Raw genomic sequence first — 57,671 nt, 5'->3', positions numbered from 1 at the left:
ATCGAAGCCCTGCCAGCCCAAGAGCAGCAGACCAGCACCTGGCTTTATTGGAAGGCGCGGATTTTAAAAAGCCAGAATAAAACGATAGAAGCCAATCAGCTATGGGCCGCTGCCGCAGAAAGCCATGATTTTTATGGCCTGCTCGCCAGAGAAGAGCTTGGCCCGACAATGGAAGCGGCCAATATTCGCTACAAGGCTAACGACACAGAAATCAAGCAAATCCGCGCCATGCCGGGCGTGCAGCGCGCGTTAGCCCTGATCGATCAGGACTGGCGTATTGAAGCCATCCGCGAGTGGAATTGGGCCATGAAGGGCTTAACAGACCAGCAGCTGCTCGCTGCGGCAGAGTTAGCGCGCAAGCAAAACTGGTACGACCGCTCAATTTATTCGGCCGAGCGCACCCGCCAGCTGCATGATTTTTCACTGCGTTACCCTACGCCTTATCTCCATTTGGTTGAGCCTGCCGCTAAAAATGAAGGCATTGATCCGGCTTGGGTTTATGGACTGATGAGGCAAGAAAGCCGTTTTATTAGTATTGCCCGCTCAGGCGTTGGGGCTAGTGGCTTAATGCAGCTGATGCCCGGCACGGCCAAATGGGTAGCGGGAAAACTAGGCAAGAAAAACTTTAATCAATCCGAAGTGAACGAATTAACGACCAATATCAGCTTTGGTACCTTTTATTTACGCTATATATGGGAGCGTCTGGACGACAACCAGATTCTGGCAACCGCAGGCTATAACGCAGGCCCCGGCCGAGCGCGTGCATGGCAATCAAATCAGGCCTTGGATGGGGTGATCTATATCGAAACCATTCCTTTTAATGAAACACGTGATTACGTTAAAAAAGTCATGGCCAACGCCATCCACTACGCCCACGCCTTTGAAGGCCAAGGCCTGCCGCTAAAACAGCGCGTAGCCAAAGTAGCAGGCCGTGGCCAGGCTGTGGATGCGCCTTAAGATTTAGGATGGATACAAGCACATAGGCGCTAAGCAATAGTTTTTTTATTAGCAAACAACGAAAAAGGACAATAACTGCGCTCTTCGCATAGGGCTTTAAAGTCCCCTTGAAACACGCCGGAGTGAGGAACAAGCGGGGCGGGGTTTCGGCCAGGGAGCGAGGAACGAGCCAATCCCGCCCGCCGCCGACTCGATTGTCCGCAGCGCAGGGGCCTTCGTGTTTCGTGGGGTCGCCTTCTTTGCTTACTTTCTTGGCGAAGCAAGAAAGTGAGTCCCCGCGGGGATCCCGCACCTAGATCAACGTGCCGAAGGCACTAAAAAGATCTTTTTGACTTTTTAATATTGCTCGCGGGTTTCACCCGCCCTACATCACAAAAAGAAGACTCGCATGTCCAAAATATTATTAATCGGTGGTAGCGGATTTATTGGTAAGCAACTGGCAGCCAAGCTGACAAAAGCAGGACATGAAGTCACCCTGCCTACCCGCCACAGAGAAAACAAACGTGCCGATTTAGTGCTCTTGCCCTACCTCAGCTTGGTCAGTGCCGATATCAATGACGATGCCGCGCTCACTCAGCTGATCGCAGGGCAAGATGTGGTGATTAATTTGGTCGGGATTTTGCAAGGCAATGAGGCCAGCTTTAAAAAAGCCCATGTCACACTCACCGAAAGAATTATCGCAGCCTGTACCGCACACAACGTAAACCGCTATCTGCATATGAGCGCCTTGGGTGCGGATATCCATGGCCCATCGATGTATCAGCGCAGCAAGGGCGAAGCCGAAGCGCGCGTAAAAGCCAGCCGCCTAGACTGGACAATTTATCGCCCATCGGTGGTATTTGGCAAAGAAGACCAGTTTCTCAACCTGTTTGCCTCCCTGCTTAAGATTGCTCCGTTCGTGCCTTTGGCGGGTGCAGATACGCGTTTTCAACCCGTTTGGGTGCAAGATGTGGCGCAAGCCTTTGCCATCGGTGTAGAAGATAAATCGCTGATCGGCAAAACACTTAGTCTGGTTGGCCCAACGATTTACACACTCAAAGAGCTGGTCGCCTATACAGCACAAACCATCGGCGTTTGTCGCGCAATTATTTCCTTACCCAACTCCTTAGCTCGGGTGCAAGCTAGCTTAATGAGCCTATTACCTAATCCGCCGCTTAGCCACGACAATTTAGATTCGCTGCAAGTTGATAATATTGATGCCGCAGGCTTTGCCCCGGAATTAGGCTGGCAGCCCACCGCGCTAGAAGCCATTGCACCAGCTTACTTAGCGGCAGGCAAACAAGGCCGTTACAATCAACTACGCGGCCTTGCCAGTAGAAATTAAACACGTTCTTTTTTAATGTTTAAGGGTACAACCATGCAAATAGTAATTGGCAACCTTCCTCCTGAAACCACAGTTGAAGATGTACGCAGCCTATTGAATGATGACATTGGTCTGCACGATTTTGGCAACATCACCATCACCGATAGCAATAGCGAACACGTGCTTGCTCTGGTGCAACTGCTCACCGACAGTGCAGCAGCAGCCGATGTACTCACCGCTAAAATCACCGATTTTCACTGGAAAGGCCGTAACCTGACCGGCAGCCATACCCATATGTTTAAAGAAGGCTAAGCCTTGCTAATTACCTAGTAGCAAAACCCAGATCTTGAACCACGGAGAACACGGAGTTTCATGGCGGAAAACAGGGTTTGAATTAGACCCTGATTTTTTCACCTGGCTCAGTACCCCTATCAACTTTTGGTCAAAAACAGAGCGGGTTTTACATGGGATGTACATTCGTTTTTCTTGCGCACCGCTTGCTCCAACTTCGTCGATGTGCCCCTAAAAACAACAAACATTGAATCATCGTAGGGCGGGTGCAAGCCGCGTACTTTTCAGCCTTGCTCGCGGGTTGCACCCGCCCTACACGTTTCGCTTAAGTTGACAGGATTACCTCTAAGCCCGCTTGAAATTTCTAGTTTGGTTTTGCTTCTTGCCGAAACAATGACTTCACATTCGCTCTACACCGCAAAATCAAGCTAGCTCAAGAACTAGAATTTACTGAATAAGCAGGATTCCCATGCGCATTGCCGTTTTTGATAGCAAACGATACGATCGAGCCACCCTTAGCCAAGCCAATACCCGGCATGGCCATGAGCTGGTATTTTTTGAAGACCGCCTAAATATCCAAACTGCCGCACTGGCATCCGGCTTTGAAGTGGTCTGCCCTTTTGTAAATGACCGGGTCGACGCCCCCACCCTGGAGCAGCTTGCCAAACTCGGCATAAAGCTCGTCGCTCTTCGCTGCGCAGGGTTTAATGGTGTCGATTTAGCTGCCGCAACCAAGCACAACATCAGCGTAACGCGCGTACCGGCTTATTCCCCTGAAGCGGTGGCCGAACACGTTTTTGCCCTGCTACTCACCCTCACCCGCAAAACGCACCGCGCTTATAACCGGATTCGTGAAGGTAATTTCTCGCTGGATGGCTTAGTAGGCTTTAACTTGCATGGCCGCACTTTTGGCGTGATTGGCGCAGGTAAAATTGGCGCGGCCACTATTGCGATTGCTCATGGCTTTGGCTGCAAAGTGCTGGCATTTGATCGCAGCCCCTCGCCTGAGCGCGCTGCTGAGCTAGGCTGCACCTTTGTTTCGCTGGATGAGCTGCTGGCGCAATCGGATATTATCTCGCTGCACACCCCGCTCACCAATGAAACCAAGCATATGATCAATGCCGATACGCTGGCGAACATGAAGCAGGGTGCAGTGATTATCAATACCAGCCGAGGCGGGCTGATCGACAGCAGCGCCCTGCTCGACGCACTAAAAAGCGGCCAGGTAGGCGGCGTAGGGCTGGATGTTTACGAGTACGAAGAAGGCGTGTTTTTTGAAGACCTATCCGGCTCGGCATTAGAAGACGACGTTCTGGCAAGGCTCACCACCTTCCCCAATGTCATGATCACCTCGCATCAAGGCTTTTTAACTGATGAAGCGCTAGCAAATATCGCCGATTCGGTGCTATGCGAAGTCAGCGCTTTTGCCAGGGGTGAGCCATTGATTAATCTGGTCAAGTAGCTGAGTTACGCAGCAAAACCCAAACCTTGAAACACAGAGAACACAGCGTTTCAAGGAGAAAACAGGGTTTGAATTAAGGTGCTTAGAGTAAGCCTTAGGATGTGGTTCACATTAACCTCCCTGAGCAATATCGTAGGGTGGGCACGCTTTTTGTCAACTTAAGCGAGTCTTTTTCGTAGGGCGGGTGAAACCCGCGAGCGATGCTGAAAAATACGCGGGTTGCACCCGCCCTACGATGATTCAATGCTTGTCATTGTCGGCAGCATCTAACTACGTTGATAGGATTAAGCTGCTGCCCCCCACACATAAGCAGCCCAAACCCAAGCTATCCTAGACAATTGCTGACATCCGTGGATAATTAACCTTTCACTAGGTTACCCGACCTTTTCGGGTCGACTCCTTGGCTTATCAGATTGACTCTGCACCCTATCACCTTCTCGCCCCGCATCAGCCGCTGGCTGCAACTTCTGCCGGGCTTAATCGCAGCGCTATTTACCTTGGCCTTTGCCAGTTGGCTACTGCTGACTTCAGATGAAGGCCAAAAGCAGCGCAGCAATCAGCTGGAACAAGATGTGCTCTGGCAAAAGCAAGCGATTCAACAACAAATCACCGCCAATACCGATGCCATTAATGCTTTGGCCGTTTCAAATTACAACCAGCAATCGGCCCTGTTTCAGGCGCGTGCTTTCTCCTTAATTCAAAACAGCCCGGAAATCGTCAGTCTGGTCGTCAGAAATCAGAATGATTTCAAAGTCTGGTGGGCGGCTCCGCAGCAAAAAATACTGCCTTTTAATGGCGAAAGTGGCTGGAGCACGCTGCACACCAAGCCCGGCCAGCCGCCTTTGGCGCAATACGCTGTGCCGAGTGCAGACGGGCAAAATTTTGTGATTGCCACCTTCTCATTTGAGCGGCTCTTGCAGCAGCAAGTGCCTTGGTGGATTGCTCAGCGCTATCAAGTGCTACTGCTTAACCATAATTATGTAACGCTGGCGGCCAAATCCAGCCGCCAACTCGATCCAAGCGGCCTAAGCACGCGCATTGCACTTGATACCCCGCCCTTGGGTCTATCGCTGCAAGCCGAGCTTTACCATGTGCCCCGCCACCGACTAACCGAATCGCTGCCTTGGGTGCTGCTGTTTTTAGCCATCGGCATGCTGGCCTCTACCGCACTCTTGCACCGCGTGATGCGTGTTCGCTCTCAGGCAGAAATGCAATTGCGCGCCGAAACCGCGCTGCGCCAAGCGATGGAAGACTCGCTAGTCAGCGGTATGCGGGCGATGGATAAGGATGGTCGGCTCATCTATGTAAACCGTGCTTTTTGTGAAATGACCGGTTTTAGCGCCGACGAGTTGCTCGGCCAGCAACCACCACTGCCCTACTGGCCCCCCGAAGAGCTAGAGCGCTGCCAGGCGGCTTTTGATGCTATTCGCCAAGGCCGCGCCGATCCTAACGGCCAGGCCGTGCGCTTTATGCGTAAAAATGGTGAGCGCTTTGATGTCAGCCTACATGGCTCTAGCCTGATTGACGGCGCGGGGCGGCATATTGGCTGGATGGGCTCGCTCTACGATATTACCGAGCTAAAACGTGAACGCGAAGTGCTGCAAGCGTCGCACCAACGCTTTGTAACCGTACTTGATGGTCTGGATACGGCGGTAGCCGTGAGCGACGCCGATAGTGGCGAGCTGCTGATGAGCAACCGCCAGTTTGATCGCTCGTTTAATCTGCCCGATTGGCGAGGCCGCTGCTGCATCGTGCCCTTTAGCGCCCGCCGCTTTGATACACCGATCGATTCAGAATGGTATGACCCGATCAAAAAACGCTGGTTTCAGATCAAAAGCCGCCACAACCTATGGGTGGATGATTCGGATGTCTGGCTGGAAGTCGCCACCGATATCACCGCGCTTAAAATAGCCGCCGAGCGCGAGCGCCTGCAAAACGAGAAACTACAACAAACCAGCCGGCTGATCTCGATGGGTGAAATGGCCTCTAGCCTTGCCCACGAGCTAAACCAGCCCTTGGGCGCAATTGCCAGCTATGCATCGGGTTGCCGCAATATTCTGGCCAATCCCACGCCTAATTTACAGCAGCTATCGCAAGCCATCGAAAAAATGGGCGAGCAGGCCAGACGCGCCGGACAGATTATTCGCGGCATTCGTGAATTTGTGCAGCGCCGCGCACCGCATCGCCGCCGCTGCACCATTACCGGCTTACTCGATACCGTGCTGGATTTGCAATCGCACGAGGCGGTGCGGCGTGGCGTAGAAATCAGTATTTCTGAGCCCAGCGATTTACCGCCTTTATATGTCGATCCTATTATGCTGGAACAGGTATTATTCAATTTAATCCGTAATGCGATGGAAGCGATGAGCGATACGCCCGCATCGCAGCGTACTCTGGCCATTATGTTGAGTAGGGAGCATGATTACTTACAAGTTATCATTGCGGATCGCGGCACTGGTATTAGTCCCGAACAAATGGAACAATTGTTTAAACCGTTTTACACCACCAAAGACACCGGCATGGGAATGGGGCTGAATATTTGTCGCTCTATTATCGAGTATCACCAAGGCCGTCTTTGGGCAGAAAACAATCCTGGCGGCGGTTGCCGCTTTATCTTCACCGTACCGTTTTCCGAGGAAACCCAGGCTAATGAACCCTGATCGCCGCATTGCAATCGAGTGCCATTCGCGATGCAGCGCTTTTTTCTATCCTTAGCTAACCGGTCCCCCTCAGAGGAAATCCACGCAAATGAATCCTGATCGCCGCATTGCAATCGTTGATGACGATGACGCCATTCGCGATGCCCTCGTATGGCTCTTTTCCACCCGCAATCACCGTGCCGACAGCTATGCCAGCGCAGAAGCGCTGCTAGCCGATTACACACCCGAGCGTTACGGCTGTTTACTGCTCGACGTGCGCATGCCCGGCATGGGTGGCTTAGAGCTATTTGATCGAATCAAAGAGCATCCTTATTGCCCACCCGTGGTGTTTTTAACTGGCCACGGCGATGTACCCATGGCAGTGGGCGCTTTAAAACAAGGCGCTACCGATTTCGTTGAAAAACCATTTAACGATAACGATATCGTTGATCTAGTTGAGCGCTGCCTTGTCAACGACGCAACCAAGCGCGGCATTTGGCAAGTGAAGATGCAAATCACCAAACGCCTAGGCACCCTCACCCCGCGCGAGCGCGAAGTGATGAAGCTGATTCTGACTGGCCGTTTGAACAAGCAAATTGCCGATGATTTATCGATCTCAATGAAAACCGTCGAAGTTCACCGCGCACGGATTTTAGAAAAGATGCAAGTCAAAACCGCCATGGAACTCGCCGCCCTGCTGCGTGGATCTGGGGTAGAGCCTTAATTAGCTGGTAAAAAAAACCTAAGGTCTGTAGACACAGAGAACACAGAGTTTAAAAGCAGAACACGGAGAAAACATAAGAACGAGTTAAAGCTTTACAGCCTCTTCCTCTTGGTTTTCTCCGTGTAACTCTGGGGACAAGTGTTCTCTGTGATTCAAGATTTGGGTTTCTTAGGTTTTACTCAGCTTTTCTCAGTGTGCTCTGTGTTCTCACCGGTCTCTGTGTCTACAGATCTTTTGCCTGCCGCTTTTTCAACAACCATTCCGCAATCAAAGTCCGCCATGCTTATGCTGCTCTCTCCAGCCAAAACGCTGGATTACACCACTGCTCCCATTACCAAGGAATTCAGCCAGCCTGATTTTCTGGATCATTCTGCCCAGTTGATTGCTTTACTCAAGCAGCAGACGCCTGCGCAAATCGCCAGCCTGATGAAATTATCTGATCCGCTGGCAGTGCTGAATGTAGGCCGCTACCAAGCCTGGCACCCTGATTTCACGCCGGATAACGCCAAGCAAGCCGTGCTGGCCTTTATGGGTGATGTGTACGAGGGGTTGAATGCAGGGCAAATGACGCCGCAAGAATTAAGCTATATCAGCCAGCATCTGCGCATCCTATCCGGCCTTTACGGCCTGCTGCGCCCGCTGGATTTGATACAGCCCTATCGCCTAGAAATGGGTACATCTCTGCCCAATGCCGCGGGGAATAATCTCTACGCTTTCTGGGCCGAGACCATTACGGCGGCGATTAACGCCATAGAGCCCAAAGTCGTCGTGAATTTAGCCTCAACCGAATACTTTAAATCAGTCAAACCCAAGCTCTTAAATTGCCCGCTGATTACACCGGTATTTGAAGACTGGAAAAACGGCAAATACAAAATCATCAGCTTCTACGCCAAACGCGCACGCGGCCTAATGGTGCGCTGGGCGGCAGAGCGCAACATCACACAGGCTAGCGATTTAAAAGCGTTTAATGCGGAAGGCTATGCGTTTGACAGCGATGCATCCAATGGCGTGAGCTGGGTGTTTAGACGACAGTTGGCGGATTGATATTGTGCAGTAATCACATTTTCAGTGCCTTCGGCACGTTGATTTAGGTGCGGTATCCCCGCTGGGGACTCCCTTTCTTGAACGGCCAAGAAAGGAAGCAAAGAAGGCCGCCCCGACCAGCACGAAGGCCCCTCACTGCGGATAATCGCCTCGGCGAAAAAGGCTGCTCGCTCGCTGCCTCGCTACCCCTTTTCCGAAACCCCGAGTCGCTTATTCCTCGCTTCGGCGTGCTTCAAGGGGTGATTTAAGCCCCTTGCTTTGATTCGCGATTTGAATACAGATCGTAGGATTTCAAAAAGCTCAAACCCACAAAACAACTTAATTCATACCTTATTTTTCTCCGTGAACCTCCGCGTCCTCCGTGCCCTCCGTGGTTCAAGACTTGGGTTTACTTCCCCTGCTGCCACCCCGCCAATTTACGAAACACCCAGCTTTGTGGCTCGGTTTTGCCGGTACGGGCAAAATCCAGCAGGTGTGTGGCTTCTTGCATCGCTTGATGCGCGCTTTGTGCTTCGCGATTACCCGCAAACAGCAGCTGATCGCCAAAAGTCAGCGGCGTATCCAGGGAGGGCCATGCTTGCAGCTCGTCCCCATGCACGCGCAGCAGCGGCAAGCATTGCAGTTTATAGCCATGATCGAAAGGGTTATTAATCCAGTGAGCAAGGCGTAAAGGCGGCGAAGGATTGGCTAAAAAGGCATGCACAGCAGCGGTATTTTTAGCATCCAGCGTAATGCTCCAGATCTCTGGCACTTTGTTATCACATAACGAAGCCAGCTGATCGAGTAAGGCCTTCGCCCAAGCCTCGTCTTCTTCTTTTATTAAATCTAAAAACTGTGCCAATAATGGCGTTTCTATAGCGCGCAAACATTCATGCGCCACAATCTCGCTGCGAACAGAGGTGATGTCAGGCTTAAAGGCTTCAAATAATAAACGGTTATCGCGCAGATTCTGCCTTGCCACAATAAACAATTTAGGATTAATCACTCTGGCCGTTGCCAGCGCAGATAGATTATTAATATCGTGATCATGGCAAACCAATAGCCCCGAAGCGTGTTCGATACCTGCAGCGATTAATGAATCGGCATTCACGCCAAGCGCCTGCACAAACTGCCCGGGCAATAAATCAGGCTGTGGATCAGGATCAATCACCGTTACCGTAGCGCCCTCTTTAAGCAGGGCGGCCCGCATTGAGATGCCAAAGCGGCCATAGCCCACCACCACCCAATGCCCACATGGCGGGCGCACTAAGGCTGCGATCGGTAACCCAGGAAAATCAGAAAGCAGATTCCATAAACGATAGCTATGCGGCGCATGCAGCAACATCTGAAAACGTTGCCCCACCGCATTAAACATATTGATCACTTTATTGGCACCAAACGACTGCATATTGTCTGCCACTGCCTTATTTTTACAGCGGCATACCGATACTAACTTGGGCTGCAAAACAAACGCTGCCATCGCAATGGCTAAATTAACGTTTTCATCACCGGTAATAGCCAATACGCCTCGGCAACGAGGATGGGTAATTCCCGCGATTTTTAATAACTCGGGATTAGACGCATCCCCCGCATAAAAAACCGGATCGGACTGAAAATCAGCCAAAGCCAAATGATTGACCCGCTCTTCTCTTAATTCAACCACCACAAAGCGGATATTAATCCTATCCAGCACTTTGCATAGCAAACGCCCCGTTTGCCCATAGCCGCAAACTAAATAAAAAGGCTCGCGTAAACGCCGCACTTTATTATTAAAACGAGCATATTTAATTGCTTTTTTTAAAGCCTGATCATTAAAAAGAGTAAAAATAGCCCCTAAATTATAAGCCCAGCCCGTTACCGATAAATAAATGCAACATAAAACCCATAAGCGCTGAGAATAAGAAAAAGGATGAGGGGTTTCACCAAAGCCAATTGAGGTTGCGGTATAACTAATAAAATAAAAAGCGTGGAAAAAACCCATTTGATAGGGCCTGCCCTGATCATCCACGCCGGGAATCAGTACCAAGCCCAATACGGCAATCGAATAAATCAGAATCAACGTAATAATCGGCGCACGCATGCGCCGCATCACCATAAAAAAGATATTAGGCATAATTTTAGCGGCGATGCTGCAAGGTTTCGCCGATCAGCAATACCACCGAAACCACATTGGCGGCCAATGCTCCGGCAGAAAAAGACACCACCATTGAAGTCACACCCGGTGTCATCCCCACTTGGGTCACATACATGGCATTTCCCCAAACCAGAGCTGCAGCAATTAATTGCAAATCTGCCACTAAGCTGGTTGCCAAATGCAGCGCCCCCACTTGAGTGCGATCGCCAAATTTAATCACCGTGGCAATAAAGCTCACCACCATTGCAAAAAAAAGCTCAAATACATCGTGCTGGTGCGGCACATCAATTTCACCCATCACAAAGCCAAAATTCAGAGTAAATGCCAGTAAAATAAAAAACCCAAACACCACTTTTTCGATATTCATGCTGCATATAATCCATAGCAATTAATAAAAGCATGATAAATCATACAAAATATATCGCAATGTATATTTTGTAATCTCTTTCGAAATTTATCTCACCTCATTTAGCAGTAAATACTGCAAAAATACTGATTTACTTGCAGCCCCACTCGTTTTAATCCTACAGCAGCCATAATTTATCCCCTGCTATTTTGTGGCGGCAAGGCGGCATCAGGCATCTAATAACACCTTAGGATCTATTTAGAATAAATATGTACCAGAACGGGCTAATAACCTTACTCTGGACCATTACAAATGCGCGTAAAGAAAATTACATTTTTACAACGCTTTACTTAAATTTTACGACAACTTCACGCCTGTATTTTATGATGTGTAATTGTATCTTCATAAGATATAGTTATAGTTATAGCTTATATTTTTTATAATAGATAAGTCATAAAAAGCAGCACTGGCTTTATCTCCGACAAAAAACAAACCAACAAAGGCCCACCATGTCAATGGAATTGGCGTATATAGATAACAACCATGTAAATAGTGAATCTCCTCTTTTAAAATCGCCAATTTTTCAACAGTTTTTATATATGGCATTACCAACCATTATAGGTTTGGTTATTAATGGAATGTATATCGTTGTAAATGGCCTTTTTATATCTCGTGGTATCGGCCATCAGGCAATGGGGGCCGTCTCAGCTGTTTTTCCTATACAAATGTTTTTACTTGCAATAAGCACCATGCTCGGCAGCGGCATGGCCTCTATTATTTCAAGGCATTTAGGGGCGAAGCAGCAGGAAGAAGCCTCACGGGTTTTTTCGGCATCATTTTTACTTGCCATTGGCAGCGCCATTATTATTTCATCTTTGTTTATTATTTTCAGGCCAGCTATTTATACATTACTCGCTGTGCCTAGTGAATTTATCCCTGATGCCAATAGCTACCTTATGCCCGTTTTAATTTTTTCTATTGTCGGATTTATCAGCAATCAAATAACCGAAAGTTTTCGTGCATCAGGCAATCCCAAAGCAATGATGCAAGTGCTGGCAACCGGCTCGATATTAAATATAGTATTTGATGCACTCTTTATTTTTGTCTTTAAATGGGGAGTAGCGGGTGCGGCCTGGGCAACAACCTGCGCCATGAGTTTGGCCTTAGTTATGGCTCTACAATTACAGAAAAAAGGTGAAAATGCTGCAGAATTCAAGCTCAGCTATGTTTTTGCTAAATTTAAAACTTACCTAGATATTGTTAGCTTTGGCATGCCGGTTTTACTTTCTCATGGTGGCTTTTCAATTATCATGGCGGTATCTGTTTATTCCATTTCGGTGGTTGTACCTGAGCAATCAAGCACACTGATCAGTGCCCATGGTATTTTAATGCGCTGTTATATGTTTTTATTCTTGCCTGTTATAGGAATGATGATTGCATTACAAACCCTATCCGCATTTAACTACGGTGCGCGCCAATATAAGCGCGTTCAAAACGCCTATATTTCTGCGCTGATTTGTAGCACCATCTGGGGATTAATCGTTACCATTATTCTCTGCTTTAATCCGGAATGGCTATTGCACCTGTTTACACAAAATCAGGAAATTATTTCTGAAGGAATAAATATTGCCGCAATTTGCTTTTTAGGTTTTACTGCATCCGGTGTATGCATGATGTCGAGCGGTTTATTTCAAGGCATGGGTAAAGCACTACCTGCCATGCTGCTTGATGCTGCCAGAACATATTTCCTGTTAATTCCGCTTATTTTTACACTGCCCATGTTTTTTAATAGCATGGGAATCTGGCTATCTTTCCCAATCGCAGACTTTATCGGCGGCACGATTGCACTCACCTACTCCAGTATCTACTTAATAAAACTAAAAAAGCAAAGCTTAAGCCGCTAAATCTATTGCCTTTACACGCTTTATCGTAAACGCCAAGCTATAAAAAAGGCCAAGCAGTTATTAAACTGCCTGGCCTTTTTAATACCTAATACATATTAAATACTGCTTGAAAATATTTCGGCTGGAATCGTATTGGTGGTGAAATTAGGAAAATCACGAATTGAAGCATGCACCGCAGGATCTCCCGTTACCATGCGCAGCAATTGATTGGTGCCTTTTACAAAGTAATAAGTCGAAGGCCCTTTACCGGGTTTGGTAAAAGTCCAAGCGTCTGTTTCTCTGCCAAGCAAATGCTCACTTCCCACATAGCTTGCCTGATATTGCAATAAAACATCCTGCGTTAATAACACTTCGTGGCAAGGCTCCAAATCATCATCAAGCACCACCGCCTCATATTCCCCTTCGCTAAGAGGGAATTCACGGCAATACGCAATTTTAGATTTCTTTGTTTTCCCCTCACTCGCGGTCACAATTTCTGACATCCACAGGCAATGGCCTGTTTTTTCCTCAGACCAAGGGTTAAACAAACCATCAATGCGGCAGCGATTTTGTTCATAATCAAACCAGCAAATACCTGAGGTAATTTGGTCTTCTTTCTGCATAGGTTGCCAGTAAGAAATATAACTACTGCTCCATTGCTCAGGTAAGCGAGGAGGCATCATTTTCTCAGCAATCATCTTAAGATTCCTTACGAGTAAGTGCCATACCCAGCGCTTGCCCTAAAGCAGCAGGCAAAGGAGGCAACTGCTCGCGACGCTCAGAAAAACTCTTTGCTAACTCTGCTGCAGTTAAATCCATTCTTTCATCCGCCGTTTCAAACCAAGTGCGGCTAATGCTGGCATGCCCGCTAAATAATTGCATCAGCGGCATCACCTTTTGATTAAAATCGTCTAAAGCATGATTCACTTCTGCATGCTCATATAATGCTTTTACCAACATCTGAGCCGCAACCACCGCCATTGTTGTGCCATGCCCGATAGAAAAATGGCCTGTTTGCAAGGCATCGCCCAATAGCACCAAATTATCTTCATAAGCTTTTGTATGGCTCAGCGTTACAAAATTTCGCCATTGCAAGCCCGGCTGAACCTCAACAGGCAAACCATCCAGCTCAATACTAAATACATCTGCAATAAATGCTTTTGCATCAGCTTCTGATAAAGACTCAATACCAGAGCGATGATACGTTTCCTCGCTGCACTCCACTACAAACGTGCTCATTGTGCTGGAGTATTTATAAGCATGGGCAATAAATACGCCTGAAGCAGTTGGCTTAAAAATCAAATTCATTGCATCAAAAATCTTTGATGTGCCGTACCACATATAGCGATTTTTACCGAACTCTACCTCTGGGGCTAAAGCCTCTTTAAAGTAATTCGAGATATTATTAATCCCATTGGCAATCACAACCAGATCATATGCCGTGGTATCTAGGCCATCTTCATCAAACACAGGCGAAGAATAAGTAATTGGAATCAATAAATCGGTACAGAGTTTTCTTAAAGCGCCTACCAAAGATTTTCTTTCTGCCCCACATAAAGTAATACCGGTGCTTGCTGTAGCGCGATCATCTTGATTAACCAAGCAAAATTCATCAATATATTGTGCATCAATTTCTTCATAATCAGGCAAATAGCTCAGCGGATTTGCCGGATGATGGGGCGCTTTTCCGGGCAATACAACACCCCAGCCTACAATATCATCAACTGTATTTTTTTCTACAATTGCAATATGCCAATCTTGCTTAAGTTTCTTTAATTGGCTGGCAAACATTAAGCCCGCTGGCCCTGCTCCAACGACTAAGATCTTCATTAGTTTACTCTCCCTAGTTTGTACCAAACATTTTGTTTCTGTTGGATATCTCTTAGCTCACTATAAGCCATCGAGGTGAAATAAAGCTTTTCAGCCATATCCGGAGGATAACTGGCAGGGAATTTACTACTCATATAACGAGTATATTTTGAACGCATAAAGAAAATAGGATTTGAACTGCTCAGCACCTCATAGTTATTAATAGCCATATCTTGCATAGCATCTGCCTCGGCCTTTCTCAACCGAGTAAATTCAGGCAGTACTTTTTCAATATTATCTTCATGTTTTTCAAATAATAAATTAAGGATATAAGCGTCTTCCAATGCCATATTCATTCCCTGCCCAAGAAATGGAGCGGTGGCATGGGCTGAATCGCCTAAAATGATTGCATGCTGCTTATAATGAAACACCGACGACCTCACATTAATCAGATCATTACTTGGCTTATCCATAAATTGCGATAGCATTTCTTTTCTGGTGGCTTCAGGTAGCATCGAATAATATCGATCAAAAAAACGCCCCATCGTGCCTGCATCTTTAGCCTGTAAACTAATTTCTCCCTGATAAGGCAAACAAACAGCAAAACTAATACTGCCATCAGGAATAGTCGCCGCACGCCCTGCAAATAAACCGCCAGAATCCATACCAAAGAAATAAATTAAATCTTTTCTGAGGCCAAGCTGGCTGGCATCAGGAATAACAATTGTTTTATAGCCATGCTTAAAAAATGACTGCTGATATTCAAACCGGCGGCAATTATTTTGCATGGCCTGACGTACGCAAGAGCGAGCACCATCTGCACCGATTAATAAATCCGCTTTATGCTCGGTAATCTGCCCGTCATTATCTTTAGTGGTAATGCTCTTATCGTCTAAATTCACTTCTAAGCAGCGATGCCCATAGTGATAATGAACATTATTAATTTCTGCATACTTATTTAATAACTTTTGGAAATCTGCCCTGCTTAAGGAAAGCGGAGAAAGCACATCAACCGGTGCTAATTCTCTGGTTTTAAATTTACCTGCAATACAAAAAGACATTCCGGAGATAGGAATCCCGCATAAATCGAGCTCTTCCTTAGGAATACCTGCATTTAATACCGCCTGAATGCCACGCACAGTCATACTTACGCCAATAGCACGGGAGCTAACCTGATCGATATAATCTGAATATGCAAGAAACGGATCACCCCGCTTTTCAAAAACATGCACATCATGACCGCGCTTAGCTAAATAGATGGCGGTTAAACTACCTGCCAAGCCACCACCAACAATAATGATTTTTTTCATTTTTCAGCCTTCCCGTGAAAGTTTACCTGTTGCAAGATCCATCATCTGCTTATCATAAAATTCAAGTAATTCTATTTGAGCAATAGCCGGTTTAATTAATTGCATTTCTCTCGCGTATTTTGCAAGCGCGCTGCATTGCAAAGCGAGTGCCTCACAGCCAGCGCCATAATCGGCAATCAATTGAAATTGAATCGCCTGTGGCACGGGTGGCCCGGCATTACGGCCCGGCACACCAGAAGGAACAGACATAATTTGCACCGATAAAGGCCTTAATATTCCGGCCATAATATCAATCGCCGCATTCATTAATCTGGAACGGCGCAAACTCCCTAAAGGCTTTTGCCCAAAGTGCTGAATCATCATATGAAAAGTCAGCTCATGGCAGCCTTTATAAAAAATCATTAATTGCCTAGCGGCAGGATCAAGCACTGTATTACAACCGGGAGTCGGCTCTAATACAGGGTTTTTTAATACAGAAAATGCAGGCTCAAAAGGAATCTCGCTAGCCAGTAAAGTGCGGGATATCTCTCTTAATCGATTAAAATGGCTTTGAGCATAATGTGGAGAATCTACTGCTGCACCCTCGCCTTGTTCTGTTACAAAATCAATGGCAAACAGCGCACTTTCTCTATTGTTGACTTCTAACTGATAAGCAGGGAATTTCCTGTTGGTTAATTCATTTAAAAATAAATGATGTTCGCCGCTTGTTTTAGCCAATGGGGTAGTAAATAAATCCGGAATACTGACAAATGCCTTGCGAATTTCTGCATAAAAATCAGAAATTGATTTTCCTGTTGATGGAAAATAATGTGGCCATTCAAATCTAACAAAGCGAGCCAGCACATTTTCTGAAAAAGGTTCAAAAGAAAAATCTGTATCAAGACCAAAAGCTTCGGCGGCTTTAAGACCTAATACGGGCGTTCCAGGAAAAAATGGCTCGCCTAAAGACATCAGTAAATTATTCACAATCAGATAGTGGATCATTTCTTCATGGGCGATTTCCAGAATCGTACCGCGCCAGCCCGAATTATGCCGACGATCTGCCCCGCCACACACCAACGCCAATTGCTCAGCAGTCCATTTCTTGCTTGCAAGGAATTGCTCGCCCGCGGCAAAAGTCGGCAAAGAATAAGCCGCATATAAATATTGCAGCATAATAGATAGCTCTAAACTCACCGCCTGCTTTAATGCTTGGATTAATGCTTCTTTGCTGCAGATTTCGCTACTTTTTATCTCAGGGGCCAAAGCAATCTTTGCAGGCTCTGTAATAGCAGACGCTTCAACATTGCTTAAATACTTAAGAAATAATATTGATTTGGCATAAGACATTTCTCTGGTACTAGGCATGTAATAGCTTTTATCACGATTCAATGGATCACACATTTGCCACATCAAGCGAGCATAGGTTTCGCATTTGCACTGATCTGCCATGCTGAACACTTTATCCGCCATAAATGGGTAAATCAGCTCGTAATAACTCATTACTTGCTCATACAGAAAAGGATAGTCAACCTCCTTATCCGGCACCTCTAATAAAGCCCAATCATCAGAAAGTACACGCACCAGAATCTTGCCATGATGATCCCCTACAAAAACCTCGCTAACACCGGGTTTCTGGCTGACGATAGAAAGGAATGCAATCCCGCTTTCATTGCTTGAAATCGTCTGTAGTGAAGTACTAACAACCGCTTTATTCTCAATAAAAACACTAATATCTTTTTTTTCCTTAGGCACGCCACGAAAATAACTAAATATCTTGATGTCTTTAGAGAAAAAAGCATTATTTTTTCTGTCAGGCGCTTCTAAAGAAATCACATTCTCTTCTGCTTGAATCAGCCAATCTGACTCTACCCATTGATTGCCAATGCCACGCAGTATTAAAGAATCTTCAGCTGCATTATTTAATAAGGGCACATCAAAAACCCCGGCGCTTCCCCAGTATTGGCCATATACCGATTCAGAAATTCTTGCCAGTAAAACACCACCCTTGGTCCTTAGCTCTAATTCACCTAATGAATGCTTAGGGCCAAGAGGGTGAGTCAGTTGATTGCCACAAGCAGCATCACGGCGAGTAAAAGGAATACTGCAAGGCATGCTAATACTAGCCCAGTTATTTTGAATCTTGATCGCCACTGGGCCAAAGCCCTGAGTCTTATCAGGATATAACATCCTATCATTGGCAAAAGTCGCCATATCTTGCTTTAACCACAAACCAATACTGCCGCTTAAATCATAAAACACAGGTGTGTCTGGCTGTAGCGGAGTAGACATATTAAATACAGAATATTGAATACTCAGCCCAAGCACATCTTCTCTTTTTAGCTCTTGCTGTAAATAATCAATAAAATCTGATTTAAGCGAAAGCTGATTAAAAATAAAGTGTTCAGAATCCTTAGCCACAGAAAATTGAAACACCCTTGTCTTAGAAAATTCAGGTTCCAAGAAATGTGGCTGCTTTTCCTGAATATGATTCTCGCCATACCAGCGAACAGAATGAACGCAATCAATATCAGATGAAAATAAATAGGGGGCATTTGCCGTGGCAGCCGCTTCTTTTATACACAGCTGCCCGGCATAGATTTGCGAAGTATCATCCCGGCTTGGATCAATATCTACCCATCTTGCCCGGTTAAATGTGGTGCGCAAATACTCATTATAATGCCCCCATAATTCTACTTTACAAGCAAGTAGCGGATCATCATCCAGCAAAACACCCGGCTGTATTTGCAAAGCGGTAATCTGAGTGTTTTCCCAAGAAAAATGATTATTCCCTAAAAAATTATGCCCTGCTGCATGATTAAAAACACCTGCATCATCTGGCTGCCCCTGAAGATTAAATCTTGGTGGTAATTGCCTTAGGTACTGATGAAACTCTCTGGGGTGCTTTTTTAAATCAAACAATGTGCCATCTTGATAAACACTGTTTGTTGCAATGTCTAAAGTGCCGGCGATATTTCTATTGCCAGTTGGCACATTAAGCCGTGCAGCACCTTTAAAGTGAATACGTGGAAAATTCAGAATACTCATTAAGCATCAATACCAGTTTAAAATTAGAAAAAAAACCATTACATTTTCAAACAGATTCAAACAGAAATTAATTTATTTCTGCCGCTACTTTTTCTACATCTGATTTCTCTAATTGTTTTAAGATATGATCTGCTGCACTCCTTCCCGCAATAATCCCACCTTCCATCCAGCCACAGTGCGGGGTGTAAGCATCTGAAGTAGCAATCACTTTGCCATTATATTTTGATAAAACAGGAGGATGATCTGGTGATGTTTCTAAAGCAAACTCTACACCACTAGGCCAGTATTTGAACTTATTGCTTATAGGGCGTGGTAATTCTTTAATAGATATATTTAATGCTTTAGCAATTAAACCCATCACTGTATTTATATATTCATCCTCGCTTTTATTGGTTTCTTCCAACCAAAAATCAGCATAAGCACTATCAGTGTAAAAGAATATATATTTATCGCTTTTGAAATATATTTTTCGTAATGGGTTATCAACAATGGTTACTTTGTTTTCAAGCTCATAATCTTTCCACCATGGATGATCGAAAAATATAAAACCTTTAAATAATGGGATAGAGCCGTAGGAAAAATCACTCCAGCTATTTGGAAAATCTATATTAAGCGATGACATTGCTGTTGGAGGAAGAGCTAAAACGGTATAAGCACTATTGTGCCAAATTTCTTGCTGCTCTGATCCTGCAAACTCAAGCAGAGTATTGGCTGATTTTGTTTGGAAATTGATTAACTGGTGTTCAAAATAAAAATCGACACCCGATTTAGCAGCTTGCTGATACAGACTTTTAGCCAAAGCAGCAAACCCGTCAACTAAATTAAACCACTCATAACCTTCATTTTCTGAGAAGCACTGTATTTCTGGATGCTTTTCAATAATATCATATGCAATCTTAGGAGAGATTTGCGGAAGATATAATGAATCGTAGCCTAAAGCATTAATGATTGCGTGCGATTTTTCATGGCCCATATGCTGGCATAAAAATTGAAAGAATGATTCATTATGGCTACTTGCAATTTTTAGCTTTAATTGTGCCAGTATCTCTTTCAGGCCTTTATGCTGTGGATGAGGACAGACAATTTTAGTAAAAGGAAATACTTCTATTTCCTCTTTTAGCTCATTAAGCAACTGGGCAACATTAGGATGTAGGGCAGGAGAAAAACGCCCCGCCCCTAAATCAATACTAAAATCATCTACTTTAATTGAATGTGCCCGGCCACCAATCCTCTCTCCGTCTTCAAAAATACGAAGCGTGTAGTCTTTTGTTAATTTTGAGCCAGCCAGTTTCAATGCACAGCTTAGCCCTGATATTCCTGCACCTACTATAGAGATTACTTTGTTGTTTATCACAGTAAAATACCTCAATGTAAATAAAATGGAATATTTATTTTTTAGCATTTAATAAATAAATACTTAGAACTAAGCCATGCAAAATGAATTGAATGATCACTACCTTCTGCCTTAAAAGCCTAGTCATGCTTTAGACAGTCATATTCTGGCAACAAAAATTACAATTACTTCAGGCGTAGCAATACGGCAGTGCAGCAAGACCTAAAAATCTTGTGCGCTTTATTATTCAAAATGATTGTTTCACTTCCTTATTTAAAACTTTGCAAAACACATTGCCGTAAGAAATTTAGCAAAAAGCTTTCATGTTTATTACTTTAGAATAAAATAATAATGCATGAATGTAGATCAACAACGCGGCGATTGTAAACACAAGCCCGCAGTATTTTGTAAAGTTGTTGCAAATTTAACAAAAGATTAACAAAAGAAAACAGAAATATTACGTCAGCATGACGTATGCAAATAGAACAAACTGCTTAAAAAAACAAGATGAAAAGCATATTTATTACCGGCCACAGGCGCTCCCTCAGATCATCGCGCTATATAAAGCTCAAATTCAAGCGCCAGCTATAGATAAAAAACATCGCTGAAACATAGGGATAGACCATGCCGCTCTTGTACTACTGCGCATCGTTTTTTTGAAAAAGCAGCAATGCATGAAAGATGCCGCGCAGCGATGGCCCCTGCTACAGCGCCCCTTCATAGACTTGTATTAAAGGCTCAGCTTGAGTGATCTTGTAAGGAAGTACTTTGCGATCTTGAAAAGATTCGCAAACCAACTAAACACCCAAACACTTTTAGCCATTTCGTAACAAATATTCAATAGTTACAAAAAGATAAAAATAGCTTGGCCCTATCTCGCTATTTATTGTCATATTCATAAATAAATAGCATTAATAATTACAATTCAAAATTGTGATATTTATTTCGCATTAGATATTTATAGAATATTCACTCAACAAAAAACAAACCATCCACCTATAAGTTGCTGTTTACATAGCATTTATATATAAAAACACGCCACACTAAAAATAAAAAAACACTCGATCTACTCAAGAAAAATATTTTTTAATATCAAAAAAAACATACGTACCCAGCTAAGCCAATGATTGTCATAATATTTATTTTTAAAAGTTAAATTATTTTAATAAATAAAAAGAATATTGTTTTTCATCAAAATTTACGTAGTGCAAAACTATCAAACTACGTATACCTACTGAATTGACTAATGCTCAAGCCCAGCCAAAACAGCACACGCTACCGCAATCATTACCTCTTCTTTTCTTACCGTCTTGAGCACAAAACCAGCACGAGTAGCGTTTATTTAACTACGCACCGAGGGCTCTATCATGACGCAATCGTCCCATAAGCTAAGGCTAACCGCGCTCACTGCGATGGTGGTCGGATCAATGATTGGCGGGGGGATTTTTTCCCTGCCTCAAAATATGGCGCAAAGCGCCGGTGCAGGCGCCACGCTGATCGGCTGGGCGATCACGGCGGTGGGGATGCTGATGCTGGCATTTGTGTTTCAGACCCTTGCCAACCAAAAACCAGAATTAGATGCCGGTGTGTACGCCTATGCCAAAGCAGGCTTTGGTAATTACATGGGATTTTCATCCGCTTGGGGCTATTGGATCAGCGCCTTTCTGGGCAATGTCAGCTACTTTGTTTTGCTGTTTGGCACGCTGGGTTATTTCTTCCCCATGTTCGGCGATGGCAATACCGTTCCCGCCATTATCGGCGCATCCATTTTGCTGTGGTCAGTGCACTTTTTAGTCTTACGTGGCGTTAAAGAGGCGGCGTTTATTAACCAAGTCACCACCGTGGCCAAGATTGTGCCGCTGGTGATGTTTATTATTCTGGCCGCCGTGGCTTTTAAGCTGGATGTGTTCACCGCCGATTTTTGGGGCAAGGGCAATATCAAGCTAGGCAGTGTGATGGATCAAGTGCGCAATATGATGCTGGTCACCGTTTGGGTGTTTATCGGCATTGAAGGCGCGAGTGTCTATTCTGCCCGTGCCGAAAAACGCGCCGATGTGGGCCGCGCCACTGTGATTGGTTTTCTTAGCACCCTGCTACTGCTGGTGCTAGTGAATGTGTTGTCGCTTGGAGTGATGAGCCAGCCAGAATTAGCAGGGCTAAAAAATCCATCCATGGCCTATGTGCTGGAGCATATTGTGGGCCACTGGGGCGCGATATTTATCAGTATCGGGCTGGTGATTTCGCTACTGGGTGCTTTGCTCTCATGGACATTGCTCTGCGCCGAGATTTTGTTTTCAGCGTCCCGCGATAAAACCATGCCTCGCTTTTTGCACAAAGAAAACGCCAATGGCGTGCCAGCCAATGCACTTTGGTTATCTAACGGCGCAGTGCAAGTTTTCCTGATTATTACCCTATTTGCGGCCAGCACCTATACCAGCCTGCTGCTGCTCGCCACCTCGATGATTTTAGTGCCTTACTTCTTATCTACCGCTTACGGCGTAATGGTGGCTTACAAGGGGGACGGCTATGCGGAGCATGGTGGCAATCGCAATAAAGATCTGCTGATTGCGATGATTGCTGTGCTCTATAGCGTATGGCTGATCTACGCAGCCGGGGTGCAATTCTTACTGCTATCGGCCCTGCTGTATGCGCCCGGTGCCATTCTTTATACCAAAGCGCGTAAAGAAAACGACCAGATTGTCTTTACCACCATCGAAAAATTCATTTTTGCAGCCGCTGTCATCGGGGCCATTGCGGCGAGTTACGGCCTTTACACCGGTTTTCTAAAGCTTTAATAGGAGCTATGTGATGAGTACCGAAAATCTACAACTAGGCGTTCACTCTGAAGTGGGCATGCTAAGACGAGTGATGGTTTGCTCGCCAGGGCTGGCGCATATGCGGTTGACACCCAATAACTGCGATTCTTTATTGTTTGATGATGTGCTGTGGGTAAGCCAGGCCAAACGCGATCACTTTGACTTTGTGACTAAAATGCGCGAGCGCGGCGTGGATGTGATTGAGATGCACAATCTGCTCACCACCACCGTGGCGATTCCTGAAGCCAAAAAATGGATACTCGATCGCAAGATCACCGCAGATTTGGTTGGCATTGGTTTGCTGGAAGAAGTACGTAGCTGGCTGGATTCATTAGAGCCACGCCATTTAGCCGAATTCTTAATGGGCGGCGTAGTTGCCCCCGATTTGCCAGCAGATACGCCATCTGAAGTGCTAAGCATCTTCCGTGAAAACTTTGGAAATGCCAGCTTTATTTTGCCGCCGTTACCTAATACCCAATTTACCCGCGATACCACCTGCTGGATTTACGGCGGCGTAACGCTCAACCCAATGTATTGGCCAGCACGACGACAAGAGACCCTGCTCGTCACTGCTATTTATAAATTCCACCCTGATTTTGCCGCCGCCGATGTCAAAGTTTGGTGGGGAGACCCCGATGTCGATCATGGCAGCGCCACACTAGAAGGCGGCGATGTCATGCCAATTGGCAATGGCGTAGTCTTGATTGGTATGGGCGAGCGCACCTCGCATCAAGCCATTGGCCAAGTCGCCATGTCCTTATTTAAAGCCGGAGCCGTCGAACGAGTGATCGTAGCCGCCTTGCCAAAATCCCGCTCTGCCATGCATTTAGACACCGTATTCAGCTTTTGCGATCGGGATTTAGTCACCATTTTCCCTGAAGTAGTCAAAAAAATTGTCGCCTTCAGCCTACGCCCAGACGAAAGCAAGCCCAACGGCATCGACCTACGTCGTGAAAGTAAACCCTTCTTGGATGTCGTCGCCGAAGCGCTCAAATTACCCGCCCTGCGCGTGGTGCAAACCGGCGGTAATTCATTCGAAGCCGAACGCGAGCAATGGGACGACGGCAACAACGTCGTCGCCCTACAACCCGGCGTGGTTTTAGCTTACGACCGCAATATCCACACCAACACCCTGCTGCGCAAAGCCGGCGTAGAAGTCATCACCATCAGCTCCGCCGAACTAGGCCGAGGCCGAGGCGGTGGCCACTGCATGACCTGCCCAATTATCCGCGATCCGGTTGATTACTGATTGTTGGGCGTTTTTAGAAAAGATTGCAAAACCCAAATCTTGAACCACGGAGGGCACTGAGAACACGGAGTTTCACGGAGAAAACCTTCTGTGAAGGATAACGCTTGGTTTTATATAGGGTGTGCAAGTCGTTTTTCTTGCGCACCGCTCTCTGCGCTGCTACTTCGTCGTTGTATCCCCTATGAACTTTGCTCAGTAGCAGTCAGCGGACTCCTGCTCCTAAACACCGTGCCGAAGGCACTTAATAAAAGGATCGCTGCATCACCTCAGTAACTAACTAAAACGCTACCCCCATCCGGCATCCCCTGATGCCGCTTGGTCCATTTTGTATTTCTTTCGTTTTCTGGAGAAAATTATGTCCTTCAATATGCGTAATCGTAATCTGCTTAGCCTGATGCATCACACCACCCGTGAGCTACGTTATCTGCTGGATTTATCTCGGGATCTGAAACGCGCTAAATACACCGGCACTGAGCAGCAGCATCTAAAACGCAAAAATATTGCGCTGATTTTTGAAAAAACCTCCACCCGCACCCGCTGCTCCTTTGAAGTAGCCGCCTACGATCAAGGCGCAAACGTCACTTTTATTGACCCAAGCTCATCGCAGATTGGCCATAAAGAAAGCATGAAAGACACCGCCCGTGTGCTAGGCCGGCTATACGACGCCATTGAATATCGCGGCTATAGCCAGGAAATTGTGGAGGAACTAGCCACCTTTGCCGGTGTGCCCGTGTTTAACGGCTTAACCGACGAATATCACCCCACCCAAATGCTGGCCGACGTACTAACCATGCGCGAACACAGCGACAAGCCGCTGCACGATATCAGCTACGCCTATCTGGGCGACGCTCGCAATAATATGGGTAATTCCCTGCTATTGATTGGCGCAAAACTGGGTATGGATGTACGCGTTGCCGCGCCAAAAGCGCTGTGGCCACACGATGATTTCGTCGCCCAATGCCGCAAGTTTGCAAGCGAAACCGGCGCAAAAATCATGCTAACCGAAGACCCACTAGAAGCCGTAAAAGGCGTCGATTTTATCCACACCGATGTATGGGTATCGATGGGCGAGCCGGTTGAAGCATGGGCCGAGCGGGTCAAACAACTACTGCCCTACCAAGTCAACAGCGCCATGATGAAAGCCACTGGCAACCCACGTACAAAATTTATGCACTGCCTACCCGCTTTTCACAATAGCGACACCAAAATGGGCAAACAAATTGCCGAACAATACCCATTTTTAGCTAATGGCGTTGAAGTCACCGAAGAAGTGTTCGAATCCCCAGCCAACATCGCCTTCGAGCAAGCAGAAAACCGCATGCACACGATTAAAGCCATTCTGGTTTCAACCTTGGGGGATATTTAACCTTAGCTGCACTGATAGAACCCAAATCTTGAACCACGGAGGACACTGAGAACACGGAGGTTCACGGAGGAAAACAGGTTTGAAGTAAGCCTGTACATTTTGGGTTTTGAATATTTTCAAACGCAGTGATCTGAATAGTCATCGCAGCTCTCCGCAAGGGTTTAGAGCCCCCTTGAAACACGCCGGAGCGAGGAACAAACGGGGCGGGGTTTCGGCCAGGGAGCGAGGCAGCGAGCCAATCCCGCCTGCCGCCGACTCGATTGTCCGCAGCGCAGGGGCTTTCGTGTTTTTGAGGTTGCGGTTTTGCTTCCTTTCTTGGCCGTTCAAGAAAGGGAGTCCCCCGCGGGGATACCGCACCTAAATCAACGTGCCGCAGGCACTAAAAAGATCTTTTTGTATTTGCTAGCGTGTACAAGAAAACTCCGCCAGACATTGGCATAAAACGCTACAAAAACGGCGGGTTTCACCCGCCCTACGATGATTCAATGCTTGCAGACGTATAGCAGTAGCAGCCACTCAAAAATCAAGGTGCCGAAGGCACTAAAGATTGCGGTGTAAACCGCAATAAAGGATTCATTATGCGTATCGTCATCGCCCTAGGCGGCAATGCACTGCTTCGTCGAGGCGAAGCCATGAGTGCAGATAATCAACGAGAAAACGTCATCATCGCCGTCAAACAAATCGCCCGCGTTGCCCCAAATAATGAGCTGGTTATCGCCCACGGCAATGGTCCGCAAGTGGGGCTGCTCGCCTTACAAAATGCCGCCTACAGCCAAGTCAGCCCCTATCCGCTGGATGTATTAGGCGCCGAAACCGAAGGCATGATCGGCTATATGATTGAGCAAGAGCTGGGCAATCTACTGCCGGTCGAAACGCCATTCGCCACCATTCTGACCCAAGTAGAAGTCGACGCTGCTGACCCTGCTTTTAAAAACCCGACCAAGCCTATCGGCCCGGTTTATAGCAAGGAAGAGGCCGATAAGCTCGCTACCGAAAAAGGCTGGTCTATTGCCCCGGATGGCGACAAATTTCGCCGCGTGGTAGCCAGCCCAAGGCCTAAACGTATTTTTGAAATTCGCCCAGTAAAATGGCTGTTAGAGCACGGCACCATCGTGATTTGTGCGGGTGGCGGGGGGATTCCGACTTGCTACGATAAGGCAGGAAAATTGCACGGCATTGAAGCCGTTATCGACAAAGACCTCTGCTCCGCCCTGCTGGCAGAAGAGCTAAGCGCCGATTTACTGGTGATTGCCACCGATGTCAGCGCCACGTTTATTGACTATGGCAAGCCCACGCAAAAAGCCATCGCCAGCGCCCACCCCGATGAATTAGAACGCTTAGGCTTTGCCGCCGGATCAATGGGCCCCAAGGTGCAAGCCGCCTGCGAATTTGCCCGCAATACTGGCAAAGTAGCCGTCATCGGCTCGCTCAGTGATATCGAAGCGATTGTGCAAGGCACGGCAGGCACACGGGTTTCAATACAGGCAAGCGAGCTGAGCTACCATTGATTGCGTCCTTCACTTCTGCACCATAAGTATCTATATAAGTTGGATGTATTTGTTCCCCCCTTTGAAAAAGGGGGCTAGGGGGGATTTAGCACGGCATTACAAAAAGGCAGCAACTAATGCAAATCCTCCTCAATCCCCCTTTAACAAAGGGGGAAGCTACAGCTGAAGTACAGCCTAAACTTGTGTGGGAACCTATGTTTCCATGCCGTAGCGCAATGCGTTACGGCGTCTAAGCCGCCAGCAAACGCCCCAGCATCTCATCCGATTTTTGAAACTCCTGCCTTAACCAATCCAAAAACACTAAGCGCCGCTCGTCTTGGGCAAAGGGCTCTGCGGACAATACAACGTAGCTAGAGCCATCAGCCACCAAGCCATAGGGGGCAAGTAGCCGGCCATTTTTTAGTTCTTCTTCTATCATATAGGCCGACGCAATCGCCACGCCCAAGCCTGCCATTGCCGCCTGCAAGCTTAAATAAAAATGTTCAAAATATGAATTATGACGACTCGTCACCCCCTGCTGCGCCAGCACGCCCCAACGCGCCCAAGCATCCGGGCGAGTACGCGTGTGTAAAAGGCGACTCTGCTCAAAGTTAATCTGCCCATCTTGCCGCTGCTCGGGCACGCACACCGGCCCCACTTTTTCCTGCCCTATTTCTTCTGAGTAGCAATCTTTCCCCCAGTTGAAATCATTGCGCCTAATCGCTAGATCAATATGCCCGCCCTTAAAATCAACTACGCCACCCGCCGTAAATAAATGCAGCTGAATAGCCGGATAACGAGTATGAAAATCGCTTAAGCGAGGAATCAGCCAGCGCATGGCAATCGTTGGCTCACACGACACCACCAAGGGCCTATCGTAAGGATTTCCCTTGAGTTTTTGCAATGTAATCGCCAGCTGCGCCAGCATATCCTGACAGGTGTTTTTGAGTAGCTCACCTTCTCTTGTCAAAAAAATCGCCCGATTACGCCGCTCAAATAACAACACGCCAAGGCTTTCTTCCAGCTGCTTAATCTGGCGGCTTACCGCTCCCTGCGTCACAAATAACTCTTCTGAAGCGCGAATCAGGCTGAGATGACGTGCTGCGGCCTCAAATACCCGCAAAGCATTAAGTGAAGGAATTCGGATACTCATCGTTGACTTTTTCTCATTAATTTTATTGAGCATAAATCGATTTTACTGAACGAGCAAGATAGACAAAATAGTAGGAAGCTATGTGATAGCTGACGCGCAACTTCCATTAATCAATCTAAATGTGAAAAATAGGATTTTTAAATGCTGCAAATACCTTACCGTGATGACAAGCAGGCGTATTCAGATCTAGAGCAAGTACGTGCGCAAATTGCTCAGAAAAACTTCTGTTTTATCCCCGCAGAACGCGTCAAATCACTATTGCAACAACAGCAAGCTACGGCACTGCAAGATTGGGATGCATTTCAAAATAGCTGGTCTGATCTTTCTTTAGACACCTATATGGCAGACAACGGCAGCTATCGCAAACGCAGACACGCCACACTTAGCGCGCCAGCAGCAAGCCTAGAATGGCAAAAAGAAGCGCACCAGCCGCATTACCAAAGCTTAAATTACAATAATTTGAACGGTGGAATTGCCCGCCACTATGCACCCATCAGCGATGCGGTGATGCAAAGCCACAGCATGAATAGCTTGCTCACCTTAGCTTGCAATATTTTTGGCCAGCTGATGCCTGAGCATGACTGGCATATTGAAGCACATCAATTTCGCATCGAAGCCAATGCAGAGGAAGCAGGCCTGCCCACACCGGAAGGCGTGCATCGGGATGGCGTCAATTTTGTGATGATGCTGATGGTGCAGCGCTCCAATATGGTGAATGGCGCAACCACCATTTACGATCTCAATAAAAATCGCTTAGATCAATTTGTTTTGACCAATCCGCTAGACATGGCGCTTGTCAATGATGAGCAAGTCTTGCACGGCGTAACGCCCATTATGCAGCTCGATAGCGATCGGCTGGCTTCTCGCGATGTACTCGTTATTACCTTCCGCCGCAAAGCGCAATCCCCAATCACTCCCGATTGATATAAAGGATAAATCCAATGAACGAAATCTTCGCCGTCGCGCTTATCACCATTCTGGCCGTTATCAGCCCCGGCGCTGATTTTGCTATGGTCACCCGCAATAGCTATCTTTACGGCCGCAAAGCTGGTTTATTAGCCGCGCTGGGGATTGCCTTGGGCGTGCAAATCCATGTGATGTACACCATGTTGGGTGTAGGGCTGATCATTTCACAATCGCCAGCGCTGTTTACGGTGATCAAAATAGCAGGCGCTATTTACTTGATTTATATCGGCTACACCACCTTTACCAGCAAAAGTAAACTCGATATAGATCTGAGCGCTGATTCGGGTTTGAGCCCTTTTTCTGCACTAAAAAACGGCTTTCTAACCAATGTGCTTAACCCTAAAACGACTCTTTTTGTGGTGAGTACCTACACCCAGGTTGTTAACCCAAGCACCCCGCTGGCGCAGCAAATTGGCTATGGCTTATTTATGTCTTTAGCGCATGGCATTTGGTTTGCACTGGTAGCGCTATTTTTCTCTCACAAAACATTAAGATCCGCCATGATTAACGGGCAAAGTGTGCTCAATAAAATCATCGGTAGCGCCCTGCTTGGGCTGGGTGTATCACTTGCCTTTGCACCGCTCACACATTAGTCCGAAGTGCAGAATCACCCTGCTCTAGCAGGGCGATTCTCGCTCCTTTACGCCATTCACTTATCCATCCCAAGGGGCTAAAAAATGAAAATTGCATGTATCGATATGGAAGGGGTGTTGATTCCGGAAATGTGGCCGCATATTGCCGACTTTACCGGTATTCAATCGCTTGCCATTACCACCCGAGAAGAGCCGGATTATGTGCAGCTGGTGGCAAAACGAATCAGTATTTTGAATGAAAACCGGCTAGGCATTGCCGATATTGAATATATGATATCCAAGCTGGCCCCTCTGCCCGGCGCAATTGAATTCTTAAAGCAGCTGCAAAAACACTACCGTATTGTGCTGGTTTCCGATGCTTTTCAAGAAATGCTGCTACCGCTGTGGCATACACTGGGCCAGCCAGAGCTGCGCTGCCATCGCTTGATTTGTAAAGCCAACGGCCAGATTCGCCAAGCTCGTTTTAGCCGCGCACAGGGTAAGCATGAAGTGATCGAAGAATTTGCTGCGATGGGCGCCCGCACTCTGGCTGTGGGCGATGCTTTTAATGATCTCAGCATGCTGCGCAAAGCCACGCAGGGTTATTTATTTCGCCCCTCAGCAGAAACACAGCAAGCCGCACCCGACTTGCGCATCGCGCTAAGTTATCAGGATATTCTGGATGGCATTATGCTCGAGCATGGCAGTGCCTTATCGGTGAATTAAAAAGAACTCGGCGTATTGGCGCTAATCACTTCGGCAGCGCCAGCGCCGATATTGCGGAAACGATGCGGTAAATTGCTCGGAAAATAATAGCCATCCCCCGCCTGTAAAAGATGCACCTGCCCGGCAATGGTCAGCTCCATATGGCCGCTCACCAACACCCCACATTCCTGCCCCTCGTGCTGCAACATCTCGCTGCCGGTATCGGCCCCTGGCTGATATTGCTCACGCAGCAAGCCAATTTGCCTATCCGTAACTCCTGAGCCAACCAAATGCATTTGCACAGACGCATTGCCTAAATTGGGCTGCGTGCCTGCGGGGAAAATATAGCTGGGCACGACCATTTCTTGCTCAAAAGTAAAGAATTCCGCAAGGGACATCGGAAACCCTTCCAGCAGCTTTTTTAATGAGCTAATCGACGGGCTAACCCGGTTTTGCTCGATCAAAGACACTGTGGCATTAGTCACCCCGGCTCTTTTCGCCAATTCGCGCTGCGACAAAGCAAACCGCCCTCGCACCACTTTAAGCCTTGCCCCTACGTCCATTGGCTTCACCCGTTCAAAATAATCAACACGCTCTTAAAATATGTCATGCCCGCGCAATTAGCCAGAAAGGTTTCCATTCTTAAGCTACAGCACCACATAGCAAGCAAGCGAGGGTTTATCCAGCGTACAGGAAAATAATTACAGCCAAAATAACAGCAAAAACTTGTCAAATATAATTAACGAACTAAGCTTAAAACTATGTTGGATGGGCATAGTTATGCCCGATGCGCATCAAGTTAAGCGATTGCCATAACTGCAAACATTGAATCACCTTAGGGCGGGTGCTTACCCACGTATTTATTCAATATTGCTCGCGGGTTTCACCCGCCCTACGAAAAATGCACTGCATGCTATTGGATTTAATGATGCGTATGGGGAGGGAATAATTGATGCCCCCCAACGTATCACACGTACACCGAGGCCTATCATGACTCAGCCTATTATTGGGATTCCCTGCTGTCGCTGGTGGTTAAAAGACAGCCATTTTTTTCACCTTGCGGGTGAAAAATATATCCATGCTGCGTTGGCGGCCGGTGGCATTCCACTGCTGATTCCAGCCCTTGGCGACGCCAGCCAGATTGCGCAAATATTGACGACTCTTGATGGCCTGCTGCTGACCGGCAGCCAATCCAATATCGAGCCGCAGCACTACCACGGCAAGCTATTAGAAGGTGATTTTAACGACCCGCAAAGAGACGCCACCACCCTGCCGCTGATCCGTGCAGCGGTGGCTTTAGACATCCCCGTATTTGGAATTTGCCGGGGCGCACAAGAAATGAACGTGGCCTTTGGTGGCACGCTGGAGCAAGCCGTCCACCAGCAAACAGGCATGCTTGATCACCGCGAAAAAGACGGCAGCACCGATGAAATGTACGAGGAAGCACACGATATTCAGCTGATTGCAGGCGGCTTACTTGAGCAGCTCTACGGCCAGAGCACAGCCAGAGTGAACTCACTCCACCATCAAGGCGTGGCAAAACTCGCCGACAAGCTACAAGCCGAAGCCCTCGCCCCCGATGGCCTGATCGAAGCCTTCAGCGTAAAAAACACCGCCTTCGCACTCGGCGTGCAATGGCACCCAGAGTGGAAATTCCAAAACAACCCGCTATCGCTCGCCCTACTCGCAGGCTTTAGCACCGCCTGCAAAAAACGCCATTTGGCAAGGATGCTGAATCAATAGCGGGTGACTGGCAATGAAATAGTAAAACCCAAATCTTGAACCACAGAGGGCACAGAGAACACGGAGTTTCACGGAGAAAAACAGTTTAATTTTGTATACGCAAACAATGAAAAAACGTAATCACCACGGTCTCAGCGTGGGGCTTAAAAATCCCCTTGAAGCACGCCGAGCGAGGAACAAGCGGGCGGGGTTTCGGCGAGGACTGTTTGAGCGAAGCGAGTTCCGCAGCCGCCGCTCGATTGTCCGCAGCGAAGGGGTTTCGTGCTGGTCGGGGCGGCCTTCTTTTGGTTCTTTTCTTGGCCGTTCAAGAAAAGAACGCCCCCGCGGTGGCTACCGCTCCTGAATCAACGTGCCGAAGGCACTAAAAAAGGTCTTTTTGACTTTGGTTAGCGCATATGGGGTGAAACTCGCGAGTAATGCTAAAAAATACGCCGGTTTCACCCGCCCTACGGTTTTTCATTGATGCAATAAAACCCCAACACAACAAAGCCACCACCATGCCTAAACCCACACACCTAACGCTTCAAAGCCTCCAGCCAGCCAGCACCACCATGTGGGCGTTTGGGCTGGCGAAAATGGGCGTGCAACACGCCAGAAATTCCGCACAACCATTGCTCGTAAACATGATCGGCAAGCTGATGCAGGGCTGCTACTTTTTCATCCAGATGATGCAGAATCTGCGCCTCACTTTGCACCGAGCTTTGTCCCTGCCACTGCTGCAACACCTGCCTATCCTCGGCACACCACTGGCGAATACTTTGCGCCGTCACTTCCAGATGCGATTGCAAACCCAGATGCGGCCCCAGCGCAAAGCCCTTATTCATGCAGTAATAGCCAAACAGAGTGCGCTTAGCGCCGCGTGGCACTTCAAAAGTATCGAAGTGCCAGTGAAACATATCCAGCTCCCGCTTCTCGCCCATCCATTGGCGCGACTCGTCAAACTTGGTCACCAGCACTTTGCCCCAGCCGATCTGCGGCACCACATTACGACGTACCTGGCCCCCCAGGCTTTTGGATAGCAGCTGCCCGCCAAAACAATGGCCAAGAATGGGGCGCTCCAGCCTTAATGCATCTTTAAGCAAAGCCTCCTCTCTTTGAATCCAGGCCAAGCCATCATTAACACCCGCATTCGAGCCCAAAACCACCACGCCGCTAAATTCGGCAGCACAACGAGGAGGTGTATCCCCCGCATCAATGGCAAAAACACGGTAGGGAATAGCGTGCTTTTCTAAAAAAGCCTGTAAATAACCCGGCCCTTGAATGGCTTCATGACGACAGATTGCGATGGGTTTCACGACTGATTTCCAAAGGAGTAATCGACACCTCAAGCCTAAGTAATTAAAAGAAAAGAAACTGTAAAAACACACCTAGCCCGTATCAATTTTCTATAAAAATGCCCACTTCAAAACGGAGTCAACCATGAGCGTCATCAGCGACTGGCTGCGAGAACGTCGAATCACTGAAGTTGAATGCGTTACGCCCGATTTCACTGGCATTGCCCGCGGCAAAATCGTGCCCAAAGAAAAATTCAGCGAAGACGAAGGCATGCGCCTGCCCGTTACCGTACTGGTGCAAACCGTGACCGGTGAATACGCCGAACACATCACCCCCATCACCGATCCCGATATGCTGTTGATTCCAGACCCCAACACCATACGCATCATTCCTTGGGCCAAAGACCCCGTTGCGCAGGTGATTCACGATTGCTTTCATTTTGACGGCACGCCGGTTGAGCTGTCCCCTCGCTATGTGCTGCGCCGCGTGCTGAAGCTCTATGAAGACCGGGGCTGGAAGCCGGTCGTTGCGCCTGAAATGGAGTTTTATCTGGTTGATATCAACCGTGATCCAGATCTGCCCTTACAACCGCCCGTGGGGCGCACCGGCCGCCCGGAAACCGGCCGCAAAGCCTATTCCGTCGATGCAGTAAATGAATATGACGACCTGTTCGAAGACGTTTACGACTATTGCGATGCACAAGGTCTGCAGATAGATACGCTGATCCACGAAATTGGCGCCTGCCAGATGGAAATCAATTTTTTGCACGGCGATGCACTGGAGCTGGCCGATCAAGTGTTTCTGTTTAAACGCACGGTGCGGGAAGCGGCCATCCGCCACAATATGTACGCCACCTTTATGGCCAAACCCATGGAAAACGAGCCAGGCTCGGCCATGCATATTCATATGAGCGTAGTGGATGAAGTCAGTGGCCAGAATGTGTTTTCGAATGTGGACGGCACGCCCAGCGAGGTGTTTTATCAATCGGTAGCGGGCATGCAAAAATACTTCCCGCAAGTGATTGCGCTCTTCGCCCCCTTTGTAAACAGCTACCGCCGCCTGACCCGCTACTACGCCGCGCCAATTAATGTGCAATGGGGTTTTGATAACCGCACCTGCGGCATCCGCGTGCCGCACTCCGACCCAGTGGCCCGCCGCATAGAAAACCGCCTGCCCGGCGTGGATTGCAACCCCTATCTGGCCCTCGCCGCCACGCTGGCCTGCGCCTATTTAGGCATAGAAGAGCAGCTTACCCCCAGCGAGCCCCTCACCGGCGACGCATACACCCTGCCCTTCGCCTTCCCCAGAGGCCTCGACGCTGCAACGCAAATCCTCAGCGACTGCAAACCCATAGCCGCCGTGTTGGGCGAGCCATTTATCAAAGCCTATTGCGCAGTAAAAGAAGCCGAATACGTGGAATACGCCAGAGTCATCAGCCCATGGGAAAGAAAACATTTGCTGCTGCATGTGTGATGGCTGATGTTGCTGCCAGCAAACCCAAATCTTGAACCACTTCGGTCCCAGAGAACACGGAGTTTCACGGAGGAAAAGCTTTTGAATCTACATAAGGTTGATGCATTTGTTCCCCCCTTTGAAAAAGGGGGGCTAGGGGGGATTTAGCACTGCACATTTTTAAAAGGCAAATCCCCCTCAATCCCCCTTTTACAAAGGGGGAAGCTGCTTGCCAAAGGCCCTTAATTAAATACAGTTTTTGACTTTGCTTGCTTATAAACGGCGGGTTTCACCCGCCCTACAATGTACTCACGTGGGCACTGGCCCACCCAGCAACAAGGAGGCACTCGATGAATCCGAATCCCATCAGCCAAGGCCACTCCAGCCCTAGCCGCAGCACCGCCGAATACCAAGCGCTGGATGCCGCCCACCATATTCACCCCTTCTCGGATACCGCCGCGCTGAATGCCTACGGCTCACGGGTGATTACCCATGCCGAGGGGATTTATTTATATGATTCTGAAGGGAATAAAATTTTTGACGCCATGAGCGGGCTTTGGTGCGTGAATATCGGCTACGGCAGGCAGGAGCTGGCCGAAGCGGCTTACCAGCAAATGCTGCAACTCCCTTTCTACAATACCTTTTTTAAAACCACCCACCCGCCGGTAATCGAGCTATCCAGCCTGCTGGCGCAAGTCGCCCCCGAGGGCTTTAATCACGTTTTTTATACCAACTCCGGCTCAGAAGGGAACGACACCATTATTCGCATGGTGCGCCATTACTGGGCCCTGCTCGGCCAGCCGCAAAAGAAAACCATCATCGCCCGCGAAAACGGCTACCACGGCTCGACCATAGGCGGGGCAAGCCTCGGCGGCATGCACTATATGCACGAGCAAGGCGATCTACCGATCCCCGGCATTGCCCATATCGAACAACCCTACTGGTATGCCAATGGCGGCGAGCTTAGCCCCAAGGAATACGGCCTAAAAGCCGCAAGGGCACTAGAGCAAAAGATTCTGGAGCTAGGCGTTGAAAACGTCGCGGCTTTTATTGGTGAGCCGGTGCAAGGCGCGGGTGGAATTATTATTCCCCCCTCCACCTACTGGCCGGAAATCCAGCGCATTTGCGATCATTACGGCATCTTACTCATCGCCGACGAAGTGATCTGCGGCTTTGGCCGCACCGGCTCATGGTTTGGCAGCCAGCACTACGGCATTCGACCACATTTGATGACCATCGCCAAAGGATTAAGCTCGGGCTATATCCCGATTGGCGGTGTGTTAGTCCACGACACCGTGGCCAAAGTGCTAATAGAAGGCGGCGATTTTAACCACGGCTTTACTTATTCCGGCCACCCCGTCGCCTGCGCTGTGGCGGCCACCAATATCCGCATCCTGCAAAAAGAACGCATTATCGAGCGCATGAATGAAGACGTCGCCCCCTACGCCGCCCAGCTCTGGCACGACGCTTTTGATCAGCACCCGCTGGTAGACGACGTGCGCAGCTTGGGCTTTTTCTTTGCCCTCACCCTCGTTGAAGACAAAGCCAGCCGCAAGCGCTTTGAGCACGGCAGCAGCATGGCCCTGCGCTGCCGAGATATCTGCCTAAAAAACCAGCTAGTCATGCGCGCCACCGGCGACAGCATGATCGCCGCCCCCCCGCTGGTCATGACCCGCGCACAGGCAGAAGAATTCGTCAGGCTGGCAAAGCAGTGCATTGATGAATACGCGAGGGAGCTGGGAATGACCAAAGGTCTGTAGACACAGAGTTTCACGGAGAAAAACAGCTTAGGAATTAGGCTTTTATAGGGTGTACAACGACGCAGTCGTTGCGCACCGAGAACGGTGCGCAAGAAAAACGATTTGCACACCCTATACAAAACCAGTTCTCTGCACTCCGACTGCGTCGTTGCACTCCCTATGAACAAGGGATTTTGTAGGGCGGGTGCAACCCGCCGAAACTTGAGCAAATTTGGCGGGATGCACCCGCCCAACATTTCTCGATGAGAATAAAAATGGACAACTGGAATGATCGCCGCCTTGCCGCTACGCCACGTGGCGTAGGCATTAGCACGCAGGTTTTTATTGCCAAGGCAAAGAATGCCGAGGTGTGGGATATCGATGGGCGACGCTATATCGACTTTGCCGCTGGCATTGCGGTGCTTAATACCGGCCATTTGCATTCTAAGATCAAGGCGGCGGTGAGCGCCCAGCTGGATGCTTTTTCGCATAGCTGCTATCAGGTCATGCCTTACACCAGCTATGTGGCGCTGGCAGAAAAGCTCAATCAGCTCGCCCCCATCAGCGGCCCGTGCAAAAGCTTTTTCCTGACCACAGGCGCTGAAGCCGTTGAAAACGCCATCAAAATTGCCCGCGTGGCCACGGGGCGGGCGGGCGTTATCGCTTTTTCTGGTGGTTTTCATGGCCGAACGCTCATGGGCATGGCGCTAACCGGCAAGGTTGCCCCTTATAAAATCGGCTTTGGCCCCTTCCCCGCCGATGTTTACCACGCGCCTTTTCCATCTGGCGAGATCAGCAGCAGCGCGGCACTCGCCAGCTTAAAAGCGCTATTTAAAAGCAGCGTAGACCCCAAGCGTATTGCTGCCATGATCATCGAGCCCGTACAAGGCGAAGGCGGCTTTTACCCTGTGCCCCGCGATTTTATGCAGGGCTTGCGGCAAATTTGCGATGAGCACGGCATTTTGCTGATCGCCGACGAAATTCAAACCGGCTTTGCCCGCACCGGCAAACACTTTGCCATGGAGCATTTCGACGTTGAGGCCGATTTAATCACCGTGGCTAAATCACTGGCTGGCGGCTTTCCCTTATCTGGCGTAATTGGCCGGGCAAGCCTGATGGATGCCGCAGCCCCCGGCGGGCTTGGTGGCACTTATGGCGGCAGCCCGATTGGCATTGCCGCTGCGCTGGCGGTACTGGAAATTATCGAAGAAGAACAACTATGCACCCGTGCCAATATCATCGGTAGCAAAATTAAAGCATGCCTAGAAGCATTAAAAACCAGCATCCCGCAAATCCACGACATCCGCGGCCTTGGGGCGATGGTGGCGGTAGAGTTCACCGAAAAAGGCCAACCAGCACCCGAGTTCACAGCAAAAGTAAAAATACAAGCCCAAGCATTAGGCTTGATTCTACTGAGCTGCGGGATGTACGGTAACGTCATCCGCTTCCTCTGCCCGCTCACTATAGAAGACAAGATACTGGATGAGGCCTTGGGGATGTTGGATCAAGCCGTAAAGGCATCTTAGGGTAGGTATGTTTAGCTCACACGCCATATGCAACGTCACACGCGGGCATAAAACATGCCCACCCTTCATAGATAAAAGGAATCCCCATGTTACAACTCAAAAACCCTGCCCTCTTTAAGCAAGCCTGCTATATCAACGGCCAATGGCAAGATGCTGCGGAAAAAATCGCGGTGACCAACCCTGCTACAGGGGAGATCATCGGGCATATTCCTAAAATGGGCCGTGCCGAAGCGGCTAAAGCCATTGCAGCAGCCAAGCTCGCCATGCCCGCTTGGCAAAAGAAAACAGCTCAAGAGCGCAGTGTTATTTTACGCCGCTGGTTTGAGTTGATACTGGATAATCAAGAAGACCTCGCGCAAATTTTAAGCGCTGAACAAGGCAAGCCGCTGGTCGAGGCTCGCGGTGAGGTTATCTATGGGGCAAGCTTTATTGAGTGGTTTGCAGAAGAAGCGAAACGCGTTTATGGCGATGTCATTGCCGCACCGCAGGCCGACAAACGTATAGTGGTGATCAAGCAAGCCATTGGCGTGGTCGCGGCTATTACCCCGTGGAATTTCCCCAACGCTATGATCACCCGCAAAGCGGGGCCGGCTCTTGCCGCAGGCTGCTCCATTGTGCTTAAACCCGCCACCCAAACGCCTTTTTCTGCACTGGCTTTGGCGGCATTAGCCACTGAGGCAGGGATTCCCAACGGCGTATTTAATGTGATTACCGGTGCCGCCAGCGAAATTGGTGGTGAGCTAACACGCAGCCCCGATGTGGCCAAGCTGAGCTTCACCGGCTCCACCGACATCGGCAAATTGCTGATGCGGCAATGCGCCGATACAATAAAAAAAGTATCACTGGAGCTGGGCGGCAATGCGCCGTTTGTGGTGTTTGACGATGCCGATCTGGACGCCGCCGTTGAAGGAGCCATGGTCTCCAAATTTCGCAACGCAGGGCAAACCTGCATCTGCGCCAATCGCATCTATGTACAAGAAAGCGTTTACGACGCTTTTTCCGCCAAATTTACCCTTGCAGTTGCCAAGCTCAAAGTGGGTGTTGGCACAGGGGAAGGCGTGACCCAAGGCCCGCTCATCGACGACAAAGCAGTGCAAAAAGTCGAAGAACATATCAAGGACGCACTGGAACAAGGCGCAACACTGGCTCACGGCGGCAAGCGCCATGCGCTGGGACATAGCTTCTTTGAGCCAACCGTCTTGCTTAATGTCACCACCAAAATGAAAGTCGCCCGTGAAGAAACCTTCGGCCCGCTCGCGCCACTATTTAGATTTAGCAGCGAAGAAGAGCTCATCCAACTTGCCAACGACACCGAATTCGGCCTCGCTAGCTATTTCTACAGCCGCGACATCGGCCGCATCTGGCGCGTGGCCGAAGCACTCGAATACGGCATGGTGGGTATCAACACCGGCACGATCTCTAGCGAGCTAGCTCCCTTTGGCGGAGTAAAACAATCAGGACTGGGACGGGAAGGATCCAAATACGGCATCGATGATTATATTTCGATCAAATGCCTATGCATGGGAGGGATTGATCGCTAATTGCTATTACATAGCAAAACCCATTTTTGAAACACGGAGAAAAACTATTTTATAGGGTGTGCAAGTCGTTTTTCTTGCGCACCGCTCTCTGCGCTTCGACCGAATTATTGCGCACCCTATTAATTGAGAGCAAATAAGACCAACAAAGCCCCCCTCCCCACACCCAATCCTATCAACTTAGCTAGATGTCATTGCGCTTTTCGCACAATGACAACTATTGAATCATCGTAGGACGAGTGAAACCCGCGTATTTTTCAGCATCGCTCGCGGGTTTCACCCGCCCTACGCAAAACATTTCACTTAAGTTGATAGGATTACCCCCCCATTCTGTGCATCATTTCCCTTATAAAGCGTAATTTATTCACTTCGAATAGCCAGCCCTATCTGTGACAATCAAAACCATTGTCACCCAAATAAAAGTGGATCGAATGAATTGGATTGAAATTCTGCAAGCTCAGGCAATCAGCTATGCGCCTAAATTATTTTCTGCGCTGATTACTCTTTTTATCGGCTGGAAGCTAATTGGTATTGCCGCGCAATTGCTCGATAAAATGCTGACCCGCAGCAATGTTGAATCCACTTTGCGCCACTTTTTGGGCAGCCTTGCCAATGTGGCATTAAAAGCGCTGCTACTGATTAGTGCTGCTTCAATGATTGGTATTGAAACCACTTCATTTATTGCTATTTTAGGTGCGGCCAGTTTGGCAATTGGCTTGGCGCTACAAGGTAGCTTGGGCAACTTTGCAGGTGGCGTGCTGATTTTAATGTTTAAGCCATTTAAAGCGGGCGACTATATCGAGGCACAAGGTCAGGCGGGTACGGTAGAAGGTATTCAGATTTTTACTACCCGTTTACGTACTGGCGATAATAAATTAATTGTGGTGCCTAATGGCCCATTAGCCAATGGCAACCTCACCAATTACTCCGCCCTGCCCACCCGCCGCGTCGATTTTGTATTTGGTATTGGCTATAACGATGATATCGATCATGCACGCAAAGTGATTTTATCAGTATTAAATATTGATAAACGAATCCACCAAGACCCAGCACCGATGGTTGTGGTTTCATCCTTGGCTGAAAGCTCGGTTAATTTTACAGTACGCGTTTGGGCCAATAGCGAACATTACTGGCCTATCTTTTTTGATACCACCGAAAACATCAAAAAAGCATTTGATGCGGCAGGGATTTCTATCCCCTTCCCGCAACGCACTGTGCACCATTTTCAGCATAATGAAGCAGCTAAGCCTTTATCAAAAGCCCAGCTTGAGCATGTTGATTAAAGATTAAATAGATATAATCTTCAGGGTCTCTCTCTCCCTGAAGGTTTCTCCATGCCCCATCTTAATCTTGAATACAGCAAAAACTTAAGCGGCTTTAATCCCCACCTTGCCCTGCAACAATTAAATAATGCCCTGATTGAATCAGGGCATTTTATTGAATCAGACATCCAAAGCCGCGCAATCGGCTTTGATGATTTTTTAATTGGCAATGTGGATGAAGGCCGCGCCTTTATTCATATCAAGCTACGCCTGCTCAGTGGTCGCTCGGCTGAAATCAAAAAAGCGCTTTCAGATGCGCTAATTCAAGCCATAGAATTAGATAACCCTCAGCAATTAGAAATCAGCATTCGAGCCGAAATCATCGACATCAACCGCGAGTCTTATGGTTCAAAGAATATCGCTGGCTAATAGGATGTAGGGCAAGTGCAACCCAATTCTATCAACTTAATAGGGAAAAGCTTGGTTTTTATAGGGTGTGCAAGTCGTTTTTCTTGCGCACCGCTTTCGGTGTGCAACGACTGCGTCGTTGTACTTCCTATAAATACCAACTCACCCAATGCAATAAGCTTAAGTTGATAGGATTGGGGTGCAATCCGCCAATATGTAATACAAAAAAACGGCGGGTTTCACCCGCCCTACGATTACACACCAACAAAACTCACCCGCGCCTTAAGGTAATCCGCGTAATTTCCGATGGGGCGAAGAGGCGTTTAGGTGGGCCCCAATAGCCAGTGCCTCGGCTGGTATATACCCACACATTGCCCAATAGATTTAGGCCTGCCGTAAAAGGCTGCTGAAAGCGCACAAAGAAGTTCCAGGGGAAAAACTGCCCGCCGTGGGTGTGGCCGGACAATTGCAAATGCAGGCCCAAATCCTGCGCCTTAAAAGCACTACGCGGCTGATGCGCTAGGAGTAATTTAAACGGCGAATCGGGCGATCCGGCTAAAGCGGCCTGTGCATCACTTTGATGATCGGGATAAAAATGCCCAGCGCCGTAATCAGTCACCCCGGCCACCACCAGCTGATGGCCGCCATGGGAGAGCAAAACATGCTCGTTCAGCAGCACTTGTAAACCAAGGCGGCGCAGCTCGGCAATCCACGATAAGGCGCCAGAATAATACTCGTGATTACCCGTTACAAAGAACGTACCGTGGGTGGATTTTAAGCGGGCTAAGGGCGCGGTATGCGCGGATAAGTCAGCCACATTGCCATCGACCAAATCCCCCGTTACCGCCACTAAATCTGCACCAAGGCCATTTACTTTATCCACAATCGCATCTAGATAAGGCCGCTTAATCGTTGGCCCCACATGAATATCGCTGATTTGCGCAATCGTGAAGCCCACTAATTCAGCGGGTAAATTGGCCACCAATACGGCCACATCCACAATCGCCGCACTGCGCCGTGCATTAATCAGCCCCACCAAAGTAAATAGACCTGCCCCCGCAAACACGCCCAAAGCGCTCTGAATCTGCCAGCTGCTATACGCGGCATCGCTTAATAAATAGGCTAAAGGCAGCAAAGACACATCGCGCAGCAGGCACAGCACAAACAAGGAAGAAAACAGCCCCATCACCGTTAAACCCAGCCAAGCAAGGCGATCGGCCCAAGGAGGCTGGCTGATAAATCTAGCCGCCAACCCCAAGGGCAGCAGCAGGCTAGACAGCGCCAAGGCCAGCCAGCCCAGCAACAAGCCCGCTCCTTGCAAACCCAAAGCAGGAAACAAACGCATTCCCAAATAGCCATGCGCCAGCAAGATAATGCCAAGCATGACGAGCAGCGTTGAACGGGGCGGCGTGGTGTGTTTCAAATGAGTTTGTCCTTGGTGGTGGCGGGTAAATGTAGGTTGGGCAAGGAGAGGCAAGAGCATAGCAAAAAAGCTGGGGTTTATAGGGTGTGCAAGTCGTTTTTCTTGCGCACCGCTTTCGGTGCGCAACGACTGCGTCGTTGTACACCCTATAAAATACCGATTCGCCACGTGGGCACAAAAGCGTGCCCACCCCAAAACTTAATCCTTAGCCAGCGCATCCCGCATATTGCGGCCAAGCGGGCTAGGCTGATTGCGTTTTTTGGCGAGTTCGATCTGTTTTTGCCGCTCGCGCGCGCCATTTCTGGTTTTTTCGCTGAGCGAATTCCAGCAGTGCGGGCAGCTAATCCCAGCGACGTAATGCGGTGATTGGCGCTCTTCCACTGATACGGGTTGGCGGCAGGCATGGCAAAGATCGAAATCGCCTTCGCTTAAATCGTGGCGAACGGTAACGCGATTATCAAACACAAAGCAGTCGCCATTCCATTTGGTTTCTTCCTGCTTTACTGTTTCTAGGTATTTAAGAATGCCGCCTTTAAGGTGGAAGACTTCTTCAAAGCCCTCGCCCAGCATATAGCTGGATGCTTTTTCGCAGCGAATACCCCCTGTGCAAAACATGGCGACTTTCTTGTGTTTGGCGGGGTCGAAATGCTGCTTAATATAATCTGGGAATTCACGAAAGCTCGCCGTTTTAGGATCAATTGCACCCTCAAACGTGCCAATCGCCACTTCATAATCATTACGCGTATCGATCAGCAGCACTTCAGGGTCGCTAATAAGCGCATTCCAATCTTCGGGCTCTACATAAGTGCCCACGGCTAGATTCGGGTCCACTCCCGGTACGCCCAAAGTGACGATTTCTTTCTTTAATTTAACTTTGCTGCGGTAAAACGGCTGCTCATCACAATACGATTCTTTGTGATCCACATCGATAAAACGCGCATCGCTTTTTAGCCACACCAATAAGCCATCAATCCCAGCGCGGGAGCCTGCTACCGTGCCATTAATGCCTTCTTGTGCCAGCAGCAAAGTGCCTTTTACTTCGTTATCCAGCATAGATTGCAATAGCGGCTCTTTGAGCGCTTCAAAATCGGCCAGCGTTACAAACTTATACAGGGCCGCCACAACAATGGCTTGCGAACCACTTTCTGCCACAGCTGTGGCTTGCAAATTAATCTGCGTCATATTTTTATATCTCCAGGTGGTCATCCGCGTAAAGGATGGACCAGGTAAAAAAACCCGCTCAAAACAGCGAGGGCGAAGTTTACCTGAAGCAAAAATGAATAACAGCCCGCCAGTCAGCCGCACCTTTCTTAGATGGGGCTTATGATTACAAATACCAATCTGGCCTTGCATTAAAGCCTGTCTAAGGGCTAATTTTAATCTGGGCACCTTGCCCCATAATCACCACTCTTTAATCATAAACCGATAGTAGTGTGCTCCAAGCAGGGGTTTTAAAAATGGCAATACCCACAATGAAGAAAATTTTTATTACCAGAGCCTTATTATTCCTCGTATTTATCGCAATTTTGTATTCCATTCTTTATTACAACAAAGACAGTGCAGATCAGCTTTATCTAGCCCAAAGGCAACAACACGCCTCTCTATGGCTTATTGCCCAACTTCACAAAAACCCGGCTCAGCCCAACGCTATTTTTAACCAGCCACAAGCGCAAGAAATTTATAAAGAAATACGCCATGACAATACTGAATTGAATGCACAAAGCTTTATTCAAGCAGCAGGGTTTAATCAATCAGAGCAATCCATATTTCAGGATATTATAAAAGAGCCCAATCAAGCCAATAGCAGCAGCAATCAGAAAACACCTGCCCTGATTAACAATCTATCTGCCTCGCTAGAAAAAAGGCACGCTGAAAAGGTAAAAAACAACCATCAGCAGCAACAAGATCTATTCCTTATTATTTCTGTATCTACCCTTATTCTTAGCTGCATTTGCGTGTTACTTATTTCTCAAACCTATATGGGGATTATTCATAGAATTGGCTGTGGCCCCGGCGAAGCACGGCGCTTGATATTAGAAGTAGTAGCAGGCAATTTGCGCGGGGAGTTTGCTGCCAATCATAAAAACAGCCTGCTCTATGCCCTGCACAATATGATAGAAAAACTACACGAAGTATTAGCCGAGATATCAGAAACATCGCATTTGCTGGCAAAAACATCACATTTAATTAATGCATCAGCCAAAGATCTAACTTATAACGCCATGGAGCAAGCCACCAGCATTGAAGAAACCAGCGCCTATTTAGAGCAGCTTACCGCCACCGTGGCGCAAAATAATGAAAGTACCCGCATTACCGAAGATATCTCCGTGCATTCATCCATGAATGCCATTGCAGGCGGCGAAGCAGTTAAAAAAACCGTATTGGCGATGCGCGAGATTGCCAAAAAAATCAGCATTATTGATGATATTGCCTATCAAACTAATCTATTAGCGCTGAATGCTGCAATCGAAGCCGCCCGCGCAGGCGAACAGGGCAAAGGCTTTGCCGTCGTCGCCGCCGAAGTCAGAAAGCTCGCCGAGCGCAGCCAAACCGCCGCGCAAGAAATCAGCATTTTAGCCAGCAATAGCGTAGAGCAAGCCGAACATGCAGGCAGCCTACTCAATGAAATTGTGCCATCAATCAGAAAAACCGCCGACCTAGTCCAAGAAATCTCCGCCGCATCGCGCGAGCAATTAATTGGCATTGAGCAAATAAACTTATCCGCCACAAAATTAAATAACGTCACCCAAGCCACAGCAATAGCAGCAGAAGATTTATCCAATACATCGGATGAATTATCCATGCATGCGCAAAAGCTGGAAGACGTGATTGGATTTTTTAAAATGAAATAACTCAGACTCACCCCACATTACACTCCACCAAGCCCAATCCCCCCGCCATCTTTGTTGCCGCCCTATCCATCAAAGGCAACGCCAGCAGGGCGATGGCTGCGCAGCCGAACCACACGCTATGGCCGCCAAAATGCGTATACAGCTGACTGCCAAACACAGGGGAAATCAGCATACTGCTACTCCAGCACACCGCATACAGGCCAAAATAATGGCCGCTTTGCCGCCCTTCCGCCCGCTGCATCACCAATACACTCATGGTGGGCATAAATAAAATTTCGCCAAGGGTCCAAATCACGGTAGAAATGCAAACGTAAGCAAAGCCCGAGCCAAATGGCAACATTAATAAGCCCGCCGCCAGCAACACCGCCCCCACAGCCAGCTGCCCCCGCTCGCCCCAAGCCTGGGTTGCACTGGTAATTGGAATTTGCAAAGCCACCACCAACAAGCCATTAATCGTAAATTGCCAACCCAGCGCCCCCGCCCCTAGCTGATAAAAATCTAAAAGATAATTACCCAGCATGGCATTCACGGTGTCATAGGCCAAAGCCAGCAACACACCCGCAAGTAAAAACGAGATAAAGGGCCAATCTGCATAAGGTGATGCCTGCGAAGGAGTCGACTCATCAGCGGCAAGCACCACTTCTCTAGGCTTTGCCGCCCAACGTCGCAAGGCCCAAGCTAGCCAAGCAGCAGCCAAAAGAGACATCGCTGCGCTCACCAAAATCAGCAGGCGGTAATCCCAGCCCGCCAGCACGCCGCCCAAAATACCGGCAATCGACACCGCCAGATTCACCGCCACCCGATTCAAAGCCTGCGCCCTTGGCCGCTCCTCCAAGCTGCAGTTTTCCATAATCAGCCGCTGGTAAAGCGGCTTTGCACCGCCATCCAGCACGCCACTTATAAACAAAACCAGCGCCAGCAGCCAAACTGAATGAATCAGCGTAAGGCTAGCTAAGGCCACCCCACTTGCCAGCATAATCCGCACAGCAAGCTTACCTGTGGGCATATGATCGCTCAGCACACCAATCGCGTAAGACCCCAGCAATAAACCCGCCCCACTGCCTGCCAATAACCAGCCTATCGTATCAATCGACAAACCCAGCGACTCACGCAGATAAAGCGCCATAAACAGCTTAACCATCACGCCAAGGCGATTCACAAACAAAGCCGCCGCCAGCCCCCAAGCCATTTGTGGCAAATCAGACAATCTATTTTTAAACGCGCGTAAAGACGTGAGCAGCATGAACATCCTCCAATAAGCCCTGAACTCTACACATATGCTTACGTAATAAACAGATCTAGTTTAAGGATTGTGAAGGGATACAGAAGAGGGAATGCGGCTGGAGGGATAAGCATCGCCAAACGTCAAAACTGCATACCATGAGCGAAACGAACCATTAGGAATTTCCTAATAGTTGCCTCAGACAGAGGCTCTACATCGGCAGACAATGCCTTCAAATCTAACGAAAAATTTGCTTATCAGATGAGTTAGCTTTGTGGGCGTACCTTATCTGCACAGATTTGTGCGACAAAGCCCCGTAACTGTAAAGAGAAATCGGATACAATGCTGTTCGCTTACTTAGTAATTACGCATCTTAATTAATATTAAACACTAAACAACACTCATTATTCATTCAAAAATATAAAAAAACATATTTATTAAATATATAAACAAAGGAACTTCAATGCAAGATACTCTATGTGGCCCCGTAATTGTACATAAGTACATTGCCATAAATGATAACCAAGGGCTTGTTACCCCACTATTTAAAAAAACAGACAGTAACGAAATAATCCCAATTGATCCAGAAAATTATCCAGCTCACATTTTAATCTCAAAAAACTTCCCTGACGTTGAAAAAACTTATGATGAAAATGAGCTATTTCTTCTGCAAAACCATTATTTAGATACGCAAAAAACAGAAGAATTTGGCTCAAAAAGATACTGGGCAAAAGTAGAGTCGGTTTGTAATTTAGAAACAAACACAATGTTACCTATTTTGGTAGAAAAATTACCAGAAAAGGAAGCTGGGATGCTCCCTGAAGGTGTTACGCCGCCTAGAGGAACTTTCTTTCTGCGCGATGAAAATAAAATATATGGACCACTGACAAGCAGCGAACTAAATAATGGAAGATATATTATTGAGCCATTAACCCACCCTAGCCTATCTCTTGGAAAAGACTATTTAGGTCTGTTTCTTGAAGAAAATATTAAAAATAATTTATTTAGAATTGAAATACAAGGCTATCCGCATGAATATATTTCATCAATAAAGGAACTAAGTAAACATCTCCCTGACAAAATTGATTACATGGCCGATGATCGACTACTTAAATTTTTCAATCAACAAGGCTTTGGCAAAAATTTTAAAGGTTTAGCAAAAAAAGAAGCGGAAAGACTTCAACTGGCAATAACGCAAAGTGAGAAAACCTATCCACTGGCACGTTCAGAAAGACTGGAACGTTTAAAGGCAATGCTTGACCGCTATTTAAAAGAGTCCGATATTGGTGCCGATATAATTAAGACATACTTATCAAGCTCAGCAATCGGCTTGAAATTTTTACGTGATTACGTTGAGGTTAACAAATCGACACTACTAAAAGAACATATTGACAAGATTGAGGCTGAAGCAAAAACAAAAGAAGCAATTTTAAGAGCGAATATAATTGAGCAAGAAAACCAAGTAAAAAACAAAACAATAGAACTTGAAAAAATAAACCATCAAGTAATTCAGGCAAAAGAAGACGCCAGAGTGGAAATAGCTAACATTCAAGCAGAAACACAAGAGCAAGCAAAAAAAAGTTTAGAAGAAAAACAAGAAGCGCTATCACAAGAAGTAACTGCACAAGAAGAAGAGCTAAAAAAACTAGTCGATGAAATATCTAAAAAAACACATAAATTAAATATCGCCAATGACATAGAAAGAATGAAATCTGAATGTGTTTACTATGAAAAACATAAGGAACATTTAAAGTCCGCTGTTAAAGGATTTGAAGATGCACTAAAAGACCCAGAATCTCTTGCATCCCGAATGGGGGAGATGGAGGTTATTAGTCGAGTACTAAATGGTGGATCAGCAGAAGTTGCTGTTAGTCCTAGTAAATATAGACCAGTTGAATTTACTAAGACTGAACCAGAAAATGGTGCAGAGCTAATTGAACTCCTATGTAATTCGTTTGAAGATGATAGTGGCCGACCTTTTTCAAAAGATGAAATGACAAATTTAATTGTCTCAATTAGCCAATCTTACATGACCGTATTATCCGGACCGCCTGGAATAGGAAAGACATCAACTGTGACGCGTTTAGCCAATGCATTACATTTAGGCGACATTAAAGGAGATCAAAATTTCTTATATGTTCCCGTCGGACGAGGCTGGGTTTCTGGCCGGGATATTCTTGGTTTTTACAACTCATTAAAAGGCGTTTACCAAGAATCCAGAACAGGACTATATGATTTCCTTACTCGGATAAACAAAGCCACACCTAACCAAAAAACAGCCCCCCAACTTGTACTTCTTGATGAAGCAAACCTATCCAGCATAGAACATTATTGGTCTGATTTTCTTGGCATGTGTGACCCAGAAGGAAGAAATCGGCCTATTGACACAGGCAATCCAAATGAGGCTAATAGATATTTGCAGATTGGTAATCAGGTTCGATTCATTGCAACAATTAATAATGACTCAACAACAGAGCGTTTATCTCCACGCTTAATTGATAGAGTCCCTGTTATTAGTCTGCATCAAGCGAATTCAACACCAATAAACAATTTAAATTCATCACTATCTAAAATGGATGGCGCAATTAGCTCAAATTGCTTATTCAATTTTTTCAAACCTGATGAATCTTGCGAACTTACAAGAGCAAATGAAGCAGTATTAGATCAAGCAATCAACATTTTACAAAATAGGGATTCAAATCTTGGGCAAACAGTAAACATTAGCCACCGTAAAAGAATAGCAATTACAAATTATTGTTCCGTTGCGGGAGAGTACATAGGCCAAGATAGTGCAATGGATTTTGCAATTTCTCAACATATCCTGCCCCACATTGAAGGGCATGGAACAAAATTCAGAAATAGGATTCAAGAATTATCTACCTTTATTGGGAAATCACACCCTAGAGCCAATCTGCATTTAGAAAGAATACTTTCTGGTGGCAATGATTTTACTGGAACTTACTCATTTTTCTAGGCTACCGTAATGGAACTAATATTATTAATAAAAAATGGAGAGCGAAAGGGGTTAACTCTTTCGCTTTTAACACTCCCAAATCAAGGACCAACCATACAATGGCTAAAGGAAGATGAAGTTATTGAGTTCCAATTAACGGCACCCCCAAAATTTACTTCTGCCACTATTGAACTTTACGAGCATAAAATTGAATTTTCTCAAAGAAACACAAATGTTGTGAATGATAATGTCCAATTTATTTGGCAACCGTCGAGCTCCACCTACAATGCACGAGAAGCGTGCCTGTTTATTAATTTTTTTGGAATTGCAGAATTAAATATTTCACTCGTTACAGATAATTTAGCACCAGTTATTGAATACTTTGAACCAATTGAGATTTTAGCATCTAAAACAAATGCAACTCGTGTTGGTAAAATGTTTGATTTCTTAGCAAAAGTCCCTGGAGAAGCCCTACATTCCGTATTTAGAACAACTCGACACAGTTTAGGATTTGAAGACGGCACTCGATCTCCAGACTTCACTCTTGAGAAACTAGAGCATGTAAGAGATGTTTTACAGCATACATTACCATCAATCCTTTATCGCCCGATAACACGACTAATTCCAGAACAACGAATTATTCCAACAACGGGTAGGGAGGACTTGGATGACAGCTCAATAGGATGGCTACTAGAAAATGCATCACTCTTATCAGAAACAGATAATTTATATGATGCACACTTCAAATTTAACTCTAATTTTTATAGGGCAAGTGCAGTTCAATTAGCAATTTTAAAAGAAAATACTGACTTATATGAAAATCAGGTCATTCACGGATTTGTCACATCATTATTAATAGAGGCTCAGAACTTATTTTCACAGTATTCATTCGATAAAAAAAATAGCCGAGCCAGCCAAAGCAATATGCCACTAGGCTACATTAGCTTTTTCGAAAAAATTTCGAAATTCAAAAAACTATTAATTGGAAACCAAAAGTCCCGATGTGAGAAACTAATAGACTCATTAAAGAGAATAAAACTACAGTTAGACTCAAAACTAACAGTCAGGCTACACATTTCTGACTCCCCAATAATTACCCCAAAAGTACAAGTAAACCACGACTATAGACTTCTATTTATTGAAATACTGAAGTGGCATGAAAAAGGGAAGCCTGACTGGTCAGCCTATGATAATTTGTTTGCCATACAAAGCATCCCAAAATTATTTGAAGCATACTGCTATTTTAGAACGGCAAAAATACTAAATAATTTATTTTCACCCAATGACTCTGATATTATTCCCACCCAATTTATTAATAAACATGGATTGGAAATCTGGCTTCGGAGAGAACCTGTATATTGGATGAGTGGCCATCTTAAGTCTATAAATGAGTCTTTTGTAAACTCGGAAGGATGGACAATTGAGGCAAATAAAAATATAAAGACAAGAGGGAAAGTTGGTGCCTATGCAAATCGATCGCCAGATATCGTAATCGAAGTATTCTCTCAAGAAAGTGAGAATATTATGTTAATTCTCGATGCAAAATACTCAACGGCCAAGACATCATTCATCACATATTTACCTCAACTAACAATGAAATACGTACATGGGATTCACCGCTCAAAAAATGGTGCTGCTATTGTTAAATCACTAACGATACTACACCCGAGCGAAGATGAAACATTACGTGATTTTCATTGCGGACCATTTGATTTATTTGGAAAAAGCCCTGCCAGTCCAAGCTTAATTTGTCTTGGGGTAACGATCGAAAGCTCCCACCAAGAAGACAAATTAGAAAAACTAATCCAGCAACTATTTATTGCAAATAATATTGAAGTTGGGTGTGCAACCGAAACTTTAACTACACAATTTCAACCATTTGACGAAGGTCTAAGTTAGCAATAAAAAGGCCGTAATTTGACCACCCATTATAATGATGTACCCCTTTAATTAACCATCAACAACCACACTTTAAATTGACACTCATCGTAATAAACTGCCAAATGAAGCTCTTTTGAACTTCTGACTGTAGGGACTAGTTAGCAACGAGCCGGTCCCTACAACTCATCAATTATCCACATTCCGCGCAATCAGCGCGTTCTGTTCGATAAGTTGATGTCGCGGTTCTACTTGGTCGCCCATTAGGGTGGGGAACACGGCGTCCGCGCCAAGGGCGTCTTTTACGTTGCCTTTCAGCAGGCGGCGGACGGTGACATCCATGGTGGTTTCCCAAAGCTGTTCTGGGTTCATTTCGCCCAGACCAGCGCTGGATGGCTACGTTGCGGCGGATTAGGCCGAGTAGCCATTCGATGGCGTCTTTAAAATTGTTCACCGATTGAACTTGCTCGCCACGTTTTACTTTAGCGCCGTCACCCAACAAGCCGCTCAGCATATCGGCGGTTTTACGCATTTGCGCGTAATCGCTGGATAACACGAACATACCCACCAATGCCTGCTCGATTACATTACTGATTCAGTGGAAGCACATTGGGTTAAGCATGGCTCATCGCTGTCTATTACTTTTTCGGCAAAGCTAAATGCCAGTGCCAATTACCTTGGCACGCCACCAAATAAGCCAAAAAGGTTCTGTCTCAAAAAAATGGACCAGATACTTTACGACCCACTTAAGCAAAGTCGCCATCAACCTAATTACGCTTTGCCGCCTTTTTTCTCTATGGCTTTTATTGCTCTATCAAAATCAGAAACAATTTTTTGGCTTTTATTAAATTCATTGTATTCACCAGCCGCTTTATTATCGGCCTGCTGTTTAGAAATTTTACCTTTGTCGCTCAAGATGTCGTATTTTCTGAACACTAAAAATTCATTCACACTGCTCACAAAGTCTTCCATCGTAAACGTGTTTTCGCGCTCGATTAGGTCTTCGATGTAGTCAAAGTAGCCCGTTACGGCACGCTCCAAGCGTTTAATCTCTTTGTCGGTCAGGTAGTTTTTAGCGGTGGTTACATCTGATTTAAGGATGCGTCCATTGGGGGCGTTTTTCCATGTGGTCAGCCCCATATGGTCTGCATTTCTATCCGCCTTGGTATAAATAATCTCAGCAGCGGTTTGCCCTGCAATTGCAAAATGAAATTTATTTTGAACCACCGCATAAAAGTCTTTGGTGATCTGAGCACTTGCCGCGTAATCAACACTGCATTCGGCAAAAATATCAGTAATTTGCTGCCAAATACGTCGCTCACTGGCACGGATTGAACGTACGCGCTCAAGGAGTTCACGAAAATAATCTTTGCCAAAAACCTGCCCACCCTGCTTTAGGCGTTCGTCATCCATCACAAAACCTTTTTGGATGAACTCCTTGAGCGTCTTGGTCGCCCAGATTCTAAACTGAGTCGCTTTAGCAGAATTCACGCGATAACCAACCGAGATAACGGCATCAAGATTGTAGAATTTTGTCTTGTTGGTTTGGGTTTTCCCTTGGATGGCACCGTGCTCAGTGGTTGTTTCCATTTTGGAAATAACCACTGCTTCATCAAGCTCAGCTTCTGCAAATATATTTTTTAGATGCTTACTAATAGCGGGCGTTTGCACGTCAAAAAGTGCAGCCATTGCTTTTTGCGTCAGCCAGATGGTTTCATCTCGCATCACCACATTGATATTAATATCCTCTTGCGGGGTGCGATATATCAAGAACTGAAGCTCTTTACTCATGCTTGCGTACTCTCTTTTCAGCCCCCTCAATCTTCGCAACAATCGCATCAATCTGGGTGCGTAGCTGATCAATCTTGCTTATCGTAGTTTTTGGAAATACTCAGCAGCATATGAAACGTCCCTCAGAAAATAATTCTTTCCAGTAAGCTGCATATAGTCGCTGATCCGAAAAACCCAACAAAAAAGCCCCTTGCGGGGCTTTTTAATCCTCAAACTAATGCCCCAAAAATCTAGAAATTAATGGGATCTTGCAACCATCAAATATCCACATTCCGCGCAATCAGTGCGTTTTGTTCGATAAATTGACGTCGCGGTTCTACCTGGTCGCCCATCAGGGTGGTGAATACGGCATCCGCACCAAGAGCGTCTTCTACGTTTACTTTCAGCAGGCGGCGCACAGTCACGTCCATGGTGGTTTCCCATAGCTGTTCCGGGTTCATTTCGCCCAGACCTTTATAGCGCTGGATGGCGATATTGCGGCGGATTAAGCCGAGCAGCCATTCGATAGCGTCTTTAAAGTTGGTCACAGACTGGATTTGCTCGCCACGTTTTACTTTAGCGCCATCACCCAGCAGGCCATTTAGCATATCGGCGGTTTTGCGCATTTGCGCGTAGTCGCCGGATAGCAGAAAGGCTTCGTCCAGATGCTGGATGGTGGATACGCCGTGCTGACGACGGGATACCTTAATCACATAGCTTTCTTCAGAGCGAGTAAAGCTAAAGCTGTAACGCGGGCTGTTTGGCGAGGCGACTTTTTCTAAGGCGGCGGTTAGCAGATCAACGCTTTGCTGTGCTTCTGCTTCTGTGCTCAAGGCCAATGCTGGCAAGCCAATCATGGCTTGTAGTACGGCGGCATCGATAAAGCGGCTATGCCTGTCGATCACGGCTTCAGAGGCGAAGTATTGGCGGGCCAGTTTTTCCAGTGCGTCGCCAGCAATGGCTTCCGCGTCTGCGCTTGGTAAGAGCGATGCGCCGTTTAAGGCTTGGCGCAGCAGGTATTGCTTCAGCTCTGCTTCGTCTTTGAGGTAAGTCTCGCTCTTGCCGTGCTTGATTTTGAATAGTGGCGGCTGGGCGATATAGATATAGCCGCGCTCAACCAGTTCTGGCAATTGGCGGTAAAAGAATGTCAGTAGCAGGGTACGGATGTGCGAGCCGTCCACGTCCGCATCGGTCATGATAATGATGCGGTGGTAGCGCAGTTTGTCGATATTAAAATCGTCTTTACCAATACCGCAACCGAGCGCGGTAATCAGTGTGCCCACTTCCTGGCTAGAGATCATTTTATCGAAACGTGCGCGTTCTACGTTCAGGATTTTACCTTTCAAAGGCAGAATCGCTTGAAACTTACGATCGCGGCCTTGCTTGGCCGATCCACCCGCAGAATCACCCTCGACGAGGTAAATTTCAGATTTTGCAGGGTCTTTTTCTTGGCAATCGGCCAGCTTACCCGGCAGGCCAAGGCCATCTAACACGCCTTTACGACGGGTTAGCTCGCGGGCGCGGCGGGCTGCATCGCGGGCACGGGCTGCATCTACAATCTTGCCGCAAATGATTTTGGCGTCATTTGGGTTTTCTAAGAGGAAATCGGCTAGGGCTTGGCTGATGACTTCGCTGACTACCGGGCCAATTTCGCTAGAAACCAGCTTGTCTTTGGTTTGGCTGCTGAATTTTGGATCAGGCATTTTCACTGATAACACGCAGGTCAGGCCTTCGCGCATATCGTCGCCAGAGGTTTCTACCTTGGCTTTTTTAGCGTGATCGTTTTGCTCAATATATTGATTAAGCGTACGGGTCATCACTTGGCGCAGCGCAGTCATATGGCTGCCGCCGTCGCGCTGGGGAATATTATTGGTGAAGCATTGAACCGATTCCTGGTAAGAATCATTCCATTGCATCGCTACTTCTACAATCATGCCGTCTTTTTCGCCAACAGCATGGAAGATATGCTGATGCAATACTGATTTATTACGGTTCATATATTGCACAAAGCCGCTTACGCCACCTTCATAAGCAAAGTTTTCTTCCTTGCCGTGGCTGCGGTCGATCAGCTGGATTTTTACGCCGTTATTTAAGAAAGACAGCTCGCGAATGCGCTTAGCCAGAATTTCAAAATGGTATTCAATCAAGCCAAAAGTCTCGATCGAAGCCATAAAGTGCACTTCGGTACCACGGCGCTCGGTGTCGCCAATCACGGCCAACGGAGAAACCGCTTCGCCCTGACGGAACTCCATGCTGTGCGCTTTGCCATTACGGCGAATCGTTAGCTTTAGCCAATCAGATAAGGCATTCACCACCGATACACCCACACCATGCAAGCCGCCAGAAACCTTGTAGCTGTTCTGGTCAAACTTACCGCCGGCGTGCAGCTCGGTCATGACGATTTCGGCGGCAGAGCGCTTAAATTCGTCGTCTTCTTTGATATCAGTAGGGATACCACGGCCGTTATCTTCTACGCTGATCGAATTATCGGCGTGAATGATCACTTTAATCGTATCGCAATGCCCGGCTAATGACTCATCAATAGCGTTATCCAGCACTTCGAACACCATATGATGCAGGCCGCTGCCGTCCTGTGTATCACCGATATACATGCCCGGACGTTTCCGAACGGCTTCAAGACCTTTCAGAATTTTAATGCTATCGGCGCCATATTCTTGTTGCTCAGACATTGCTAATTCCTTAAATCAACATACGAGCTTGGCCCATTTTTGGCCAAGCTAAATTTTTATAAAGATGTAAACGGCATATTCAAGCCCAAAAACTTGACTCAAAGCCAATCAAAATCATAAAAACAGTGCGAATCATTCTTCGCAAACTAACATCTTACAAATGCAAAAGGCCGGGGCAACCCCGACCTTAGCCGTAAACTTACCGAAGCTAGATGCGCATTGGCATCACAATGTATTTGAAATGCTCGTTATCTGGAATAGTAACCAGTACCGAGGAAGTCACATCGCCAAACGAGAAGTGTAGCGTTTCAACCGATGTATTGGTCAATACGTCCAGCAAATACTGGATGTTAAAGCCGATATCCAGCGGCGCGCCGCTGTAATCCACTTCTACTTCTTCCTGCGCTTCTTCCTGCTCATTGTTATTACACATAATTTTGAGCAAGCCGTCGGTGAGCACTAAGCGCACGCCACGGAATTTTTCATTCGATAAAATCGCAGCACGCTGCATCGAGGCCAATAACATCTGGCGCTCAATCAACAAGCCTTTATCATTATTTTGCGGAATCACGCGGTTGTAATCGGGGAATTTACCGTCGACTACTTTGCTGTGAATCACGATATTGCCAAAGGCAAAACGTACTTGATTGCTTGCGATATCGATGGTGACTTCATCATCCGAATCAGCCAGCAATTTATATAATTCTAAGATTGTTTTACGCGGCAAAATCACTTCATTCTTAGCGAAATCGCCCAGAATCTCTGCCGAAGCAAAAGCCAAACGGTGGCCATCGGTGGCAACCAGTTTCAGCAAATTGCCTTCAGTCACCATAAACAAACCGTTCAAGTAATAACGGATATCCTGATGAGCCATCGTAAATTGCGTACGCCCCAGCAAGGCTTTTAACTGGCCTTGTGGCATGCGTACTGTAGCGCGCAGATTGGTATCTACCGCCAGTTGCGGGAAATCAGCGGCAGGCAGCGTTTGCAGATTAAAGCGGCTTTTGCCTGCCTTAATCGTCAGACGGCCGTCGGCTTCTTCCATGCTCACTACGGTTTTATCCGCAATCGCACGCAAGATATCAGACAGCTTTTTAGCTGCGACTGTAATGGCGAAATCGTCGCCAGAAAAGCCTTCGGCCTGACGGCTACTGATCTGAATTTCAAGATCGGTGCCGGTAAAGGACAGGGCGTCGCCATCCTTCTTGATCAACACGTTCGAGAGAATGGGCAGGGTATGCCTGCGCTCAACAATACCGGTGACCGTAGCCAGCGGCTTCAAGAGCGCATCGCGTTCGGCTTGCAAGAGTTGCATGGCGCCTCGTTCCAAAAAATGGGTTTAACCGCAGGATTCTAACCGATTTACAGCATGTGTAGGGAATGAA

Annotated in this window: 41 protein-coding genes and 1 pseudogene (1 of these 42 cut by a window edge); 25 read left to right on the top strand and 17 right to left on the bottom strand. The window is 47.2% G+C overall.

Annotation, left to right across the window (positions count from 1 at the left end; translation table 11 throughout):
* The 7 genes from ACFQNF_RS12265 to yaaA all read left to right on the top strand — a co-directional run.
* Positions 1-957 carry the 3' portion of a lytic transglycosylase domain-containing protein gene (locus ACFQNF_RS12265; protein WP_380188239.1) on the top strand. It extends 942 nt beyond the left edge of the window, so 957 of the gene's 1,899 nt are visible here — the last part of the coding sequence; the start codon falls outside the window, past its left edge; its stop codon occupies positions 955-957.
* A 388-nt stretch (positions 958-1,345) separates the two neighbouring features.
* The gene (locus ACFQNF_RS12260; protein ID WP_380188238.1) at positions 1,346-2,281 is read left to right on the top strand and encodes a complex I NDUFA9 subunit family protein; all 936 of its coding nucleotides are present in this window, start codon (positions 1,346-1,348) and stop codon (positions 2,279-2,281) included.
* A gap of 33 nt (positions 2,282-2,314) precedes the next feature.
* Complete coding sequence (locus ACFQNF_RS12255) at positions 2,315-2,572, top strand: RNA recognition motif domain-containing protein (protein ID WP_380188237.1); 258 nt, start codon at positions 2,315-2,317, stop codon at positions 2,570-2,572.
* 448 nt (positions 2,573-3,020) lie between these two features.
* A complete protein-coding gene (locus tag ACFQNF_RS12250) occupies positions 3,021-4,013 on the top strand; it encodes a 2-hydroxyacid dehydrogenase (RefSeq protein ID WP_380188236.1) in 993 nt (330 codons plus the stop codon).
* 413 nt (positions 4,014-4,426) lie between these two features.
* Positions 4,427-6,673 carry a PAS domain-containing sensor histidine kinase gene (locus ACFQNF_RS12245; RefSeq protein ID WP_380188235.1) on the top strand — a complete coding sequence of 749 codons (2,247 nt, stop codon included), beginning with the start codon at positions 4,427-4,429 and terminating at the stop codon, positions 6,671-6,673.
* 88 nt (positions 6,674-6,761) lie between these two features.
* Complete coding sequence (locus tag ACFQNF_RS12240) at positions 6,762-7,376, top strand: response regulator transcription factor (protein ID WP_380188234.1); 615 nt, start codon at positions 6,762-6,764, stop codon at positions 7,374-7,376.
* 279 nt (positions 7,377-7,655) lie between these two features.
* Complete coding sequence (gene yaaA, locus ACFQNF_RS12235; RefSeq protein ID WP_380188249.1) at positions 7,656-8,420, top strand: peroxide stress protein YaaA; 765 nt, start codon at positions 7,656-7,658, stop codon at positions 8,418-8,420.
* Positions 8,421-8,808: 388 nt separating this feature from the next.
* On the opposite strand, the gene ACFQNF_RS12230 is transcribed toward yaaA, so the two are convergent.
* Both ACFQNF_RS12230 and ACFQNF_RS12225 read right to left on the bottom strand, forming a co-directional pair.
* The gene (locus ACFQNF_RS12230) at positions 8,809-10,512 is read right to left on the bottom strand and encodes a potassium channel family protein (protein ID WP_380188233.1); all 1,704 of its coding nucleotides are present in this window, start codon (positions 10,510-10,512) and stop codon (positions 8,809-8,811) included.
* 4 nt (positions 10,513-10,516) lie between these two features.
* The gene (locus tag ACFQNF_RS12225) at positions 10,517-10,900 is read right to left on the bottom strand and encodes a DUF6394 family protein (RefSeq protein WP_380188232.1); all 384 of its coding nucleotides are present in this window, start codon (positions 10,898-10,900) and stop codon (positions 10,517-10,519) included.
* Positions 10,901-11,388: 488 nt separating this feature from the next.
* Here ACFQNF_RS12225 and ACFQNF_RS12220 point away from each other — a divergent pair, with 488 nt between their 5' ends.
* Entirely contained in the window at positions 11,389-12,783 is a 1,395-nt protein-coding gene (locus tag ACFQNF_RS12220) for an MATE family efflux transporter (RefSeq protein ID WP_380188231.1), read from the top strand.
* 95 nt (positions 12,784-12,878) lie between these two features.
* Here the strand turns inward: ACFQNF_RS12220 and vioE are convergent, their stop codons facing one another.
* From vioE to vioA, 5 genes are all read right to left on the bottom strand, one after another.
* Positions 12,879-13,460, bottom strand: a complete 582-nt coding sequence (gene vioE, locus ACFQNF_RS12215; protein WP_380188230.1) for a violacein biosynthesis enzyme VioE — start codon at positions 13,458-13,460, stop codon at positions 12,879-12,881.
* A gap of 1 nt (position 13,461) precedes the next feature.
* A complete protein-coding gene (vioD, locus tag ACFQNF_RS12210; protein WP_380188229.1) occupies positions 13,462-14,592 on the bottom strand; it encodes a flavin-dependent violacein biosynthesis monooxygenase VioD in 1,131 nt (376 codons plus the stop codon).
* Positions 14,592-15,881, bottom strand: a complete 1,290-nt coding sequence (gene vioC / locus ACFQNF_RS12205; protein ID WP_380188228.1) for an NADP-dependent violacein biosynthesis oxygenase VioC — start codon at positions 15,879-15,881, stop codon at positions 14,592-14,594. The genes vioD and vioC overlap by 1 nt, the downstream gene beginning before the upstream one ends.
* Positions 15,882-15,884: 3 nt before the next feature.
* Positions 15,885-18,908 (bottom strand): iminophenyl-pyruvate dimer synthase VioB, encoded by a 3,024-nt coding sequence (vioB, locus tag ACFQNF_RS12200; protein WP_380188227.1) that lies wholly within the window; start codon positions 18,906-18,908, stop codon positions 15,885-15,887.
* 67 nt (positions 18,909-18,975) lie between these two features.
* A complete protein-coding gene (gene vioA / locus ACFQNF_RS12195; RefSeq protein WP_380188226.1) occupies positions 18,976-20,310 on the bottom strand; it encodes a flavin-dependent violacein biosynthesis tryptophan-2 monooxygenase VioA in 1,335 nt (444 codons plus the stop codon).
* A gap of 1,298 nt (positions 20,311-21,608) precedes the next feature.
* On the opposite strand from vioA, the gene arcD reads away from it, so the two are divergent.
* From arcD to arcC, 4 genes are all read left to right on the top strand, one after another.
* Entirely contained in the window at positions 21,609-23,036 is a 1,428-nt protein-coding gene (gene arcD / locus ACFQNF_RS12190) for an arginine-ornithine antiporter (RefSeq protein WP_380188225.1), read from the top strand.
* A 13-nt stretch (positions 23,037-23,049) separates the two neighbouring features.
* Complete coding sequence (arcA, locus tag ACFQNF_RS12185; protein WP_380188224.1) at positions 23,050-24,306, top strand: arginine deiminase; 1,257 nt, start codon at positions 23,050-23,052, stop codon at positions 24,304-24,306.
* A gap of 355 nt (positions 24,307-24,661) precedes the next feature.
* Positions 24,662-25,672, top strand: a complete 1,011-nt coding sequence (locus ACFQNF_RS12180) for an ornithine carbamoyltransferase (protein WP_380188223.1) — start codon at positions 24,662-24,664, stop codon at positions 25,670-25,672.
* A 578-nt stretch (positions 25,673-26,250) separates the two neighbouring features.
* On the top strand, positions 26,251-27,180 hold the full coding sequence (gene arcC, locus ACFQNF_RS12175; protein WP_380188222.1) for a carbamate kinase: 930 nt from the start codon (positions 26,251-26,253) through the stop codon (positions 27,178-27,180).
* A gap of 229 nt (positions 27,181-27,409) precedes the next feature.
* On the opposite strand, the gene ACFQNF_RS12170 is transcribed toward arcC, so the two are convergent.
* The gene (locus ACFQNF_RS12170) at positions 27,410-28,312 is read right to left on the bottom strand and encodes a LysR substrate-binding domain-containing protein (RefSeq protein ID WP_380188221.1); all 903 of its coding nucleotides are present in this window, start codon (positions 28,310-28,312) and stop codon (positions 27,410-27,412) included.
* A gap of 141 nt (positions 28,313-28,453) precedes the next feature.
* On the opposite strand from ACFQNF_RS12170, the gene ACFQNF_RS12165 reads away from it, so the two are divergent.
* From ACFQNF_RS12165 to thrH, 3 genes are all read left to right on the top strand, one after another.
* The gene (locus ACFQNF_RS12165) at positions 28,454-29,236 is read left to right on the top strand and encodes a 2OG-Fe dioxygenase family protein (protein ID WP_380188220.1); all 783 of its coding nucleotides are present in this window, start codon (positions 28,454-28,456) and stop codon (positions 29,234-29,236) included.
* 17 nt (positions 29,237-29,253) lie between these two features.
* Entirely contained in the window at positions 29,254-29,871 is a 618-nt protein-coding gene (locus tag ACFQNF_RS12160) for a LysE family transporter (RefSeq protein WP_380188219.1), read from the top strand.
* An 84-nt stretch (positions 29,872-29,955) separates the two neighbouring features.
* Complete coding sequence (gene thrH / locus ACFQNF_RS12155; protein ID WP_380188218.1) at positions 29,956-30,576, top strand: bifunctional phosphoserine phosphatase/homoserine phosphotransferase ThrH; 621 nt, start codon at positions 29,956-29,958, stop codon at positions 30,574-30,576.
* On the opposite strand, the gene ACFQNF_RS12150 is transcribed toward thrH, so the two are convergent.
* Positions 30,573-31,118, bottom strand: coding sequence for a cupin domain-containing protein (locus ACFQNF_RS12150; RefSeq protein WP_380188217.1), 546 nt, complete (start codon positions 31,116-31,118; stop codon positions 30,573-30,575). The genes thrH and ACFQNF_RS12150 overlap by 4 nt on opposite strands.
* 427 nt (positions 31,119-31,545) lie before the next feature.
* Here ACFQNF_RS12150 and ACFQNF_RS12145 point away from each other — a divergent pair, with 427 nt between their 5' ends.
* Positions 31,546-32,298 (top strand): gamma-glutamyl-gamma-aminobutyrate hydrolase family protein, encoded by a 753-nt coding sequence (locus ACFQNF_RS12145; protein WP_380188216.1) that lies wholly within the window; start codon positions 31,546-31,548, stop codon positions 32,296-32,298.
* A 515-nt stretch (positions 32,299-32,813) separates the two neighbouring features.
* Here ACFQNF_RS12145 and ACFQNF_RS12140 read toward each other — a convergent pair.
* Positions 32,814-33,593, bottom strand: coding sequence for a type 1 glutamine amidotransferase (locus ACFQNF_RS12140; RefSeq protein WP_380188215.1), 780 nt, complete (start codon positions 33,591-33,593; stop codon positions 32,814-32,816).
* 124 nt (positions 33,594-33,717) lie between these two features.
* Between ACFQNF_RS12140 and ACFQNF_RS12135 the strand changes: the two genes are divergently transcribed.
* From ACFQNF_RS12135 to ACFQNF_RS12110, 6 genes are all read left to right on the top strand, one after another.
* Positions 33,718-35,046, top strand: coding sequence for a glutamine synthetase family protein (locus tag ACFQNF_RS12135; protein ID WP_380188214.1), 1,329 nt, complete (start codon positions 33,718-33,720; stop codon positions 35,044-35,046).
* Positions 35,047-35,375: 329 nt separating this feature from the next.
* The gene (locus tag ACFQNF_RS12130; protein ID WP_380188213.1) at positions 35,376-36,785 is read left to right on the top strand and encodes an aspartate aminotransferase family protein; all 1,410 of its coding nucleotides are present in this window, start codon (positions 35,376-35,378) and stop codon (positions 36,783-36,785) included.
* Positions 36,786-37,039: 254 nt separating this feature from the next.
* A complete protein-coding gene (gene gabT, locus ACFQNF_RS12125) occupies positions 37,040-38,290 on the top strand; it encodes a 4-aminobutyrate--2-oxoglutarate transaminase (RefSeq protein ID WP_380188212.1) in 1,251 nt (416 codons plus the stop codon).
* Between the two features lie 86 nt (positions 38,291-38,376).
* Positions 38,377-39,831: an NAD-dependent succinate-semialdehyde dehydrogenase gene (locus tag ACFQNF_RS12120; protein ID WP_380188211.1), complete on the top strand. Its 1,455-nt coding sequence runs from the start codon at positions 38,377-38,379 to the stop codon at positions 39,829-39,831.
* Positions 39,832-40,259: 428 nt separating this feature from the next.
* Positions 40,260-41,111 (top strand): mechanosensitive ion channel family protein, encoded by an 852-nt coding sequence (locus ACFQNF_RS12115; protein WP_380188210.1) that lies wholly within the window; start codon positions 40,260-40,262, stop codon positions 41,109-41,111.
* Positions 41,112-41,162: 51 nt separating this feature from the next.
* Positions 41,163-41,519: a 5-carboxymethyl-2-hydroxymuconate Delta-isomerase gene (locus ACFQNF_RS12110; RefSeq protein ID WP_380188209.1), complete on the top strand. Its 357-nt coding sequence runs from the start codon at positions 41,163-41,165 to the stop codon at positions 41,517-41,519.
* Positions 41,520-41,769: 250 nt separating this feature from the next.
* Here ACFQNF_RS12110 and ACFQNF_RS12105 read toward each other — a convergent pair whose 3' ends face one another.
* Positions 41,770-42,981 (bottom strand): metallophosphoesterase, encoded by a 1,212-nt coding sequence (locus ACFQNF_RS12105; protein ID WP_380188208.1) that lies wholly within the window; start codon positions 42,979-42,981, stop codon positions 41,770-41,772.
* A gap of 138 nt (positions 42,982-43,119) precedes the next feature.
* Positions 43,120-44,103 carry an oxygen-dependent tRNA uridine(34) hydroxylase TrhO gene (gene trhO / locus ACFQNF_RS12100; RefSeq protein ID WP_380188207.1) on the bottom strand — a complete coding sequence of 328 codons (984 nt, stop codon included), beginning with the start codon at positions 44,101-44,103 and terminating at the stop codon, positions 43,120-43,122.
* A 275-nt stretch (positions 44,104-44,378) separates the two neighbouring features.
* On the opposite strand from trhO, the gene ACFQNF_RS12095 reads away from it, so the two are divergent.
* On the top strand, positions 44,379-45,773 hold the full coding sequence (locus ACFQNF_RS12095) for a methyl-accepting chemotaxis protein (RefSeq protein ID WP_380188206.1): 1,395 nt from the start codon (positions 44,379-44,381) through the stop codon (positions 45,771-45,773).
* 7 nt (positions 45,774-45,780) lie between these two features.
* On the opposite strand, the gene ACFQNF_RS12090 is transcribed toward ACFQNF_RS12095, so the two are convergent.
* Positions 45,781-47,016 (bottom strand): MFS transporter, encoded by a 1,236-nt coding sequence (locus ACFQNF_RS12090; protein WP_380188205.1) that lies wholly within the window; start codon positions 47,014-47,016, stop codon positions 45,781-45,783.
* 442 nt (positions 47,017-47,458) lie between these two features.
* On the opposite strand from ACFQNF_RS12090, the gene ACFQNF_RS12085 reads away from it, so the two are divergent.
* Together ACFQNF_RS12085 and ACFQNF_RS12080 are read left to right on the top strand one after the other, a co-directional pair.
* A complete protein-coding gene (locus tag ACFQNF_RS12085; protein ID WP_380188204.1) occupies positions 47,459-49,969 on the top strand; it encodes an AAA family ATPase in 2,511 nt (836 codons plus the stop codon).
* Between the two features lie 9 nt (positions 49,970-49,978).
* On the top strand, positions 49,979-51,847 hold the full coding sequence (locus ACFQNF_RS12080; protein WP_380188203.1) for a nuclease domain-containing protein: 1,869 nt from the start codon (positions 49,979-49,981) through the stop codon (positions 51,845-51,847).
* A gap of 168 nt (positions 51,848-52,015) precedes the next feature.
* On the opposite strand, the pseudogene gyrB (ACFQNF_RS20845) reads toward ACFQNF_RS12080, so the two are convergent.
* The 4 genes and pseudogenes from gyrB (ACFQNF_RS20845) to dnaN form a co-directional block, all read right to left on the bottom strand.
* Positions 52,016-52,385, bottom strand: a pseudogene (gyrB, locus tag ACFQNF_RS20845) (DNA gyrase subunit B); the annotation flags it as partial.
* 212 nt (positions 52,386-52,597) lie between these two features.
* Entirely contained in the window at positions 52,598-53,689 is a 1,092-nt protein-coding gene (locus tag ACFQNF_RS12065) for a virulence RhuM family protein (RefSeq protein WP_380188201.1), read from the bottom strand.
* A 185-nt stretch (positions 53,690-53,874) separates the two neighbouring features.
* Entirely contained in the window at positions 53,875-56,286 is a 2,412-nt protein-coding gene (gyrB, locus tag ACFQNF_RS12060; RefSeq protein WP_380188200.1) for a DNA topoisomerase (ATP-hydrolyzing) subunit B, read from the bottom strand.
* A 208-nt stretch (positions 56,287-56,494) separates the two neighbouring features.
* Entirely contained in the window at positions 56,495-57,601 is a 1,107-nt protein-coding gene (dnaN, locus tag ACFQNF_RS12055; protein ID WP_046351797.1) for a DNA polymerase III subunit beta, read from the bottom strand.
* Between the last annotated feature and the right edge of the window lie 70 nt (positions 57,602-57,671).

The sequence above is a fragment of the Iodobacter arcticus genome (genome assembly GCF_042664895.1).
Taxonomy (GTDB): domain Bacteria; phylum Pseudomonadota; class Gammaproteobacteria; order Burkholderiales; family Chitinibacteraceae; genus Iodobacter; species Iodobacter arcticus.
Note: the sequence above shows the minus strand (reverse complement) of the source record. Positions and strands in the feature narration are given on the sequence as shown.

Bases quoted from the DNA above. Each gene is read 5' to 3' on its own strand.
- gabT (WP_380188212.1), top strand. From the start codon at position 37,040: ATGGACAACTGGAATGATCGCCGCCTTGCCGCTACGCCACGTGGCGTA.
- ACFQNF_RS12170 (WP_380188221.1), bottom strand. From the start codon at position 28,312: ATGAGTATCCGAATTCCTTCACTTAATGCTTTGCGGGTATTTGAGGCC.
- ACFQNF_RS12115 (WP_380188210.1), top strand. From the start codon at position 40,260: ATGAATTGGATTGAAATTCTGCAAGCTCAGGCAATCAGCTATGCGCCT.
- vioD (WP_380188229.1), bottom strand. From the start codon at position 14,592: ATGAAGATCTTAGTCGTTGGAGCAGGGCCAGCGGGCTTAATGTTTGCC.
- ACFQNF_RS12165 (WP_380188220.1), top strand. From the start codon at position 28,454: ATGCTGCAAATACCTTACCGTGATGACAAGCAGGCGTATTCAGATCTA.
- ACFQNF_RS12160 (WP_380188219.1), top strand. From the start codon at position 29,254: ATGAACGAAATCTTCGCCGTCGCGCTTATCACCATTCTGGCCGTTATC.
- gyrB (WP_380188200.1), bottom strand. From the start codon at position 56,286: ATGTCTGAGCAACAAGAATATGGCGCCGATAGCATTAAAATTCTGAAA.
- ACFQNF_RS12080 (WP_380188203.1), top strand. From the start codon at position 49,979: ATGGAACTAATATTATTAATAAAAAATGGAGAGCGAAAGGGGTTAACT.
- ACFQNF_RS12095 (WP_380188206.1), top strand. From the start codon at position 44,379: ATGGCAATACCCACAATGAAGAAAATTTTTATTACCAGAGCCTTATTA.
- vioA (WP_380188226.1), bottom strand. From the start codon at position 20,310: ATGCTAAAAAATAAATATTCCATTTTATTTACATTGAGGTATTTTACT.
- ACFQNF_RS12225 (WP_380188232.1), bottom strand. From the start codon at position 10,900: ATGAATATCGAAAAAGTGGTGTTTGGGTTTTTTATTTTACTGGCATTT.
- ACFQNF_RS12250 (WP_380188236.1), top strand. From the start codon at position 3,021: ATGCGCATTGCCGTTTTTGATAGCAAACGATACGATCGAGCCACCCTT.
- ACFQNF_RS12130 (WP_380188213.1), top strand. From the start codon at position 35,376: ATGAATCCGAATCCCATCAGCCAAGGCCACTCCAGCCCTAGCCGCAGC.
- ACFQNF_RS12180 (WP_380188223.1), top strand. From the start codon at position 24,662: ATGTCCTTCAATATGCGTAATCGTAATCTGCTTAGCCTGATGCATCAC.
- vioC (WP_380188228.1), bottom strand. From the start codon at position 15,881: ATGAAAAAAATCATTATTGTTGGTGGTGGCTTGGCAGGTAGTTTAACC.
- vioB (WP_380188227.1), bottom strand. From the start codon at position 18,908: ATGAGTATTCTGAATTTTCCACGTATTCACTTTAAAGGTGCTGCACGG.
- ACFQNF_RS12220 (WP_380188231.1), top strand. From the start codon at position 11,389: ATGTCAATGGAATTGGCGTATATAGATAACAACCATGTAAATAGTGAA.
- arcC (WP_380188222.1), top strand. From the start codon at position 26,251: ATGCGTATCGTCATCGCCCTAGGCGGCAATGCACTGCTTCGTCGAGGC.
- dnaN (WP_046351797.1), bottom strand. From the start codon at position 57,601: ATGCAACTCTTGCAAGCCGAACGCGATGCGCTCTTGAAGCCGCTGGCT.
- ACFQNF_RS12110 (WP_380188209.1), top strand. From the start codon at position 41,163: ATGCCCCATCTTAATCTTGAATACAGCAAAAACTTAAGCGGCTTTAAT.
- ACFQNF_RS12090 (WP_380188205.1), bottom strand. From the start codon at position 47,016: ATGCTGCTCACGTCTTTACGCGCGTTTAAAAATAGATTGTCTGATTTG.
- trhO (WP_380188207.1), bottom strand. From the start codon at position 44,103: ATGACGCAGATTAATTTGCAAGCCACAGCTGTGGCAGAAAGTGGTTCG.
- arcA (WP_380188224.1), top strand. From the start codon at position 23,050: ATGAGTACCGAAAATCTACAACTAGGCGTTCACTCTGAAGTGGGCATG.
- ACFQNF_RS12230 (WP_380188233.1), bottom strand. From the start codon at position 10,512: ATGCCTAATATCTTTTTTATGGTGATGCGGCGCATGCGTGCGCCGATT.
- ACFQNF_RS12135 (WP_380188214.1), top strand. From the start codon at position 33,718: ATGAGCGTCATCAGCGACTGGCTGCGAGAACGTCGAATCACTGAAGTT.
- ACFQNF_RS12105 (WP_380188208.1), bottom strand. From the start codon at position 42,981: ATGCTCTTGCCTCTCCTTGCCCAACCTACATTTACCCGCCACCACCAA.
- arcD (WP_380188225.1), top strand. From the start codon at position 21,609: ATGACGCAATCGTCCCATAAGCTAAGGCTAACCGCGCTCACTGCGATG.
- thrH (WP_380188218.1), top strand. From the start codon at position 29,956: ATGAAAATTGCATGTATCGATATGGAAGGGGTGTTGATTCCGGAAATG.
- ACFQNF_RS12260 (WP_380188238.1), top strand. From the start codon at position 1,346: ATGTCCAAAATATTATTAATCGGTGGTAGCGGATTTATTGGTAAGCAA.
- ACFQNF_RS12120 (WP_380188211.1), top strand. From the start codon at position 38,377: ATGTTACAACTCAAAAACCCTGCCCTCTTTAAGCAAGCCTGCTATATC.
- ACFQNF_RS12150 (WP_380188217.1), bottom strand. From the start codon at position 31,118: ATGGACGTAGGGGCAAGGCTTAAAGTGGTGCGAGGGCGGTTTGCTTTG.
- ACFQNF_RS12255 (WP_380188237.1), top strand. From the start codon at position 2,315: ATGCAAATAGTAATTGGCAACCTTCCTCCTGAAACCACAGTTGAAGAT.
- vioE (WP_380188230.1), bottom strand. From the start codon at position 13,460: ATGATTGCTGAGAAAATGATGCCTCCTCGCTTACCTGAGCAATGGAGC.
- ACFQNF_RS12145 (WP_380188216.1), top strand. From the start codon at position 31,546: ATGACTCAGCCTATTATTGGGATTCCCTGCTGTCGCTGGTGGTTAAAA.
- yaaA (WP_380188249.1), top strand. From the start codon at position 7,656: ATGCTTATGCTGCTCTCTCCAGCCAAAACGCTGGATTACACCACTGCT.
- ACFQNF_RS12085 (WP_380188204.1), top strand. From the start codon at position 47,459: ATGCAAGATACTCTATGTGGCCCCGTAATTGTACATAAGTACATTGCC.
- ACFQNF_RS12240 (WP_380188234.1), top strand. From the start codon at position 6,762: ATGAATCCTGATCGCCGCATTGCAATCGTTGATGACGATGACGCCATT.